This window comes from Methylobacterium sp. 1A, from assembly GCF_058072805.1.
In genome coordinates, this window is the sequence record NZ_JBYQVE010000001.1 from 3254697 (window position 1) to 3310400 (window position 55704).

The window sequence follows — 55704 nt, forward strand, 5'->3', positions numbered from 1 at the left end:
CGGGCTCGGCCTGCTGGTCGCGGCGCGCTGGCTCGGGCGCGGGGGCGACCCGTTCCGCGTCTCCGCGGTGGGCGTCGGGATCGGGATCCTGGCCTTCTCGGCGGTGGTCTTCGCCGCCCCGCTCGCCTCGGCCGACCTGTTCGCCGCGGGCGTGAGCCTGATCGGCCTCGGCGGCGGCCTGTTCGCCCACGGCACGCTCACCGCCTCGATGAACCGCGCCGGCCCCGAGGATACCGGGCTCGCCCTCGGTGCCTGGGGCGCCGTGCAGGCGACCGCGGCCGGGCTGTCGATCGCGGCGAGCGGCCTCGTGCGCGACGTCGGCGGCGCCATCGCCCAGTCGGGGGTGCTCGGCGAGGGCATGAACGAGCCCGCCATCGGCTACCTCATCGTCTACCACATCGAGATCGCCCTGCTGTTCGCCGCGCTGCTCGCGCTCGGACCGCTGGTGCGCGAGGACGCCCGGATACGAGTTCGAGACAGCATCACCGACGGCCTCGCCGGCCGCACAGCCTGAGACTTGGGGAGGACAGCCATGCCAACCGGCGCACTTACGGGTTACGTCGACGTCGCCCAGGTCGTACTCTACGCGTTCTTCCTCTTCTTCGCGGGGCTGGTCTTCTGGCTGCGCCGGGAGGACCGGCGCGAGGGCTACCCGCTGGAGAACGAGACGGTCGGCCGCCGCAAGGCGGACGACCCGATCCTGATCCCCCGGTCCAAGGCGTTCCATCTGCCGGGCGGCGAGACGACCTACGCGCCGCAGGCGGTTCATGGCCGGGACGACATCGAGACCGGGATCCCGGCCCGCAAGGTCGAACCCTGGCCGGGCGCCCCCTACGAGCGCACGGAGACGTCGCTCCAGGCCGGCGTCGGCCCGGGCTCCTGGGTGCTGCGGCACGACGTGCACGACCGGACCTGGGACGACGAGATCCGCATCGTGCCCCTGCGGGTGGCGAAGAACTTCGTCATCCACGAGGACGGCCCGAACCCGATCGGCATGACGGTGTTCGGCACCGACAACGCGGTCGCGGGCGTGATCAGCGACGTCTGGGTCGACCGCGGCGAGTCGCTGATCCGCTACTACGAAGTCGAGCTCCCGACGGGCGGGCGCCGGCTGATGCCGACAACGTTCTGCCGGGCCGGCGGCTTCACCAAGACGGTGACGACCGAGGCTCTGCTCGCGAGCCAGTTCGCCGACATCCCCAGCACCCGCGACCCCGACAGCGTGACCTTCCTCGAGGAGGAGCGGATCATCTCGTATTTCGGCGCCGGCACGCTCTACGCGACGCCGGCCCGGGCGGAGCCCCTGATATGAGCGGCGACTTCCTCCCCGAGGGCACCCTGCGGGGTCTGCCCGGCCCGCTGCCGGCGGGCGAGCGCATCCTCTGGCAGGGTGCGCCGACGACCGCGGGCCTGCTGGTCCGGGTGTTCCACGCCCGCTTGGTGATCGCGTGGTTCTCGGTCTGCGCCGTGGCCTTCGGCCTCGCGGCGGGCTCGCCCGCGGCGGCGATCAAGGTGGTGGCGCCGACCCTGGTGATCGGCGCCGGCGCCGTCGCGCTGCTCTGGCTGCTCGCCTGGCTCACTCACCGGACGACGCTCTACACGGTGACCAACCGCCGCGTCGTGCTGCAGGCCGGCATCGCCCTGCCGGTGACCCACAACCTGCCCTTCGCGCAGATCGAGACGGCGGCCCTGCGGGCCTTCACGGATGGCAGCGGCGACCTGCCGCTGCGGTTGCGGCCGGGCCTCCGGATCGCCTACCTTCACATCTGGCCGCATGTCCGGCCCTGGCATCTCGCCCGGACCGAGCCCATGCTGCGCTCGGTGCCGGACGCGGACGCCGCGGCGGCGCTGCTGGCACGCGCCCTCGAGGCCCATGCCGACGGCACCGCGCCGCCGGTTCGGGTGGCGCGTCTCGGCCGAGCGGACGAGAATCCCGGCCGCCTCGTCGCGGCCGAATAGGGAGGGGCACGATGGGCGAGCGGGCGGAGGGCGCCGGCCGGGCCATGGCGGTCGCGGGACCGGCACCGGCGCTGCTGATGATCGGCGCCGGCGCGCTGATGGGCTTCACCATGCTGGCGGTCCTGATCGGCCGGAGCGAGAAGGTCGGCCTCGTCGCCCTGCCGCCCGCCAAGGTGGTGGAGCGCCTCGAGTTCCGCGCCGAGGATCAGGTCGACGGCTCGATCGCCCTGCGGGACGTCGCCGACCGGCACATCGTCGCCTGGATCCGTCCCGGCGAGGACGGGTTCCTGCGCGGGACCCTGCGGGGCCTCGCCCAGGCCCGCCAGCGGGAGGGCCTCGGCCCCGAGAAGCCCTTCAGCCTGACCCGCTACGACGACGGCCGCCTTGCGCTGGCCGACGAGGCCACCGGCCGCCGGGTGCCCCTGGAGGCCTTCGGGCCGACCAATGCCGGGGCCTTCGCGCGGCTGATGCCCGCGCCGGGCGCCCCCGCCGCGGAGACGCGGTGATGGGCCTGTTCGGCAGCCGCACCGTCACCGTGCCCTGCACGGTGGAGATCGAGCAGACGCCCGAGAGTCTGCACGCGCACGTGACCCTCGATGCCGGCTTCGAGATCGAGCCCGGCGACGCGGTTCAGGTCCACGACGCGCCGACCTCGGTGCCCTACGGCGAGCGCCTCACCGTGCGGCGCACCGCCACCGTGACGCGGGCCGGCGCGCTGGAGCGGGCCTGGACCAAGCTCATCGCGCATCTCGAGCTGACCGAACTCTACGAGGTCAGCTTTTCCGAGAGGAGGAAGCTGTGAACGCACCCGTCCCGCCACCCTCCGGCCAGCCCGTCCCGAAGACGCCGATCAATGAATCGACCCGTTCGGCACAGGAGACGACCTTCCTCAGCCCGCGCTTCTACACGACCGATTTCGACGAGCTCGACCGCACGAACGTCGAGCCGGTGCGGCGCGACTGGGACATCCTGATCGCCGAGCTGCGCTCGGACCCGAACAAGCGCCACTTCACCCGCAACGAGGAATTCGACTGCGACCTGTCGAAGATGGAGCCGGAGCTGCGGAAGGAGTTTTTGGACTTCCTCGTGTCGTCCATCACGGCGGAGTTCTCCGGCTGCGTCCTCTACGCCGAGATGCGCAAGCGCGCGAAGAACAAGGACATCAAGGAGCTGTTCGGCTTCATGAGCCGGGATGAAGCCCGCCACGCCGGCTTCATCAACGACACGCTCAAGGATTTCGGCATCGGCGTGGACCTGGGCTTCCTCACCAAGTCCAAGAAGTACACGTTCTTCCGGCCGAAGTTCATCTTCTACGCCACCTACCTGTCCGAGAAGATCGGCTACGCCCGCTACATCACGATCTTCCGCGAGCTGGAGCGGCACCCGGAGCGTCGGATCCACCCGATCTTCAAGTGGTTCGAGCTGTGGTGCAACGACGAGTTCCGCCACGGCGAGGCCTTCGCGCTGCTGATGCGCGCCAACCCGAAGCTGACGAGCGGCGTGAACCGCTACTGGATCCGGTTCTTCCTGCTCGCCGTCTTCGCCACGATGTACGTGCGCGACCATCACCGCCCGGCCTTCCACGCGGCGCTCGGCGTCGATCCCAGCGACTACGACTTCAAGGTCTTCCGGATCACCTCGGAGATCTCCCGCCAGACCTTCCCGCTGGAACTCGATATCGACAATCCGAAGTTCAAGGCGGGCCTCGACCGGCTGCTCGCCTGCTCCCGGGCGATCGCCGACGCCAAGGCGCGGGGCGGCCTCGTCGGCAAGGCCCTGCAGGGCCTCCACGCCGCGCGCGCGGCCGTGACCTTCGCGCGGCTCTATCTCCTGCCCGTCAAGGCCAACGCCCTGCCGGCCGATATCCGCCTCCAGCCGGTCTGGTAGCATGGGGACCTACGCCGCCCCGGTCCTGTACGCGGTCCTGCTCTGGTGGTTCTCCACCGGGCTGATCCTGCTGCTCGATCACGCCCCGCGGCGGACGCATCCGTGGAGCATGGCCGGGGCGACTCTGCTGCTCGCCGGCGCCCTGGTGGCGATCCGGTCCAGCGCCGCCGACACGAGCGCCACGGGGGCCTACACGGCCTTCACGGCGGCGCTCGTCGTCTGGGGCTGGCAGGAGATGAGCTACTACATGGGCTTCCTGTCGGGCCCGCGGCCCGTCGCCTGCGCGCCGAGCGTGCGCGGGCTCGACCGGTTCTTCGCCGCGCTCGCCACCAGCCTGTGGCACGAATTCGCCATCGTGGTCGGCGGCCTCGCGATCCTGGCGCTGGTCTGGGGCAGCCCCAACCGCTTCGCCCTGTGGACCTACGGCACGCTGGTGGTGATGAACCTGTCGGCGCGGCTCAACCTGTTCCTGGGGGTGCGCAACCTCCACGCCGAGTTCCTGCCGGACCATCTCGGCTACCTCGCCTGCTACCTGTCCCGGAAGCCGATGAACCTGCTGTTCCCGATCTCGGTGAGCCTCGGGACCATCGCGGCGGCCCTGCTCGGGCGCGCGGCGCTCGGCGCCGACCTGCTGGAGCACGAGCTGATCGGCTTCACGGTCCTGGCGACGCTTACCGCGCTCGCCACCCTGGAGCACTGGTTCCTGATGCTGCCGCTGCCCTCGGCGGAGCTGTGGCGCTGGAGCCTGCCGGCCCGGGCGCCCGGGGAAGCGGCCGGGCCGCCGGACCACGTGTAGGCCGAGGGATCACGAGCGGGCGACGCACGTCCACCAATCTGGAACTGGTCTTGTGCGAAGTCCGGTGTCACAGGCGGGATCAACCCGCAGGATTTGTTCGGGGAGAGGCGACATGGATTACGAGACCTTCTTCGGGGCTGAGATCGCCGGGCTCCACCGCGAGGGCCGCTACCGGGTCTTCACCGACCTCGAGCGCCACGCGGGCAACTTCCCGCACGCCACCCACCACCACGCGGCCGGCACCCGGCCCGTGACGGTCTGGTGCTCCAACGACTATCTCGGCATGGGCCAGCACCCGACCGTCACCGGGGCGATGCACGAGGCGATCGACCGCTGCGGCGCGGGCGCCGGCGGCACCCGGAACATCTCGGGCACCAACCACTACCACGTGCTGCTGGAGCGCGAGCTCGCCGACCTCCACGGCAAGGAGGCGGCCCTGCTGTTCACCTCCGGCTACGTGTCGAACTGGGCGGCGCTGGGGACCCTCGCGTCGCGCCTGCCGAACTGCGCGGTCTTCTCCGATTCCGAGAACCACGCCTCGATGATCGAGGGGATCCGGTTCTCGCGGGCCGAGCGCCACATCTTCCGCCACAACGACCCGGAGGACCTGAACCGCAAGCTCGCGCTGGTCGATCCCGCCCGGCCGAAGCTGGTGGCCTTCGAGTCGGTCTACTCGATGGACGGCGACATCGCGCCGATCGCCGAGATCTGCGACGTGGCCGAGGCCCACGGCGCGCTGACCTACCTGGACGAGGTCCACGCGGTCGGCCTCTACGGCGCCCGCGGCGGCGGCATCTCGGAGCGGGACGGCGTCGCCCACCGGCTCGACGTGATCGAGGGCACGCTCGGCAAGGCCTTCGCGGTGCACGGCGGCTACATCACGGCCTCCGAGAAGCTCTGCGACTTCGTGCGCAGCTTCGCGTCGGGCTTCATCTTCACCACCTCGCTGCCGCCGGCCGTCGCGGCGGGCGCGGCGGCGTCGATCCGCCACCTCAAGGAGAGCGGCGTCGAGCGGGCCCGGCATCAGGAGCGGGTGGCGAAGGTCCGGCAGGCGCTGGAGGCCGCCGACATCCCGACCATGCCGAACGACAGCCACATCGTACCGGTGATGGTCTGCGATCCGGTGCTCTGCAAGGGGATCTCCGACACCCTGCTCGACGAGTTCGGCATCTACGTGCAGCCGATCAACTACCCGACGGTCGCCCGCGGCACCGAGCGCCTGCGGATCACCCCGTCGCCGCTGCACACCGACGCCGACATCGCCCATCTGGTCGAGGCGCTCACCACGATCTGGGGCCGGATCGGGCTCCGGCAGAAGGCGGCGGAGTAAGCGCGGGCGGGGGTTCCCTTCTCCCACCTTCGCCCTCATCCTGAGGTGCCCGCGTCAGCGGGCCTCGAAGGAGGCCTCCAGCCATCGCACGTCTTCTGGAGACCTCCTTCGAGGCCTCCGCTGCGCTGCGGCACCTCAGGATGAGGGGGTGGGTTGGATGCCCCCGCAGCATCGAGTCATCGCGTGCCCACCTTCCCCTTCTCGGCCATCGTCGGCCAGGACGAGATGCGCCAGGCGCTGCTGATCGCGGCGGTGGACCCGGCGGTCGGCGGCGTGCTGGTCTTCGGCGACCGCGGCACCGGCAAGTCCACGGCGATCCGGGCGCTGGCCGCCCTGCTGCCGCCGATGCGGGCGGTGGTCGGCTGCCCGTACAATTGCGATCCCGAAAGTCCCGCAGAAGCCTGTCCGCACTGCGCGAGCCTGCCGGGCGCGCGGAGAAAGTCCGAGAAAAAACCGGTGCCGGTGGTGGACCTGCCGCTGGGCGCCACCGAGGACCGGGTGGTCGGCACCCTCGACCTGGAGCGGGCGCTCGGCGCCGGCGTGAAGGCCTTCGAGCCGGGGCTGCTGGCCCGGGCCAACCGCGGCTTCCTCTACATCGACGAGGTCAACCTCCTCGAGGACCACCTCGTGGACCTCCTGCTCGACGTGGCGGCCTCCGGCGTCAACACGGTCGAGCGCGAGGGCCTGTCGCTCCGCCACCCGGCGCGGTTCGTCCTCGTCGGCTCCGGCAACCCGGAGGAGGGGGAGCTGCGGCCGCAGCTCCTCGACCGGTTCGGGCTGGCCTGCGAGGTCGCGACGCCGAGGGACATCCCCACCCGCATCGCGGTGGTGCGCGCCCGCGACGCCTACGAGCGCGACCCGGAGGGGTTCTGTGCCGCCCGTGAAGGCGAAGAGCGAAAGATTCAAAAAAGAATCCTGCTGGCACGGGAGCGCCTGCCATCGGTCACCGTGCCGGATGCCGCCCTGGAGCGCGCGGCGCGGCTCTGCCTCGCCCTCGGAACGGATGGCTTGCGCGGGGAACTGACCCTGATGCGCACGGCCCGGGCGCTCGCGGCGCTCGACGGCGCCGCGATGGTCACCGACGATCACCTCCGGCGCATCGCCCCGGCCGCCCTGCGCCACCGGCTGCGCCGCAACCCGCTCGACGAATCCGGATCCACCGCCCGGGTGGAGCGGGCGCTGGCGGAGGTCTTCGCGTGACGGCGCCGCTGCGCGCGCCCCGACCGCCAGGGCGTTCATCGCGCGGCTCCGGCCGAGTCGGCGCGGAACGGAGCGCGGGGCCCCTCTCCCGTGCGGGCGAGGGACAGGGTGGAGGACGGGGACCGGCCGGACGAGGCGCGGCCCGAACGCGTCGCGCGCGTCTGCTCAGTCCTGGAACTCCGCATCCCGCACCCCGACCCTCTCCCGCCCGGGGTAGGGGGCCGGTCGCGCTCCGTCGCCCGCGTCGCGGTCCGATGGACGTGTCCGACCCTCGGCACCCGCTCGGGAGCGGGGCCCTGTCGCGCCCCGCTCGAGCCGATGCCTGAACATCGCCGTCCCGCAGAGCAGGGAGGGACACCGACCTGCGCCTGGGCCGATGCCCGCCTGGCCGCCCGGCTTCTCGCCGCGGACCCGCACGGACTCGGCGGCGCGGTGCTGCGGGCCCCCGCCGGGCCCGTGCGCGAGCGCTGGCTCGACAGCGTGCGGGCGGCGCTGCCCCCGGGAACGCCCTGGCGGCGCCTGCCGCCCGGCATCGGCGACGACGGCCTGCTCGGCGGCCTGGATCTCGCCGCGACCCTGGCGGCGGGCCGCCCCGTCGCGCGGGCCGGCCTGCTGGCGGAGGCCGATGGCGGGATCGTCGTCGTCCCCATGGCCGAGCGTCTGCCGCCGGGCACCGCGTCGCGGCTCGCCGCCGCCCTCGACACCGGCACGGTCTCGGACCGCGGCGCCCGGTTCGGCCTGATCCTCCTCGACGAGGGCGTGGCGGACGAGACGGTCGCCGAGGCGCTGGCCGATCGCCTCGCCTTCCGGCTGGACCTGAGCGGGCTCGGCCTCGCGGACGCCGCGGCGGCCGAGCCGGAGCCCGCCCCGGGCGCGCCGGAGCCCGACCCGGTCGGGCGCCTCTGCGCCCTGGCCGAGGCCTTCGGGATCGCGTCGCTGCGCGGTCCGATCCTGGCGGCGCGCGTGGCGCGCGCCCTCGCGGGAGACGGGCCGATCGGCCAGGGGGCGATCGTGGCGGCCGGGCGCCTCGTCCTGGCGCCGCGGGCGACGCGCCTGCCCGCACCGGAGCAGCCCGTCCCCGAGACCGCGGAGGCGCCGGCGGAGCCGCCCGAGCCGAACGACGCGGAGGAGGCGTCGGGTCCGGCCGCAGAGGCGCCCGACGACGTCGTGCTGGAGGCGGTGCGCGCCGCGATCCCGCCGAACCTCCTCGACCAGCTTCTGGCGGGCGCGCAGCGTCTCCCGGCCGCGAAGGCCGGCCGGGTCGGGCAGGCGGCCTCGGCCCGCACCGGCCGCCCCGTGGGCAGCCGGAGGGGCGACCCGCGGCGGGGACGGCTCGACCTGCTCGCCACCCTGCGGGCGGCGGCGCCCTGGCAGGCCATCCGCAGAGTAGAGGGGGAGACGCGCCGCATCGTGGTGCGGCGGGACGATCTGCGGATCCGGATCCTCAAGCAGCGGACCGAGACCACCACGGTGTTCTGCGTGGACGCCTCGGGCTCGGCCGCCCTGGAGCGGCTGGCGGAGGCCAAGGGCGCGGTCGAGCTGCTGCTGGCGGAGGCCTATGTCCGGCGGGACCGGGTGGCGCTGGTGGCGTTCCGCGGCGCCGGCGCGGATCTCGTTCTGCCGCCGACTCGGTCGCTCACCCGCGCCAAGCGCGGGCTCTCGGGACTGCCGGGCGGGGGCGGGACGCCGCTCGCGGCGGGGATCGACGCCGCGGTCGCGGTGGCTCTGGGCGTGCGCCGCGGCGGCAGCCGGCCGGCGATCGTGCTGCTGACCGACGGGCGCGCCAACGTCGCGCGGTCGGGGGAGGGGGGACGGGCCCGGGCGGGCGCGGAGGCGCTGCAGGCGGCCCGAGCCCTGCGTGCGGCCGGGCTGCCGGCCCTCGTGGTCGATACCGGCACGCGGGGCGACGAGGCCCGTTCGGTGGCGGACGCGATGGGCGCCCGCTACCTGAAGCTGCCCCGGGCCGAGGCCGGTCAGCTCAGCGCGGCGGTGCGGGCGGCGCTCTGAGCGCCGCGCCCGTCACCCCCGCGACAGGGTGTCAGAGGTCGCCGCCGATGCCGCTGTCGGCGAGGCGCTGGTGGTGGGCGAGCCAGGAGCTCAGCATCTCGCGGACGATGGCCTTGAGGCTCCAGCCGCCGGAGACCGGAGCGGCGATGTTCTGGGTCGAGGAGGTGAAGAGGATCATGACCTTCTCCGGAGTTGGTGGACGCGTCTTGTTCTTGCTCGCCCGAGATATGCCGTTGCTGTTGCAGCGCAGCAATCGGTCTCCGCTCACCGGTGGCATGCGGCCGCCGCATAGGATTGTTCAGTGCTACGAAATACTTCCGGCCATGAACGATAGCGCCGCCGTCGCCCCCGGATCGTCCGACCATGCCGCAGTGCAGGATACGCGCGCATGCTGACCGGCTTCGATGCGGACCGGCCCGACTGGGCCGTGGAGGGCCGGGACTGGCCCCATCGGGAGGCCAGCCGCTTCGTGGAGGCGGCCGGCCTCCGCTGGCACGTCCAGGAATACGGGTCTCCGGACGCCCCGACGCTGCTGCTCCTGCACGGGACCGGGGCGGCCACGCATTCGTGGCGCGGGCTGGCGCCGCTCCTCGCGCGCGACTTCTCCGTGATCGCCCCGGACCTGCCGGGCCACGGCTTCACGGACCCGCTGCCCGACGCCGACCTGTCGCTGCCCGGCATGGCCCGGGCCGTGGCGGGCCTCGTTGCGGCGCTCGGCCGGCCGCCGGTCCTGGCGGCGGGCCACTCGGCCGGCGCCGCCGTCCTCGCGCGGATGTGCCTCGACGGCACCATCGCGCCCCGGCTGCTGGCGGCCTTCAACGGCGCTCTCGCGCCGCTGCCGGGGGCGGCGAACCTGCTGTTCCCCAGCATGGCGCGCCTCCTGTTCCTCAACCCCTTCACCCCCCGGATCTTCGCCTGGACGGCGGACCGGTCCGCGGCCAAGCGCCTGATCGAGGGGACCGGATCGCGCCTCGACCCGGAGGGGGTCGACCTCTACCGGCGGCTCTTCGCCCGGGCCGGCCATGTCCGCGGGGCGCTGGGCATGATGGCGAACTGGGATCTCGCCGGGCTGCACCGGGCGCTGCCCGGCCTCGCCACCCGGACCCTGCTGATCGTCGGCGGCGACGACAAGGCCATCCTGCCGGACACCGCCTTCGCCCTGCGCGACCGCATGCCCGACGCCCGCGTCCGCCTGATCCGGGGGCTGGGCCACCTCGCCCACGAGGAGGCGCCGGAGCGCGTGGCCGAGGTGCTCCGCGCCGAGGCTTCGGACGCGGGCGTTCTGTCGCCGCCGTGAGCCGGACGGGACTGGCGCCGGCCTTGCGTGGGTCGTAGAGCCTGCCGCGGCGGGCAGGGCAGGATCGAGGAGCGGCCGGAACGATGGCGAGACCCGTGATCGGCGTCATCGGCAACGCGCGCCTGATCGACAGCCGCTTCCCGGCGCAGATCGGCGGCGAGAACAACATGCGGGCGGTCGCCGCGGTGGCCGGCGCCCTGCCGCTGATGTTCGCCGCCGTCCCGACGATCACCGACCTCGGGGACCTCCTCGACACCGTGGACGGCGTCCTGCTCACGGGAGGCCGCGCCAACGTCCATCCGGCGCGCTTCAACACCGAGCCCTGCGCGGCGCACGAGCCCTACGACGAGGATCGCGACGCCGTGGCGCTGCCCCTGATCGAGGCCTGCGTGGCAGGGGGCGTGCCGCTGTTCGGCATCTGCCGCGGCTTCCAGGAGATGAACGTCGCCTTCGGGGGCAGCCTGCACCCGGAGATCCGCGATCTGCCGGGCCGGCTCAACCACCGCATGCCGCGCCTCGCGAACGGCGAGATCCACCCGGACCTGGAATTGATCTTCGCCGACCGTCACGAGGTCCGGCTGACGCCCGGGGGCGCCTTCGCCCGCCTCCTGGAGCGCGAGACGATCCGGGTGAACTCCCTGCACGGCCAGGGCATCCTGGAGCCGGGCGGCCGGATCGTGATCGAGGGCCTCGCCGAGGATGACACGGTCGAGGCGATCCGCGTCCGCGACGCGGCGGGCTTCGCGCTGGGCGTCCAGTGGCACGCCGAGCACGATCCGGCGACCAACCCGATCAACCGCACGCTGTTCGAGGCCTTCGGGGCCGCGGCGGCGACGCGGCACCGGGCGCGGCGGGCCGGCCGGGGATGAGCCGCTCGCGCGCTGGGACGGCCCAGTGCAGAGGCCGCGCGCGGCAGCACAGCGCCGGCACACCGCCGACACCGGGAGTCTTTCCGGACTTAATCTATGTTTATTCGCTGGCGCTGATCCACGGAATATTGGCCACCCATCCGCACAGATCTTGGCCACACGCGGCCGGATTCACCTTATCCCCCGGACGACCTGTCGCAGGACGGAACAGTGGCCTCCCGGTGGTGTTCCCGGAGTCCCGAACAGCGGCCGCCTCGCGTGGAGGCCGGCCGCGCAGAGACCGGGTAGGCCCTGCATGCATCTCCCCCGCGACGACCGAGAGCACCCCCGTGCCGAGGCCTTCCGCGACTTCATCCGGAACCCGCCCTTCCCCTGCGTGGGCGCCAAGTCGGCCCTGTCCCGCGGGCGGATGCGGATCGTGGTGGCCCGGGACATCACCTCGGGCTGGGACGACATGCGGATCTACCCGGCGCTGCTCGCCTTCGTGGCGCAGTACCGGGAGCAGCCCGACCTGTTCCAGAGCTTCGCGGTCGTGTTCGAGGGGCCGGGCGACCTCTCGGAGGAGGCGTTCGAGCACAACCTCTGGGCGCGCGCGCAATCCCTGACCGACAAGGACGCCTGGCTCGGCCAGCCCCACGATGCCCGCGTGGCCGAGGATCCCGACAACCCCCACTTCTCCCTGAGCTTCGGCGGCGAGGCGTTCTTCGTCGTCGGGCTGCACCCGCAGGCGAGCCGGCCGGCGCGGCGCTTCTCGTCGCCGGTCCTGGTCTTCAACCTGCACGCGCAGTTCGAGCGGTTGCGGGCGGAGGGACGCTACGAGAAGCTGCGCGCCGCGATCCTGGAGCGCGACGAGGCCCTCGCCGGCAGCGTGAACCCGATGCTGGCGCGCCACGGCGAGGCCTCGGAGGCGCGCCAGTACAGCGGCCGCGCGGTCGACGCGGACTGGCGCTGCCCGATGAAGGGCCGGCCGGCATCGGCCCCGGAGGCCCGGGACTGGAACCCGCCAGCCCTGCCCTTCGATTGCGGGCTGCCGGGCAGCGGCGCCTGAGCCGGTCGGATCCGGTCCCCCGTACGGAGCGAGCCACCCCCATGTGCCAACCCACCCTGTGCCAACCCACCCTGTGCCAGGCCGACGTGCAGACGATCGCGCCGCGCTCCGGCGTCGCCTTCACCCTCGACCGGGGCCAGCGCCTCACGGTGATCGACCCGTGCGGGGAGCAGGTGGCCGACCTCCTCGCCTTCAACCGCCACGATACGGGAGAGGTGATCTCGTCGGGCCGGACCCTCGACTACGCCAGCCGGATCTACCTCACCACCGGCGACCCGCTCTACTCCAACCGCTCGAAGATCCTGCTGCGGATCCTCGAGGATACGGTCGGCCGGCACGATTTCCTGCTGACGCCGTGCTCGGCCGACACGTTCCGCATCATCTACGGCGACGCGAACCCGCATCGCGGCTGCTTCGGCAACCTCGCGGCGGCGCTCGCACCCTACGGCATCGCGCCGGACGCGATCCCGGTGGCGTTCAACTGCTTCATGAACGTGCCGATCGACGGCGCGACCGGGGCGCTCACCGTGGCGCCGCCCCTCAGCCGGGCGGGGGACCGGATCGTGTTCGTGGCCGAGACCGACCTGATCATCGGGCTCACCGCCTGCTCGGCCCTGCAGTCGAACAACGGCAGCTTCAAGCCGATCCACTACAGCGTGAGCGCCTAGCTGCGGGCCCTCAAAAGCCCCGGCCCGATCCCGATATTGATCCATGTAAAGCTGTAGACTGTATCGCATTCAATGACTTGACATCGATATTCGCCCGCTGACTGCCGGCGAACGGCCGCAGGTCTTTGCGATTTACTAACCCGAATGCACGAGGTTGAGGCCGTACGGCGCCCACGGCGAGTCCCCGCCGGCCGCAGGCCCCCTCTTCCGGTGCTCGGATGACCCCCACGCAGACCAGCCGCCCGCCCGCCGACCGTGCCGCGCCGTGGCAGCGCCTCGCCGATCTCCGGCTTCGCCACAAGCTCGCGGCCGTGATGGCCCTGGTGCTCCTGGCCATCGGCGCCCTCAGCGCCCTGAGCTTCCTCGACATGCGCGGCTCGGCGCTCGAGGACCGCGCGCTGATGACCAAGCGTCTGACCGAGGTCGCGCAGAGCCTGCTCGTCCACTACGAGGCGCAGGCCCGGACAGGCCAGATGCCCGTCGCCGACGCGCAGAAGGCCGCGCTCGCGGCGATCACCGCCCTGCGCTTCGGCAGCGAGGACTACTTCTTCGTCCTCGACGACCGGGGCTACCTGATCGCCAACGCCTTCAACGCCAAGAACGTCGGCAAGCAGGTGGTGGACCAGACCGACGTCCCCGGCGGCAAGCGCTACTTCGCCGAGATGGTCGAGACCGCCAAGCGCGACGGCTCCGGCTTCGTCGACTACATGAAGCCGCGCCCCGGCGGGTCCGTGCCGGTGGAGAAGGTCGCGAGCGTGCAGATGTTCAAGCCGTGGGGCTGGATCGTCGCCACCGGCCTGTACCGGGACGACGTCCACGCGGCCGTGCGCGACCGCGCGATCACCATCGGCCTCTGGTCCGCCGGCCTCGCCCTGCCGATCCTGGCGCTGCTCCTGCTCGTCGGCAACGGCCTGTCGCGCCCGATCACCCGCCTGACCGCGGCGATGCGCGGCCTCGCGGACGGCGACCTCGCGGTGATGGTCGCCGACCAGCGCCGCGGCGACGAGGTCGGCGCCATGGCGCGCGCCGTCCAGGTGTTCAAGGACGCCCTGATCGCCAAGCGCGACGCCGACGCGGCCGCCGTCGCGGAGAACGACGCGAAGATGCGCCGCGCCCAGATGCTCGACACGGTCACCGCCCGGTTCGACGCGCAGGTCAGCGCGCTGACGCAGGGCCTGTCGGCGGCCGCGGTGGAGATGGAGGCCACGGCCCGGGAGATGACGCGCACCGCCGCGCGGACCACCGACCAGTCGGTGCGCGTCGCCGCGACCTCCGAGCAGACCTCCAGCAACGTGCAGACCGTGGCGGCGGCCAGCGAGGAGATGGCCGCCTCGATCAACGAGATCGCGGCCCGCGTCGCCCAGTCCTCGGCGATGGCCGACCGGGCCGGCACGGACGTGGCCCAGACCAACGCCCTGATGCAGGTGCTCGCCCGCGGCACGGACCAGATCAGCGAGGTGATGGGCCTGATCGCCGGGATCGCCGGGCAGACCAACCTGCTGGCCCTCAACGCCACCATCGAGGCCGCGCGCGCCGGCGAGGCCGGCAAGGGCTTCGCCGTGGTGGCGGGCGAGGTGAAGGCGCTGGCCTCGCAGACGGCCCGGGCGACCGAGACTATCGCGACGCAGATCGCCGCCATCCAGAACGAGACGCGGCAGGCGGTCGAGTCGATGCGGACGATCGGCGGCACGATCGACGAGATGCGCACGGTGGCGCTCAGCGTGGCCGCCGCCATGGAGGAGCAGGGCGCGGCGACGAGCGAGATCGTCCGCAACGTCACCCAGGCGGCGCAGGGCACCCAGGCGGTGAGCACCGACATCGCCGACGTCCGGCAGGCGGCCCGCGAGACCGGCGCGGCCTCCGACCAGGTGCTCAGCGCCGCGCAGGAGCTGGCCCGCTACTCGACGAGCCTCGGCCAGGAGGTCACGACCTTCCTGGCCGCCGTGAAGGCCGCCTGAGGGCGGGGTCGCCGGACCGCCCGGCGACCCCGCACCCTTACAGGCTGATCCGCTCGCGCATCGCAATGTCGGGGCTCGACGCGCCGCAGGTCGGCAGGCTCTCGACGGGGCCGTGCACCGCCGACGTCGTCGCCGAGAGGTCGTGGTAGCAGATGCAGCCTTCCGCGAAGTAGTGGTGCACCAGGGCCTTGCGGGAGCGCTGCATGTCGGCCCGCGCGGAACCGCCGTGCAGCAGGTTCGCGTGCCAGAACAGCACGTCGCCCTTGCGCGCCGTGAAGTAGGCCGGCGTCGCCCCGTGCTCCCGGATCTCCTGCTTGATCGCCGGTTCGTAGCGCTCGGAATAGGCACCGTAGCCGCGCTCGCGGAACTCGTCCGTGGTGATGCCGACGTCGTGGCTGAACAGGTACGGCAGGCGGTGGGTGCCGGGATAGTAGACCAGCGGCCCCGCATCCGCGTGGATGTCCTCCATGGCGACCCAGCAGGCGGCCAGGTAGCCGAGCGGGTAGGTGGTCATGTGGATCGAGTCCGAGTGCTCGGATTGCTGGCTGCCCTTGTGGGACGCGATGGTCTGGAACGGGATCGCGGGGCGGCCCAGCACCATGCTGCTGAAGTTCATCAGCACGGGGTGCTTCAGCAGCCGGTCGATCGCCTCGACCTTCAGGTGCGGGTTGAGGTAGCGGCCCGGATGGGGATCGTCCGGCGCCGCCTTCTCGGGGGCGAGGGTCAGGTCGCCGCCGGCGATCGCGGCCTCGTAGGCGGCCCAGACCTCGTCGATCGTGTCGGGATCGATCGCGCCGCGCAGGACGTAGTAGCCGTGCTCCACCCAGGACCGGCAGATCTCGGCCTGCCGGGGCGTGATCTCCCGGCGCGCGACGCGGCGCGCGACGATGTCGAGGGCGTCCGGCTGGTCGAGCCAGGGGCTCGGCCCGGATTCCGGGAAGCTCTCGGCCCGGAACACCTTGATGCAGCCGATATCGACCGGGATGTCGGCGTCGACCGTGTGGGACGGCGCGGGCGGCAGGTGGGGCGCGAGGGGCGGGACGTCGTCGCGCCCGAGGGCGAGGTTGCGCACCGTGGTCCCCACCGTGCGCGCCAGCGATGCAGCGCGCGCAAACCCCTGAGCCATCGTCTCAACCCGCCGGTTCCGTCTCCAGCGTAACCAGGCCGGACGATCGCGACTTTAGCGAGGCAAACAACTTTACGGCGACGGACTTTCGTCTTCGTCGCGTCGGCGGTCTCATCGATGCTCGGGTTGGCCGTCCGGTCCGCCCGCGGCTCAGGCGATCCCGTCGATCGCCACCCGCAGGTGCTCCGGGCCGCGCAGGGCGGCGCCCGGCCGGTAGGGTGGCGGGTCCTCGACCAGGCGCGGCGCCTTCAGCCGGCGGGCGAGGGCGGTGAGCGCCGCCTCGGCCTCGAACCGGGCCAGCGGCGCGCCCACGCAGTAGTGCAGGCCGCCGCCGAAGCCGAGATGGCGGGTCCCGCTGCGGTCCGGGTCGAACCGGTCGGGATCGGGGAAGACGGCCGCGTCGCGGTTGCCGGAGGCCAGCAGCAGCACGAGATCGGCCCCCTCGGGGATCGTGACACCGGCGATGTCGATGGGCGACAGCGTCCGCCGCGTCCGGAACTGCACCGGCGGCTCGTAGCGGAGCAGTTCCTCGATCAGCCGCGGGGCCCGGAGCGGGTCCTGACGCAGGCGCTCCAGCTCGTCCGGATGCCGCAGCAGGGTCAGCAGGCCGTTGGTGATCAGGTTCACGGTGGTCTCGTGCCCGGCGACCAGCATCAGGATCGAGGTGGCGATCAGGTCGTAATCGCCCATCTTCACGCCGGCCGGGGTGGCGTGGTTGGCGAGGCCCGACAGCATGTCGTCCTGCGGGTGCCTGCGCTTCTCCCTGATCAGGTCGCCCATGTAGCCGCCGATCGCGTCGAAGGTCCGGCTGTTCGCGGCGCGGATCTCGGGGTCGGACAGGCTGTCGGGCTCCAGCGCGGTGGCGAGCTGCGTCGCCCAGCCGTGGAATTTCGGCTCGTCCTCCCGGGGCACGCCGAACAGCTCGCAGATCACCGTCACGGGCAGCGGGTAGGCGAGGTCGTCGACCGCGTCGATCTCCCGGGCACCGCACTTCTCGTTGAGCAGGTCGGCCACCAGCCGGTCGGAGCGGGCGCGCATCGCCTGGACGCGCTCGCGGGAGAACTGGTGCATCACCGCCGAGCGCAGGGCGTCGTGGTCCGGCGGATCGCGGAAGATGAAGACCCGGTGCCGGTCCATCATCCAGTCCTTGAGCGGCTTGACGATCAGGTCGGTGAGGGGGTTGCCGGTGCGCGGCCGGTCGGCCGGGGGCAGGGTCTCGGAGCTGACCCGCGGGTCCTGCAGCAGGCGCGCGATGGTGCCGTGGGTCGCCGCCACCCAGGTGCCCGCCTCGGTGCCGTCGTCCTGGCGCGAGACAGGATTCTCCCGCAGCTTCGCGTAGACCGGATAGGGATTCGGCCGGTTGGCGAAGTCCTTGACTTGGTCGAGGAGGGTGGCGTCGGGCATGCGGTCTCCTTCACGCATCGACCCGGATGGCGACCACCGGCCCTCGGGAAAGATGCTGCAACGACAAAGGCTTCGCCCGATGGGCCGGTTCCGTTTCCCGACGCGTTACGGAAAGCCCGGCTCGTGGACCGTGACGCGCTTCGGCCGGTCGGTCGCGGCGTCCTCGGGCGGGAACGGCGCGCGAGCCTCCACGAGCTCGGCATGGGCCGGCAGCCAGCGGGCGGAATCCACCGCGACCGCCGCGATGCAGCGCCCGTCGCGGCCGTAGGTGGCGACGAAGCGGCCGGCCGCCGGATCGCCCTGCGTGATCGCCACCGCGTCGGCGCCCTCGGTCAGGCCGACGGATTTCACCACGAGGTCGCCCTGCGTCGACCAGAAGGTCGGTAGGGCGCCGTAAGGGACTTCAGGCTCCGCGCCGGCGAGCAGACGGCCGGCATGGACGCCCTGCGCCACCGCGTGGCTCCAGTGCTCCAGGGCGACGCGCCGGCCGTCGTAGAGGGGGTGGGGAAAGCGCGCCACGTCGCCGGCGGCGGCGATGTGCGGGTCGGGCCGGCCCTCGGTATCGAGGACGTGGCCGCGCGTGTCGCAATCGACCCCGCCCGGATCCGCCGACAGGCCGGACCCGTCGAGCCACTCGGTGTTGCGCACGGCCCCCAGGGCGATGACGGCGACGTCGGCCGGGAGACTGCTGCCGTCGACCAAGTGGGCGCGCACCAGCCGGCCGTCCCGACCCTCCAGCCACTCGACCTCGCGGCCGCAGCGCAGCGCGACCCCGTGGCCCTCGTGGATCGCGCCGATGAACGTCCCGACGGTGCTGCCGAGGATGCGGGCCAGCGGCGTCGGGCCGGGCTCGACCAGGGTGACCGGCAGGTCGAGCTGCCGGCACAGGCTCGCGACCTCGCAGCCGATGAAGCCGGCGCCGATCACCAGCACGTGGTTGGGGCCGGCGGCCAGCGCCCGCCGCAGGGCGGCGGCGTCGTCCCGCCCGCGCAGGGTGAAGACGCCGGCGAGGCGGCCCTCGTGCGGGTTCGCCCAGGGCCGGGCGCGGGTGCCGGTGGCGATGAGCAGGCGGTCGTAGGGGAGGATCTGCCCGTCCGCGAGGCCGACCGTGCGCGCCTGCCTGTCGAGGCGCCGCGCCGCGCTGCCGAGCTGCCACTCCGCCGCGAGGGCGCCGACCCCCGGCAGGGTCGTGGCCTCCGCGGGGATCGCGCCGGTGAGGACGTGCTTCGAGAGCGGCGGCCGGTCGTAGGGCCGGTGCGGCTCGTCGCCGACGATCGTCAGCGGGCCGGAGAAGCCCGCTTCGCGCAGGGCCTCGGCCCCGCGCAGGGCCGCGAGGCCGGCGCCGACGATCAGGACGCGCTCGGAATCGCGCGCCATCAGGCGCCCCGCTCCGGATCCTCGACCCGGATCGCCTGGACCGGGCAGGCGACGCGCGCCCGCTCGATGTCGTCCCGGTCCCGCGCGGCGGGGGCGGGATCGTAGAACAGGGCCTCGTGCCCCTCGATGCGGAAGTGCCGCGGCGCCGCGTAGCAGCACTGGGCATAGGCCTGGCACAGGTTGAGATCGACGCTCACCCGCAGGCCGGGCGGGGGGCCGGAGGACGCATCGGCAGGGGCGGACATGGCGGGGCAACCGCGCGCGGCGCCGCGGGTTCCGCGGGCTCTCGTCGCGGGGGACGTCGCGGGGGACGGCGCGGGGGACGGCGCGGGGCACGTCGCGCGCCGTACCCCGCGACCGGTCGTCGGACGGCTCGGCCGCGTCCGGCGCCGAGCGTCATCCGTATTAAACGTGTTTCGGCGATCCTGGTGGAAATGCAGCGACGCGATTCCCCTGCGCAGCGGTTCGATCTATTGTCGCGCTGCTCCGCGGATCTGTCCGAAACCCCGCGATGACAGGAGGGCGCCATGCCGCACGGTGCGCGAACGAGCCTCGCCGCCCTCATGCTGGTCCTCGGGATCGGCGGCGCCTCCGCCGAATCCGTCGCCACGACATGGACGGATCCGCCGGCCCACAAGGCCGGGTCCCCGAAGGCGCCGGCCACGGACACGAAGGCCGCCGCACCGGCGCCGTCCGCGTCGGCCCCCACCGCGACCCCCGCCGCCGCGACCGAGACTCGGCCGGCCCCCGCCCGGCGGAAGGCCGTGGCGGTGCGACGCGCGCCGGAGCGGAAGGCCGCCCGCGCGGCGGTGGCGCCCAAGCGGATCGCCGCCGCGCCGCGCCGGGCCCGCGTCGCCGCGACACCGGTCCGGTCCGTCCGGGCCGCCCCGCAGGCCTTCGCCGCCGCGCCGCCGCCCCCGGAGGGCTACGCCCGCTACCGGGCCTACAATTACGGGCCGGGCTACGCCTACGAGCCGGGTTACGCCCAGGGCTACACCCAGGGCTACACCGACGACCGCCTCGACCGCCTGAGCAGCGCCCAGGCCGCCGGCTACGTCGTGGTCCACCGCCGGACGGTGCAGTTCCCCGATGGCCGGACCCTGCGGGTCTATCGCCCGGACGACGAGGGCGAGCCGTTCTGAGCTGAGCCCGCCGCGAACACCGCCCGCAGGGGCGCCCGCAGGATCTTCCCGGCGGGATTGCGGGGCAGGAGCCCGTCCCAGATCTCGATCCGCACCGGCACCTTGAACGCCGCGAGCCGCTCGGCCGCGAAGGCGCGGATCGCCTCCGGATCGGTCTCGGCGCCCTCGGCCAGCACCACGATGGCGCCCGGCTCCTCGCCCAGCGTCGGGTGGGGCACCGGCAGCACCACGGCGTCGATCACGTCCGGGTGCGCGTAGAGGGCGTTCTCGACCTCGCAGCAGTAGATGTTCTCGCCGCCGCGGATCAGCATGTCCTTGATCCGGTCGACGATGGTCAGGAAGCCCTCCTCGTCGGCGCGGGCGAGGTCGCCGGTGCGCAGCCAGCCCTCGGAGAGGACCTCCGCGGTGGCGGCCGGGTCGTCCCAGTAGCCGCGGACCACGTTCGGGCCCTTCACGCACAGCTCGCCGACGCTGCCCGGCGGCAGATCCTGCCCGAGGGGATCGAGGATCCGCACCTCGCAGACCGGCAGGGGCGGTCCGCAGGATTCCGGGTGGGCGAGGTAATCCTCGCCCTGGTGGTGGGTGAAGGTCGCCGAGGTCTCGGTCATGCCCCAGCCGGTGCCCGGGACGACCCGCGGCAGGGCCTCGCCCAGCGCCCGCACGAGGTCGCCGGCGGCCGGGGCGCCGCCGTAGGTGACGCCCTCGAGGGTCGGCAGCGGCCGGCCGGCCTCCCGGGCCGCGTTGGCGAGCTGCCACGCGATGGTCGGCACGCCGCCCGCGCTGGTGCAGCCCTCCCGCTCGATCAGGTCGAGGGCCGCGCCCGCGTCCCAGCGGCGCATCATCACGAGGCGGTGGCCGCCGTATAGGGCCGCCCCCAGGCTCGCGTGGCAGCCGGTGACGTGGAACAGCGGGATCACCAGCAGCGCCGCCCGCTGCGGCGCGGCCGGGTCGGGCTTCGGCGGCGCCTCGCCCCGGCGCAGGGCGCTGCGCGCCGCCGAGTAGGGGTAGGCCATCACCGTGGTGGCGGCCGCCCGGTGGGTGCCGACCGCCCCCTTGGGCTTGCCGGTCGTGCCGGAGGTGTAGAACAGCGTCGCGTCGTCCTCCGGGTCGAGGGCGATGTCCGGCGGGGGCAGGTCGGGCAGGGCGCCCCAGTCGTGGACCCGGCCGACGATGTCGGTGAGCGGCGTCGCCCGGGGGTCCGGCGCGGTCCGGGTGGTGAGGACCCGCTCCAGGGCCGGGCATTCGCGCAGGTGCGGGGCGATCCGGTCGAAGCGCTCGCCGTCGGCGATCAGCACCCGCGCCCCGGAATGCTGCAGGCCGTAGGCGAGTTCGGGCCCGGTCCACCACGCATTGAGCGGCGTGGCGATGGCGCCGGCGAGCAGCGCGCCGAAATAACTCACCGGCCATTCGGGCAGGTTGCGCATCGCGATGGCGACCCGGTCGCCCTTGCGCACGCCGGCCTCGACCAGAGCCCGCGCCAGGGCGGTCGCGGCGCGGGCGAAACCCGTGAAGGTCACGCGCTCGTCCTGGTAGACCACGAAGGTCTTGTCCCCGTGGCCGCGCGCGATCCGGAACAGATCGCCCAGCGTCGGCGGTGCCTTCTCCCAGATCCGGGTCGGCACACCCCGGATCGGCACCGTGGCGATGGCGAAGGGCCCACCTGAGGCGGTGAGCCGCGCCTCGGCCTCGCGGAAGGGCAGGGCCGGCCAGCCGGCGGGGATGCGGGGATCGGGGCTCATCGGGCGATGGTCACGCCGCCGTCGATCACGAGTGCCTGGCCGGTCACGAACCGGCCGGCCGCCGAGGCCAGGAACACGGCCGCACCCGCGATCTCGTCGGGCTCGCCGATCCGGCGCAGGGGCGCGGCGTCCGTGGTGGCGGCGAGCATCTCGGGATCCTCCCACAGGGCCCGGGCGAAATCGGTGCGGATCAGCCCCGGGCACAGGCAGTTCACCCGCACGTTGGCGGGGCCGTACTCCACCGCGTAGTTGCGGGCGAGCTGGAGGTCAGCGGCCTTCGAGACGTTGTAGGCGCCGATCACCGGCGAGCCCTTGAGCGCCCCGATCGACGAGACGATGACGATCGCGCCGTCCCGCCGCGCCACCATGCCGGGGGCGACCATCTGGATCAGCCAGTGGTTCGACAGGACGTTGTTCTCGAGGATTTTTCGGAACTGCGCGTCGGAGATGCCGGCGAGCGGCCCGTAATAGGGATTGCTGGCGGCGTTGCAGACCAGCACGTCGACCGGGCCGAGCCGGCTCTCGGTCTCGGCCACGAGGGATTCCAGCTCCTCCTTCACCGAGATGCTGGCCGGAATCGCCACGGCGCGGCCGGCCCCGTGGGCGGCCTCGATCTCGGCCACGACCGCCTCGCAGGCCTCGCGCTTGCGCGACGAGATCACCACCCGGGCGCCGTGCTCGGCCATCCGCAGGGCGATCGCCCGTCCGATGCCCCGCGACGAGCCGGTGATGAGGGCGGTCTTGCCGGTCAGATCGAACAGCGACATGGCACGGCTCCGCGCTGGATGAAGCGGCGAACGGCTTCGATCCTCGTTCCACAGGATAGGAAGGTCGCGACGCGCCCCCTCTCCCGTGCGGGAGAGGGCACCCGCGCCGCATCCGGCCGCGGACGCTGTCGCCGGACGCCGCCCATCCTCACGCCCCCACCCGCATCGAGCGGCGCAGTCGCGCCATGCCGGTGAGCCAGCGCTCGGGGTCCTCGGCCCGGCGGCGGGCGTACTCGGCCACCTGCGGATGCGGTAGGATCAGGAAGCGCCCCGCCGCCAGCCCGTCGAACGCGGCCTCGGCCACGGCCTCCGGCGCCAGCACGCCGTCGCGCGACGCGGCGCTGGCTTCCCCCAGCATGGCGGTGTCGACGCCCTGCGGGCACAGGGCCGCGACCCGGATCCCGTCCTCGGCGTGGGCGATCGCGAGATGCTCCAGGAAGGCGAGCGCCGCGTGCTTGGTCGCCCCGTAGGTGGCGCTGCCGATCTGGCTCAAGAGCCCGGCCGCCGAGACCGTTCCGAGGAACGCGCCGCCGCCGCGGGCGCGCCAGAGCGGGACCAGCACCCGCGCGGCGTGGACGTGACCCATCACGTTCACCGCGAAGGCGCGCGCCCAGCTCTCCGGGTCGGCGGAGGTGGCCAGATCCGGATCGGGGTCGCGCTCCAGGATGCCCGCGTTGGAACAGTAGAGCGCGATCGGCCCGGTCTCGGCCTCGATGCGCGCCAGGACCGCACTGACCGCCTCGGCGTCGCCGACGTCGAGCGCGAAGGCCCGTCCGCCGAGTTCCGCCGCCACGGCCTCCGCCCCTTCCCCGTCCCGGTCGAGGGCCACGACCGTCGCGCCCCGGGCCCTGGCCGCGACCGCGAGCGCCCGGCCGATGCCCCTCGCGGCCCCAGTGACGGCGACGACGCGGCCGGACAGCTCCATCTTCAGGCCCCCGCCCGTTCGGCGAAGCGCCAGGCCGCTTCGGCGAGCTTCGGCACGCGCGCCGCCATGGCGGCGGCGTGCTCGCTCGCGGCATTGCCGGCCTTGGCGCGGGCCGCCACGCCCTGGAGGATCCCGACCAGCCGGAACAGGTTGTAGGCGAAGTACCAGTCGAGGTCGGGCAGGTTTTTCCGGTTCGCAGCCCGGCAGTAGAGCGCCACCGCCTCGTCACGGGTGGGGATGCCCAGAGCCGTCAAGTCGAGACCGCCGAGCCCGCTGCGCCCGTCGGCGGGCAATTCCCACTGCATCAGCAGGTAGCTGAAATCCGCCAGCGGATCGCCGAGGGTCGACAGCTCCCAGTCGAGCACCGCGCTGACGCCGCCGTCGCGGGAAAAAATCAGGTTGTCGAGACGGTAATCGCCGTGGACCACGCAGGCGCCCTGCTGCTCCGGCACCGTCCGGGGCAGCCACGCGATCAGTCGCTCGACATCCTCCAGGCGCCCGTCCTCGGCGGCGCGGTACTGGCGGGTCCAGCGGTCGACCTGCCGGGCGAAGTAGTTGCCGGGCCGGCCGTAATCGGAGAGCCCCGCAGCCTCCGGGTCGATGGCGTGGAGCCGGGCGAGCGTCGCGATCATGCCGGCATAGTGCCGGTGGCGGGCGTGGGGATCGAGGCCGGGCAACGCCCCGTCCCAGTGCACGGCGCCGTCCACCGCCTCCATCACGTAGAAGGCCGCGCCGATGATGTCGGGATCCTCGCACAGGGCGAAGGGGCGCGGCACCGGGAACCCCTCGCCGTAGAGGGCGCCGATCACCCGGAACTCGCGCTCCACCGCGTGGGCCGAGGGCAGGAGCGGGCCGAAGGGCTTGCGCCGCAGCACGTAGGCCTGGCCCGGCGTGTCGAGCCGGTAGGTCGGGTTCGACTGGCCACCGCGGAACTGCTGCACGGTGAGCGGCCCGGCGTAGCCGCGGACGTGCCCGTCCATCCAGGCGGCGAGCCGCGCCTCGTCGATCCGGTGGCGCGGCTCGATCGGCTTCACGCCGGAGAAGATGTCGGCGTCGCTCATGCGCGCTCCGCCTCGCTTCTGTTGGTGTAGCGCCCGAATTCGAGCCGGGCGATCGAGCGATTGTGGACCTCGTCCGGCCCGTCGGCGAGCCGCAGGGTGCGGATATGGGCGTACATCCTGGCGAGCCCGAAATCCTCCGAGACGCCGGCCCCGCCATGGGCCTGGATGGCGTCGTCGATCACCTTCAGCGCCACCCGGGGCGCCGCCACCTTGATCATGGCGATCTCGAGCTTGGCGCCCTTGTTGCCGACCTTGTCCATCATGTCGGCCGCCTTCAGACAGAGGAGGCGGGTCATCTCGATGTCGATCCGCGCCTCCGCGACCCGCTGCTCCCAGACCGACTGCTCGCTGATCCGCTTGCCGAAGGCGACCCGGGAGACGAGACGGCGCGCCATGGCCTCCAGCGCGACCTCGGCGGCCCCGATGGTGCGCATGCAGTGGTGGATGCGGCCCGGACCCAGGCGCCCCTGCGCGATCTCGAAGCCGCGCCCCTCGCCGAGGATCAGGTTCCCGGCCGGGACCCGGACATCCTCCAGCACCACCTCGCCGTGGCCCTTGGGGGCGTCCTCGTAGCCGAAGACCGGGAGCAGGCGCTCGACGCGAACCCCGGGCGTGTCCATGGGCACGAGGATCTGCGATTGCTGCCGGTGGCGGGGGGCCTCCGGGTCGGTCTTGCCCATCAGGATCGCGATCTTGCAGCGCGGGTCGCCGACGCCGGTCGACCACCATTTGCGGCCGTCGACGACGTAGTGGTCGCCGTCGCGGCGGATCACCGTGCTGATGTTGGTGGCGTCCGAGGAGGCGACCTCCGGCTCGGTCATCAGGAAGGCCGAGCGGATCTCACCCGCCATCAGGGGCTTCAGCCACCGGTCCTTCTGGGCCGCGGTGCCGTAGCGGTGCAGCACCTCCATGTTGCCGGTGTCGGGCGCCGCGCAGTTGAACACCTCCGAGGCGATCCCGACCCGGCCCATCTCTTCGGCGCAGAGGGCGTAGTCGAGGTTGGTCAGGCCGGCGCCGCGATAGGCGTCGGTGTCGTGCTCGGCGGAGGGCGGCAGGAACAGGTTCCACAGGCCCTCGGAACGGGCCTTCTCCTTCAGCCGCTCCATCGTGGGGGAGGGTTCGCGGCTCTGCGCGCGCTCGGCCGACACCGCGGCGGCGGCCGGAAGGATCGCGTCGGCGATGAAGGCGCGGACGCGGGTCAGCCAGTGGGTCTGGGACTGGGAGAGGGTGAAGTCCACGGTGTCCGCTCCCTAGGGTTTCTCTGCCGGGCGAGCGCACCGAGCTTGCGTGCGCGGGCTGCCCGCCTTCCCATTGCCTTCACCCACGGCGCGACGCGCCCCCTCTCCCGTGCGGGAGAGGGTTGGGGTGAGGGACGAGAAGCCACAGGATCGAGCCCGCCCTTGTCGCGCAGTCAGGTCGAGCCCTCTCTGGACAGACCTGATCCCTCACCCTGTCCCTCTCCCGCACGGGAGAGGGGACCCGCGCTCCGACCCGAATCGAACGTGGCGCTCGATCGACCCACATCACGCCGCCGCTCACAGATAGGCCGATCCCATCTCGCTGGCGAAACGCTGCGGCGGTCCCTCCCAGACGATCCGCGCCTGCTCTAGCACGTAGACCCGGTCGGCGTGCGGGAGCGCGAAGGTGACGTTCTGCTCGCCGAGCAGGACCGTGATCGGCGTGGTCTGCCGCAGCTTCTCCAGCGCCTTCGACAGCAGTTCCAGGATCACCGGGGCGAGGCCGAGCGTCGGCTCGTCGAGGATCAGGAGGCGGGGGCGCATCATCAGCGCCCGGGCGATGGTCAGCATCTGCTGCTCGCCGCCCGACAGGGTGCGGGCGCTCTGCGACTCGCGGTCCTTGAGGATCGGGAACAGCTCGTAGAGCCAGTCGCGCTGCCTGGCGCTCTCGGCCTTCGGGAAATGCTGGCCGCCGAGGTCGAGATTCTCGCGCACGCTGAGGTCGCCGAACAGCTCCCGGGTCTCTGGCACCTGGACGATGCCGGCCCGGGCGATGGCGGCGGGCTTCATCCGGGAGAGGTCCCGGCCGTCGAACCGGATCGTGCCCGTGTGCGGCACGAGGCCCGAGATGGCGTTGAACAGCGTGGTCTTGCCGGCGCCGTTCAGGCCGACCACCGAGACGAACTCACCCTCGTGGACGTGGATCGAGGCGGCGCGCAGGGCCTGCGCCTTGCCGTAGAGCACGTCGACGCCCTCGACGGTGAGCAGCGAGTCGGGCTTGAACGCCGCCTCGGGCCGGGCCGCCGTCTCGATGCTGCCGCCGAGATAGACCCGGCGCACGGTCGGGTCGGCCATCACCGACTCGGCCGAGCCCTCGGCGATGCGCTCGCCGAGATACATCGCGAAGACCCGGTCGACGATGGCCGCGACGCTCTTCACGTTGTGGTCGACGAGGAGCACGGCCTTGCCCTCGTCGCGGAAGCCGCGGATCAGCTCGGAGAAGGCCGCGACCTCGCCGCCGGTCAGGCCCGCGAAGGGCTCGTCGACCAGCACCACCCGGGGGTCGCGGGCGATGGCCTTGGCGAGCTCCAGCCGGCGGAGATCCGCGAAGGGCAGGGTGCCGGGGCGCCGGTCGACGACCGCGCCGAGGCCGACGCGCTCGGCGATCTCCCTCGCGCGCCGCGCCACGTGGGGGTCGGCCGCCAGCCGGATCAGGCTGTCGGGCAGGAGCGCGAGGCTGATGTTCTCCAGCACGGTCTGCCGCTGGAGCGGCCGCGCGTGCTGGAACACGAGGCCGATCCCGGAGCGCGCCACCCGGTGGGCCGGCATGCCGCCGATCTCCGTGCCGTCGAGGCGGATCGAGCCGGCGCTCGGCCGCTCCAGCCCCATGATCAGCTTCATCACGGTGGACTTGCCCGAGCCGTTGGGGCCGATCAGCCCGAGGATCTCGCCCGGGCGCAGGTCGAGGTCGATGTTCTTGACGGCGACGAGGCCGCCGTAGCGCTTGGTCAGGCCGCGCACGGTGAGGCAGGGCTCGGCCATGACGGGCGACACGGCCGGCGGGGGCGCGACGGCGACGGTCATCGGGCTCTCCGGAGCGATCCGAGGCCGAGCAGCCCCGAGGGCACGAACAGGATCACGAGGAGCGCCACCGCCGAGACCACGAAGGTCGAGAGGCCGCCGAGCGGCCGCAGCAGCTCGCCCGCCGCGATCAGGAACACGGCGCCGAGCGCCGCGCCCACGATGGTGCGCCGGCCGCCGAGCACCGCCGCGATGATCACCTGCACGCCCACCGACGTGTTGATCAGCGTGCCGACCGAGGCGGTGCCCATGTAGAAGACCACCAGCCCGCCCGCGAGGCCCGAGAAGGCGGCGCTGACCGCGAAGGCCGCGAGCTTGTGCTTGGCGACGTTGAAGCCGAGCGCCCCGGTCACCACCGGATCCTGGCCGGCGGCCTGGAGGATCAGCCCGGCGGGCGAGCGCGCGATGGCGGTCAGGATCAGGCCGGTGACAGCCATGAAGCCTAGCGCCAGCCAGTAATTGGTGTCGGCGTCGATGGAGATGACATCCGGCACGGTCAGGCCGATCTCGCCGCCGGTGAGGCCGGAGAAGACCACGATCATGTTCTGCAGGAGCAGGACCGCCACCAGGGTGATCAGCCCGAAATAGGGACCGCGGACCTTCAGCGCCGGCAGCGCCAGGGCGAGGCCGCCGACCACGGCCAGCACGGTCCCGGCCGCGAGGCAGTAGGGGATCGGCAGTTCGTAGCGGTTGTTGAGGATGCCGGCGCCGTAGGCCCCGAGGCCGATCAGGAAGGTCGGTCCGAAATTCACCTCGCCGGCGAAGCCGAAGAGCAGGTCCCAGGCCATGGAGAACACGCCGAAATAGTAGGCGATGGTCAGGAGGCCGAGGATGTAGCCGGAGACCCACCAGGGCAGGGTGGCGGCGGCCAGGACGGCGAGGACCGCGATCCAGAAGCCGGGGGTGGTGAGGAGCTTCATGGGGTGGCCTCGCACACGGCAGCGATCCGGCTCGTTCGGCGCAGAGGCCTTTCCCACCCACGCCCCTCATCCTGAGGTGCCGCGCCAGCGGCCTCGAAGGAGGCCTCCAGGGATCGCGCGGCCGGCTGGAGGGCTCCTTCGAGGCGGCTTCGCCGCACCTCAGGATGAGGGCGCGGGCTGGACACCCGGGGTGCAAAAAGAACCATCACCGCCGCCCCAGCAGACCTTGCGGGCGCAGGTACATGACGGCGACCAGCAGGAGCAGCGCCGGGATCACCCGGTAGGCCGGCGAGATCAGGTAGGCGGTGGCGGTCTCGAGGTAGCCCACCACGTAGGCGGCGATCAGCGAGCCGGTGACGCTCCCGAGGCCCCCGAGCACCACGATCGAGAAGGCGCTCGCGGTGAGCGGCCCCACCGAGTACGACGACACCCCGAGGAACATCCCGAGCAGCACCCCGGCGGTGCCGGCGAGCAGGCCGTAGATCGCCCAGACCGCCACGTAGATCTTGCCCATGTCGTGGCCGAGCAGCGTGACGCCCCGCGGATTCATGGAGGCGGCGAGCAGGACCTTGCCGGCCCGCGCCCGGTTCACGAACAGCCAGAGCAGGCCGATCACCACCCAGCAGATCACCGCGGTGAAGACCTGGTTCCGCGGCGTCCGCACCCCGGCGATCTCGAAGACGCCCTCGACGATCGGCAGCACGGTCTTCGGGTTGTCGGTGAAGAAGTAGGCTACCAGCTCCTGGATCATGATCCCCCAGAGCAGCGTCCCCGTGAGCACGAAGATCTCCTTCTCCTCTCGCGGGATGGCCCGGCTGCGCTCGATCGGCGCGACCACCGCGAAGTAGGTGACGAGTGCGCCCGCGAGCCCGCACAGGATGCCGATCACCGCGCCCGCGTAGGAGCCGAGCCCGAACAGCGCCGAGGCCGCCCAGGCCGCCACCGCGGCCATGACCATCAGGGCGCCGTGGGTCAGGTTGAGGACGCCCGAGACCCCGAAGATCAGGGTGAAGCCCATCGCGCCGAGCGCGTAGAGGGACGAGATCGCGAAACCGTCGACGAGGATCTGGAGGCCGATCATCGCGCTCTCCCCGCCCGGTTACCGTCCCGCCGCCTTCACCGCAGGGGGCAGGATCATGGTCCCGTTGGCGGTGGTGGCCGGCCAGATCGCCACCTGCTTGCCGTTCTGCCACTGCCCGAGGACGCTGGTCATCAGGCCGGGCCCGTACTGGATCGAGTGCGTGAACGGCTCGTCCTTGCCGTAGAATTTCAGGCGCCCGACGGTGCCGACGTAGTCGGTCTTCTCCAGGGCGTCGACGAGCTTGTCGGCCTCCGTGGAGCCCGCCCGCTTGACCGCCTCCGCCGCGTAGTGCGTGGCGTCGTATGCCATGTAGCCCGCGTAGGACGGCGCGCCGCCGAAGCGCTTGGTGAAGGCCTCGGCGAACGGGATCGTCTTCTCGGTGAGCGCCACGCCCGGCACCGCCACGCTGTCGAACAGCACGCCCTGCGTGCCGCCGTTGGTGTTGGCCCAGAAGGTCGAGGAGGTCGCCTGGCCGCTGATCCCCGTCATGGCGATCGGCACCTGCTGGTTCTGCCACTGCACGGTCGGCTGCACGCCGACATGGGCGATGCCGGTGACGATCAGGTCGGGCTTGGCCGCCTCGATCTTGTTGTAGATCGGCGTGAAGTCGCCCGTGTCCGGGGAGAAGCGGACGTGCTCGACCACCTTCAGCCCGGATTTCGGCAGGCATTCCTGGTAGGCGGCGTCGAGCGGGCGGGTCCAGGCCGCGTCCTCACTCATGATCGCGGCGGTCTTGGCCTTGAGCTTCTCGACCAGCACCTCCTTGGCGGAATCGCAGACCGCCTGCGCCAGGGCGTGCGAGGTCAGGTAGCCGTGGAAGGTGTACTTGTTGCGCGCGTAGTCCTTGTGGACCGCGACGCTGATCTCGTTCGAGGCCGCGCCGGGCGTGATCATCGGCGTCTTGAGCCGGGCCGCCCAGGGCATCAGCGCCAGCACGACCTCGGAGATGTAGCTGGCGATGACGAGGTTGACCTTGTCCTCGGAGACCGCCCGCTGGAAGGCGCGGACCGCGTCGGAGGCCGAGGACTTGTCGTCGTAGGTGACGACCTGGATCTGGCGCCCGTCGACGCCGCCCTGGGCGTTGATCTCGTCGGCGGCGAGCTGGACGGCCTGCGGGATCGAGGCCCCGGCCACCGACTGCGCCTCGGCGATCACCCCGATCTTGATCGGGTCCGCGGCCCGGACGGGCCCGGCGGCGACCAGCCCCGCGGCGATCAGCGCGGGCAGCGTGCGCCGAATCGGGGCAACCCGGGCGGCGGCGCGCACGGTCTCGGACATCGGCGTTCCCTCATCCCAGTGCCCGAATTTTATATTCGCGGGCTTGGCCCGGACTGTACCCGCGCTCCGACGGATCACAAGGGGCCGGTCGGGACCGGCCGGTGACGTTTGCACCGAGTCGTTTTCCGCCCGGGGTATCGCCGCGCGCCGCCGCATCCTAGGCTCGCCGCGGCCCTGCGAAGCGCGGGCCCGGCGGCCTCGAAGAAGGGCACGGTCCGGTGAGGAACGCACGCTCGGCCGCGGCCGGGGTTCGCCCCGGACCGCGGCCCCGGAGCCTCGGGAAGCGGCCCGCTCCGCGGCCGGCACGGGCAGGGGAACCACAGGCATGACCCTGCGCTGGACGCGACGGCCCGAGGGCTCGACCTGGGGGGATTTCGGCCCCGACGACGAGTTGGGACGCCTGAACCTGCTCACCCCCGAGAAGGTGCTGCAGGGCGTCGCCGAGGTGCGCGAAGGGGTCACCTTCTGCCTCAGCCTGCCGCTGGACCTGCCGGGCGGCAACGTCCTGAACCCGCGCCGCCACCCGCCGCAGATCACCCCGACGCGCCGCGCCAACGGCCGGCCCAACATGAACTTCCCGGTCTGCGAGGAGGTCGACGGCGCCACCGACGTGATCTGCGACGACCGCGCGCTGATCCACCTGCAATACTCGACGCAGTGGGACTCGCTCGCCCATGTCGGCTCGCTGTTCGACGCGGACGGGGCGGGCGCCGCACCGACCTTCTACAACGGGTTCCGCGGCGGCCGCGACATCGTCGGGCCGAGCGCGCCGGAGGCGGCGGATGAGCCGTCCCGGGCGAAGCGCCTCGGGATCGAGCGCCTCGCCGAGACCGGCATGCAGGGCCGGGCCGTGATGATCGACCTGCGCGCCCATCTCGGCGACGCCAGGACACGCGTCGGCTACGACGAGCTCGCCCGGATCCTGGAGGCCGACGGCGTCGTGGTGGAGCCGGGCGACATGGTCTGCCTGCACACGGGCTTCGCCGAGCGGCTGATCGCCATGGGCGGCGCGCCGGACCCGAAGCTCGTCCACACCCTCTGCGCCGGCCTCGACGGGCGGGACCCGCGCCTCCTCGACTGGATCACCCGCACCGGCCTGTGCGCGCTGATCGCCGACAACTACGCCGTCGAGGCCTACCCGGCTGGCCCCGGCCCCGCCTGCTGCGCGACGCTGCCGCTCCACGAGCACTGCCTGTTCAAGCTCGGGGTCAATCTCGGCGAGCTGTGGCACCTGACGCCGCTGGCCGACTGGCTGCGGGCCCGCGGCCGCTACCGCTTCCTGCTCACCGCCCCGCCGCTGCGCCTGCCCGGCGCCGTCGGCTCGCCGACGACGCCGATCGCCACGGTGTGACGATCGGGAACGGCCCCTCGGCGCGCTCCCGGGGTCGCCCGGATCAGCCGAGCGCGACGGGCGCGGCGTCGGCGCGCGGCGGGTCGCCAACCGGCTCCGCGGCCGGCTCAGCGGCGTCCTGGGGCGGCCCGGGGCGGAGGACGGCGCGCTCGCGGAAATGCGGGATGGCCGCCTCGAACACGGCCTCGGCGGCCGCCCGGTCGCCGGCCGCCACGGCGTCGCGCAGCCGCGCCACCCAGGCGTCGAGACTGTCCCGGTCGGCGAAGACCGGCCGCGCCGCCATCACCCCGTCGATGCCCGGCAGGGCGATCCGGGGCTCCTCGCGGGCGAACAGGATCTCGTTGAGCCGCTCGCCGGGCCGGGCGCCGGTATAGGCGATCTCGATCTCGGTGCCGGGCTCGAAGCCGGCCAGCCGGATCATCCGCTCGGCGAGGTCGGCGATCCGCACCGGCTGTCCCATCTTGAGCACGTAGACCGCGGCGCGCTCCGCGCCCGCCCGGGCCTCGCCGTCGGCGTGCGAGGCGGCCGTCAGCACGAGATCGCAGGCCTCGCGCACGGTCATGAAGTAGCGGACCATGTCCGGGTGGGTGACGGTGACCGGGCCGCCCCGGGCGATCTGCGCCTTGAAGACCGGCACGACCGAGCCCACGGAGCCCAGCACGTTGCCGAACCGCACGGCGATCAGCCGGGTCGGGTGGTCCGGCCGCGCCGACTGCGCGGCGTCGAGGGCCTGGGCGACCATCTCGGCGAAGCGCTTGGTGACGCCGAGCTGCGAGACCGGCTCGATCGCCTTGTCGGTGGAGATCATCACGAGCGCCCGCGCGCCCGCCGCCACCGCCGCCTCGGCGACGTTGATCGAGCCGAACACGTTGGTCTTGATGCCCTCCTGCCAGTCCCGCTCCAGGTAGGGCACCTGCTTCAGCGCGGCGGCGTGGAGCACGTAGTCGGGCCGGAACGCCGCGATCACCGCGTGCGTCCGCTCCCGGTCGCGGATATCGGCCAGCACCCCCGTCACGGCGGTCTCGGCGGCCAGGATCGCGGGGTGGCTGAGGATGCCGTGGAGCGCCGGCTCGGAGGATTCGAGCACCAGCACGGCGGCGGCCCCGAAGGCCACGGCCCGCAGGCAGATCTCCGAGCCGATCGACCCGCCGCCGCCGGTCACCACGACCCGGCGGCCGGCGAGGAACGCCTCCAGGCGCGGCCGGTCGATGGCGACGGTCGGCCGCAGCAGCAGGTCCTCGATCTCCAGCGGCGCCAGTTCCGGACCCTGCACGCCCTCGCCGAGGCCGACGACCCGGGCGAGGGGCAGGCCGAGGCGCCGGGCGCGGGCGATCAGGTCGTCCGGCGCCGCCTCCGGCACGAGGGCGCTCGGGGCGGCCACGAGCCGCCGCACCGGCTCGCCGCGGGCGGCGAGGTCGGCGACCACGCGCTCGAGATCCGGGAAGCCGCCGAGCACCGGCACGCCGCGCATGAACTGGCCGCGCTCGTCCGCCCGGGGCGACAGGATTCCCCGCGGCGCGAGCTTGCGCACCGAGCCCGCCTCGATCGCCCGGATCAGCACGTCCATGTCGGCGCCGCGCCCGAGGAGCAGGGTCGGGACGGTGGCGGCCCGCGCGCTCGACTGCCGGGAGCGGGTGTCTTTCAGGTAGCGGAACGCCAGGCGCGTACCGCCCAGGAAGAAGATCTGCAGCACCCAGTAGAGCAGGATCGCGATCTTGCCGAAGAAGTAGAAGCCGTAGAGGTCGGACGAGACCAGCACCCAGTCGATCACCAGGAGCGCCAGGGCCAGGACGCTGGCCGCCCGGACGATGCCGGCGAGATCCTGCAACGAGGCGAAGCGCCACTTGGTCCGGTAGAGCCGGAAGCGGCCGTAGACGAGGCCGGCGAGGACGAGGAACGGCGGCAGCAGCATGGGCAGGGCGTGCAGACGCTCGGCCAGCATGCCGCCCTGGAAGCGGAACAGGAAGGTGAGCACCACGGCGGCAGCGGTCGCCGCGAGGTCGTGGGTCACCATCACCGCGGTCTTGTAGAGGCGCTGCTGCATCGGGAGCCGGATGGGATGCCGCGGGGTATCCGCCGCGGCACCGGCCCTGTCAACGCGGCCCGCCCAGGGCCGGAGCCGGGGCCGGAGGCGGCGCCGGCCTCAGCCCAGCGCCCGGGCTGCCGCACCGGCCGCGTCGTCCACCCGGTCGATGTCGGGGGCGTCGATGTGCCGGTAGCGGGCCTGGATCAGCCCGAAGGCCCCGAAGGCGGCGTGGCCGGCCGCCACGAGCCCGAGGAGGATCCAGCCGTAGGGCTGGGCGCGCAGCAGCGCGAAGGCCTCGGCCAGACCCTTGGCATCCGAGGAGCGCTGGTGCCACGCGGCGGCCACGAGGAACCCGCCGATGATCAGGAAGGCGAGGCCCCGCGCCGCGTAGCCGAAGCGGCCGATCGGGCCGGCCCAGCGGTCCCGGGCCCGGGCGTCGAGGGCGAGCCGGTCGGTGACGTCCCCGCGCCACGCCTTGCCGAGGAAGCCGAACCCGCCGCCGACGACCGCGAGGCCGACGAGGGCCACGAGCCAGCGGCCGAAGGGCTTGCTCAGGAGCCACGCGGTGCCGTCATGCACGCCGTCGCCGCCGCTCATGCCCAGGCCGAGGCTGAGCGAGGCCGCGCTGGCGGCGAGCCCGAGATAGAGCCCGGCGCTGATCAGGTGGGCACCGCGCACCGCGAGGCCCTTGGCGGAGGTGCCCCGCCGGTCGGCATCGGTGATGCCCTCGACGAGGCGCCAGAGGGCGAAGCCGGCGAGGCCGAGGGCGATCAGGCCGACGACGGCCGCGCCGAACGGCCCGGCCATGACGGCGCGGAGCGCGTCCTTGCTGTCGCCGGCCCGGCCGCCATGCCCCAGGGCCGCCAGCAGGGCCAGGGCGCCGACCACGATGTAGACCACGCCGCGGGCGCCGTAGCCGAAGCGGGCGATGCGCTCGATCGCGTTGCGGCCGCCGGGAAGGGTCCTCATCGGCGGGACCCGGCTTCGGGGAATCGGGTGTCGGGCACGGGCGGCATCCTGTGGAGCGGGAGCATTCAACGCCCGGCGGCGCGCACCCGATCCGTTGCCGGCACAACCTCCGTGGCCGCCCTACATGGGCGTCCGGTCGGCGCGGCCGGTGAGCGCCACGTAGAAGCCGAGCCCGTCCTGGGCCGGCAGGGTCTGCAGGCGCTCGATCAGGCCGCGGCGCTTCGCGTCGAGGAGCAGGCGTCCGGCCGGCTGGAACAGGGTCTCGCCGCCGCCCTCCGGCGGCGGATCGAGCCGGATCGCCACGGTCTTGCCCTTGGCGAAGCGGCTGCGCTCCAGCATGTCCTTGAGCGAGGCCTCGGCGGTCGCCCGGTTGGTGCCGCGCAGGTCGAGCACCGACTCGGCGTCGGTCACGCCGAGGGAGCCGCGCAGCTTGGCCGCGTAGAAATCTTCGAAATGGGGCAAGTCGGTGCCTTGATGCTTCGCCGTTCGATCAGGTGGGGTGCGGCCGCTCAGAAGGCGAGACCGCGGTAGAGGTCGCGCACCGGCACGGCGCCGTCGAGCTCCGGCAGCGACACGGCGCCGTCGAGACCGAGGGCCGCGACGCTCCAGTCGTCGCCCGCGCGTCGCCAGACCTCGACCCGCGCCTCGTCGGAATAGACGATCAGCAGGACCGCGAGGCTCGGCACGGTCCGGTAGAAGTCGATCTTCCGGCCGCGGTCGAGACTCATGGTCGAGGGCGAGAGCACCTCGGCGACGAGGAGCGGGTCGGTCGCGTAGCCCTCCGGCAGCGGCGGCCCGCACCGCACCACCACGTCGGGGATCGGGGCGAAATCGTCCATCGCGGCGCTGAGGATCGCCAGCCCCGGCATGGCGCGGCAGCCCTTGGCATCCGCGAAGTCGCCGATTCGGCGGATCAGGTTCGCGACGATTGCCTGATGCCGCTCCCGCGGCGGCGCCATGAGCACGGGCTCGCCGTCGAGCAGCTCCCAGCGCTCGTGCGCGGGCCGGCCCTCCACCCAGAGCCTGAACTCGGACACATCCATCCGCGCGTCGCGCTTCGCGGCCAGAGCCATCGCCGATCCCCACCTCGGCCGGATCGTAGCACCGGGCCGGCCGCCCGCAACAGGTCCGGCCCGGAAGGCCATCCCAGCGCGGGCGTCACGGCCGATGCCAGGCCGGCCTCCCTCGGGGACTCGGAGGTCGGCACAGGGCGACCGGCGCAGCGACGGACTCAGTCGGCGCCGGGTCCGGCCGCCGCGACGGTGGCGCCGGCCTCCAGGAAGCGCTGCGGATCCACCGGCTCGCCGTCGATGCGGGTCTCGTAGTGGAGATGCGCCCCGGTAGAGCGCCCCGTCGAGCCGACGGCGCCGACCGCATCGCCCGCGGCCACGCGCTGCCCGGGGCGGACCGCGATGCGGGCGAGGTGGCCGAACCGCGTGGTGACGCCGTGGCCGTGGTCGATCTCGACCATGTTGCCGTAGCCGCCCGCGGCCTCGGCGGCGATCACCCGGCCCGGCGCGGTGGCGCGGGCGGGCTCGCCGTACTCCGCCTTCAGGTCCAGCCCGGTATGGAGGGCGAAGCCGCGGGTGAAGGGGTCGAGGCGCGTGCCGAACGGGCTCGACACGGTCGCGCCTCCCCGGATCGGGCGTGCCAGGGGCAGGGTGGCGGCGAGCCGGCGCAGGCGCTCGCCGTCGTCGAGCGCGCGCCGGGCCAGGGCGAGGCCCTCCGCGAAGCCGGTGCCGTCCAGGGCGCGGCCGTCGAGGGGCACGAACGGTCCGCCCAACCCGGCGGCCGGCGCGGCCGCGCCGGTGCGGTCGGGATCGAGGCGGTCGGGGTCGAGACCGGTGCGGCCGATCAGCCCGCGCAGCCGCCGCACCGCGTCCCCGGCCCGGGCGGCCAGCCCGGCGAGGCGCTCGCCCTGGGCCGCCTTCAGGCCGTCGAGCCGGGCCTCCAGCCGGATCAGGCCGGTCTCGGCCTCGCGCGCGCCGCGGCGGGGCAGGGGATCGCGGGCGGAGCGCGGCGCCGGAGCCGCACCCTCAGTCGGACGCAGGAAGAGATCGTCGTAGCTCCCACCGGGCGCAGCGCCGGGCTGCCCGGGCAGGGCGCCGGTCGTGGACGGGTCGGGCAGGGCCTGCCGCTCCAGGTCGGCGAGGGCGGCCGTGCGCCGCTCCAGCTCGGCCTGGCGCTCCAGGGCGGCCGCGACCCGGTCGGCCAGACCCGCCTCGCTCCCCGCCCGGTCGCTCCGGTCGCGGTCGAGGCGGTCCTGGAGCTCGCCGATGCGCGCCTCGTAGGCGTCGCGCAGGGCGGCCTGCCGGGCCACGAACCCGGCGAGCACGTCGTCGTGGAACACGATCAGGCAGGAGGCCCCGAGCGCCCAGGCCACCGCCAGGGCGAGGCCGGCGGCGAGCCAGGGGGCTGGCCGGTGCGGCCTGAGACGCGCGGGGAACTTCGGAAGCTGCATCGGGACGGCACCGGAGGAGCCGCCATTCAGGCCTCAGTAGGGTTAAGGATCCGTCGCGCGCCGGGCGTCAGGGGGACGTCAAGGGGACGTCAGGGCAGGGCGCGCGCGGCCGCCAGGACGGCCTCGGCGTGGCCGGGCACCTTCACCTTCGGCCAGATTCTGGCGACGCGCCCCTCCCGGTCGACCAGGACGGTGGTGCGCTCCACGCCCATGTACTTGCGCCCGTACATGCTCTTCTCGACCCAGACGCCGTAGGCCTCGAGCACGGTCTTGTCCTCGTCGGCGGCGAGCGGGAAGGTCAGCCCGTACTTGCTGCAGAACTTGTCGTGGCTCTTCACCGGGTCCGGCGACAGGCCGACGACCTTGGCGTCCGCTTCCGCGAAGGCCGGCAGCAGGCCGTTGAAGTCCTGCGCCTCCAGCGTGCATCCGCTCGTGTCGTCCTTCGGGTAGAAGTAGAGCACGACTTTGTGACCGCGGAGCGCGGACAGTCCGACACGCCTTCCGCCCGAGGCGGGAAGGTCGAAATCGGGGGCGGGATCCCCCTCTGACAGCGGCATCGTGCCTTCCTTTCGGCCGATTGATGATGTGCAACCGATCTCGTGCGCGGGCTCGAGCGATGGCACCGCGCACGTCCGAGCCAAGCCCGGAGTCGCGGCCGCTGTAAAGCGCGGGCGCGCTTCGATCCACCGGCCGCGGAGCCCGAGGGCGCCGCGCGCAGAGACCCCGGAACAAAGGTCCCGATGGCGGACGAGACAACGCCGGCATGCAGGCCTCGGGGGAAGGCGCGACGCGTCGGCGGCGTCTGCCTCGTGAGCGCCCTCGCGCTGGTGCTGCTCGTCGGCGCCGGTGTCGGCCTCGTGGCCCTGCGCCTGTCGAACGGGCCGCTCCAGATCGACGGCCTGTCGCGCCGCGTCGCCGCCGCCGTGGCCGAGCGGATCGGACCCGGCTGGAGCATCGGGCTGCGCGGCAGCAGCCTCGAGCTCGACCGCGAGAACGCGCTCAGCCTGCGCTTCTCCGGCCTCGACATCCGCAACCCGCAGGGCGACCTCGTGGTGCGCGCCCCCCTGGCGCTCGTCAGCCTCGACCCCTGGGGGCTCCTGCGGCTCAACCTGCAGCCGCGCTCGATCGAGTTCCGCGAGACGCAGACCACCGCGCTGCTGCACCGGGACGGCTCCATCGCCTTCGCGGCCTCGGAGGCCAACCACCCGGTCGACGTCGCGCCGCACACGCCGCCGAGCGTGGACGGGGTGCGCGGCACCGTCTCGCCGCTCTCGGCCGCGATCGCGTCGATCTTCGGGGTCGTCCTCGATCCGGGCGGCGTGGTCGGCGCCCTCGACCGCGCGCGCGTCACCGACGCGCGGCTGCGGCTGATCGACGAGGACGGCCGCGAGCGCGCGGTCTTCGCGCGGGTCAACGGCCTGTTCGGGCGCGACCCGGTCAACGGCACCCGGAACTTCGAATTGCGGCTCGACGGGCCGCACGGCGAGTGGCGCTTCGGCGGCACGCTGCGCGACGGCGCGGACGGGCAGGAGCGCTCGGGCGTCATCACCCTCGACGACCTGCCGGTCACGGATCTCCTGCTGCTCTCGGGCCAGTCCGGCCTGCCGCTGACCACGGACCTGAAGGTCTCGGCCCGCGCCGACGTGAGCCTGACGGCCGGCCGCATCCGGACCATGAACGCCAAGCTCCACACCGGCGACGGCACGTTCCTGATCGAGGAGAAGGACTTCAACCCGGTCACGGTCGAGAGCCTCGACGCCTCCCTGGACTGGGACGAGGCCAACCGCGTGATGTCGCTCACCGGCCTGGACTATCGCGGGGCCGGCAACGCCGTGCACCTCGCGGGGACGTGGACGGGCAGCCCCGCGGGGGCGAGCACGACCTGGACCGCGACGCTGGCGAGCCGCGACGCCACCTTACGCGGGGCGACCCCGCAGGACGCGCCGGTGAAGATCGACGCCCTGGACGCGCAGCTCTCCGGCCGCGACGGAGGGATCTCCATCGACGCGCTGACCCTGTCGGGGCCCGGCGTGAAGGGCGCCATCACCGGGACGATCGGCACGAGCGCCGACGACGGCGGCCTGACCCTGCACCTCGCCGGCCACGACGGCGAGGTCCGTACCGGGCTGCGGCTCTGGCCGGAGCACATCGCGCCGCCGGCCCGCACCTACCTGGTGGACCAGCTCCGGCGCGGCCGGGTCGATTCCGTCGACATCAAGGTGAAGATGTCCGGGGCGGTCCTGGCGGCCGCCACCCGGGGCGACCCCGCCCCGGACGACGCGGTCCACATCGACTTCCACGTCTCGGACGCGGCCATCGACGTCACCGCCGATTCCCCGCCGGTGACCAAGGGCAACGTCGTCGGCGTGATCACCGGGCGCTCGACCACGGTGCGCAACGTGACCGCCGAGGTCCACGGGCCGGACGGGCGCGGGCTCGCCATCTCGGACGGCAGCTTCGTCATCCCGCAGATCACCCCGGACCGGGTCGTGGCCCAGATCGGGATGCGGCTCTCCGGCGGCGCCGACGGCATGGCCTCCGTGCTCCAGGCCAAGCTGTTCAAGAGCGTGATGAGCGTCGACCTCGACCCCGCCACGATCAAGGGCAGCGCCGACCTGCGCGTCGACTTCCCCCTCGACCTCAAGCACATTCCCGACCTGCCGGACCTGCCGGTGACGCTGACCGGCTCGCTGGCCGACCTCTCGGTCGACAAGGTGATGGGCCGGGACCGGCTCGAGTCGGGCCGGTTCAACCTCGTCTACGACCGGGGCGCCTTCACGCTGAAGGGCGACGGCCGGGTCGCGGGCGCGCCCATGTCGGTCGACCTGCGCCAGCCGAAGGTCGGGCAGCCCGGCGAGGCGGTGGTCAACGTGTCCCTCGACGAGGCGGTCCGCGGCCGCAAGGGCCTGCCGACCGCGCCGCAGCTCACCGGGACGATCCCGGTCCGCGCGGTGGTGCAGATCGGCCGGCCGGGATCCGGCAAGCCGCCGATCCGGGTCGAGGCGGATCTGGCGAAGGCCGGGATCGACGGGCTGGTCCCGGGGCTGACCAAGCCGCCGGGCAAGCCCGGGCGGCTGACCTTCACCCTCGTCGACAGCGGCCAGACCTTCGACCTGCGGGACTTCGCACTCGACGCGGCCCCGGCGAGCGCGCGCGGCACCGTCTCGATCACCCAGGAGGGCGGCCTGGAGCGGGCGGACCTGAGCAGCGTCAAGCTCTCCCCCGGCGACGACCTGCGCGTGAGCCTCGACCGGACCGCCGGCGGCTACAAGGTCGTGGTCCGGGGCGCGGTGGCCGATGCCCGGCCGTTCCTGAAATCGCTGGGCGCCCCCGACCCGAAGGGCGGCCGGGAGGCGCGGGACGCGAATCCGAAGGATATCGACGCCGACATCCAGGTGCCCATCGTCACCGGCTTCAACGAGGAGGCGCTGACCGGCGCCAACCTGAAGCTCTCCCTGCACGGGAAGACCCTGCGGGCCGCCAACATCACCGGGCGCTTCCGCGCGGCCCCCTTCGCCGCCACGGTGACCCGCGGCGAGCGCGGCGTGCCGACCCTGTCGGTGGAATCGGCCGATGCCGGCGCGACGCTGCGGTTCGTCGACGTGTACCGGCGGATGTATGGCGGCCGGCTCACGGCCGGGATCGGCCTCAACGACGGCCCGCAATCCGGCGTCGTGCAGATCCGCGACTTCATCCTGCGCAACGAGCCCGCGCTGTCGAGCATCATGGCGCAGGGCCCGGAGCCGTCCGAGGCGGAGACGGCCCGCGGCCGCCGGGTCGCCCCGGGCCGGGGCGCGGGCGACGTCACCTTCGACCGCATGCGCGCCAATTTCGTGCGCACCGGCACGCGCGTCGACTTCACCGACGCGGCGATCTCGAACGCCGCCATGGGCTTCACCCTGTCGGGCTGGCTCGATACCGGCCGCGAGCGCACCGACATGACCGGCACCTTCGTGCCGCTCTACGGCCTGAACAACGTGGCCTCGCAGCTGCCGCTGCTCGGGCCGCTGCTGGGCGGCGGCCACAACGAGGGCCTGTTCGCGGTCAATTTCCGCGTCTCCGGCAAGCTCGCCTCGCCGGACGTGAGCGTGAACCCGCTCTCGGCGATCGCCCCGGGCTTCCTGCGCAAGCTGTTCAGCGCCGGCGGCGGCCCCTTCGCGGACGGGATGCCGGGCGTCCCGCAGCAATAGGGCGGGCAGCCCGGAAGAGCCGCCCGCCCCTGTCTCACGCGCGGATGAAATCCGCGATCACGGCCGGAGCCGCGGTGTCGAAGCCGACCACGTCGAGCATGCCGGGATCCTCCGGGTCGGCGATGCTGAAGCCGTTGGAGACCAGCCCCACGACCACCAGCTTCGCCGGGATCCCGGTCTTCTCCCGGTACGCCCGCAGCGCCTGGACCGGGTGGACCGGCCCCGCCCAGGTCTCCGAGTCCGTGTAGACCACGAACGCGTCGGCCTGCACGCCCCGCTCCAGCGCCCAGCGCATCGGCAGGGAGCAGTCGGTGGCGCCGAACGGCAGGTCGGCGGTCGCCCGCACCGCCTGATCGAGCCGCGTCGACGGCCCGATCGGCAGCGGCGTCAGCGCGGCCCCCTGGCTCCAGGCCCGGCCGGCCTCGGCGGTGAAGCCCAGCACCTGCCAGTGCTCCTCGGTCGCCGCGGTGACGAGCGCCATCGCGGCGGCCGCCTCCCGGGCCGTGAGCGTCGAGCCCGCGACCGTGCTGGCGCCCATCGAACCCGAGACGTCCAGCGCCAGCACGAGGCGCCGGCCCGTGGGCTCGACCGCGCCGAACGCCGTGTAGAACGCGGCGTTCAGCGCCTCGACGATCGCCGCCACCGGCTCCCAGGCGAGCTTGCCCCGCTGACCGTGCCCGGAGGCGTAGGTCTTGAGGGCCAGCAGCAGCGCCATCGGGTGCAGGCGCGCCCGGAGGATCCGCTCCCGGTCCGACAGGACCGCCCGGACGTGCTCGGTGCCCTCCGAGAAGGGCGCGAGCACCCCCGCGGCCGTCAGGCGGCCGAGCTGGCGCACGAGGGCTCCGACCGGCATCCGCTCGATCAGGGCCTCGTTCACCGCGCGGCTGCCCATCAGCCCGGTCGGCAGCGCCTCCCAGGGCAGGCCGTGCGAGCGCACCAGCGCGGCGGCCACCGCCCCGTCGAGGCCCTCCGCCTGCACCCGCGCGAAGGCGTGGACGATCCCGGGGGCGGCCTCGGTCACGGTGCCGCGGCAGATCCAGTCGAACAGCGCCTTCCGGGCGGGCTCCTCCGTCTCCGGATGGGCCAGCCGCAGCAGGTCGCGGTGCGACCAGCCCTGCCGGGTCCGGTACTTCACCGCCTGGAAGGCCAGGGCCTCCACGGGCTTGGCGCAGTACCAGTCACCGACCGCCCGGCGCAGGCCCCGGCCCCAGCCGCGCATCGCCTCGACGGAGGCGGCGAACTGGAACAGGTGCGTGCCGGTGCGGCAGACCCGCGGCAGGGCCGCGAGCGCCGCGCGCCGGGTCGCGAGGTCCGCCGACGCGGCGGCCAGCGCCAGGGCGAAGATCGCCGGATCCGGCTTCGGAGCCCGGCCGCCCTCGCTCACCGCCACGATGGCGGCGACCGCGCGGGCGCCGTCCCGCGCGATGCACCGCTGCACCGCCGCCGCGTTCTCGGCGGTCAGGGCGCGCGGGCTCGCGTAGTACGAGCCGCCCTCGGAGCCGAGCACCAGGAAGCGGTCGAGCCGCGCCCAATCGCCGACCGCGAAGGCGTGGCCTCCGGCGGCGTTCGGCACCGTGCCGGGGATCGGCTCCGTCTGCGGGGTGGCGCGGAGCCGGAACATCTGTGCGAGCTTCGTCATGGCGGGCTCCTCTCGGTCTCTCCTCTCTCCATCGCGGCCGATCGCCGGCCGGTGGCGCGTCCCGTCGCGCGCGGTCGGGCGGGGACGCGGCCGCGGCGCGTCGTCCACCGCCGCTCGCGCGCGGCCGGTATCTCGTGTGGTCGGTGACGGGGTTCCGTCCGGCCGGGCGCGGGCGTGGCGGCGACGAGGGGCCTATCCGATGCTCTGCTTGAGCTACGGGCCTGACGACCCGGCGGGACTCGCACCCGCACCCCTCGGATCCCGATAACCTTCGTCTTCCGGCCCGCGTCCGGGCGATGCGGGCGTGGCGTGAGGAACGGTGTCCGGGCGCTCTATCCGGGCTGAGCTACGGGCCTCGCGGCCCGGCGGGATTCGAACCCGCGACCTCCCTTCGGTGAAGATAATCGTTCCTCTCCGGCCCGCATCGTCGGCCGGGATCCGCGCACGGTCGGCGCCCCGGTCGTCTCGCGGGGCCCTGCGGTCGTGGTGTCGGGGACGGGCATGAGCTCCGGCGACCTCGCGGCCCCCGGCGGGGATCGAACCCGCAACCTCCGCGGGACAAGCCCGCGGCGCTCTACCGATGATAACCGTCCCCTGCCGGCCCGCCGGGTCCTCGAGACGCGCTCAGCCTCTCGGGCCGAGAGCCCCGCGATACGACCGTAACGGTCGCATCAGCCCGGGACGGGCGAACGCCGCGACGTCGATGCCGTCGTGCTGTTTCATGCCATGCTCCGTCCGAACGGGGCTTCGGGTGACGCGGGCGTGTCGATGAGGCTCGGGGGGATCCGTGACAGGGATAACCGAGCGTCTCCGGCCCGCGCTGGTGAACTGCGATCGGCTGCCAGCGGCGACCGTTGCGAAGGGAACCGGACTCGTCCGCCGCGGCGCGCGGGCCGCGGATACGAGGAGCGTGCGGTCACTTCAGATCACCGGCCCGGCAGGCCGATGGCGCGGTGGATACGGTCGCGCTCGGTCTGCGTCAACCGGAAACTTGAAAATTCTTTCAGTTCGGGCGATCTCCGGCCCATGATCACTGCCGCCCAGATCCGCGCCGGCCGCGGACTTCTCAAGTGGACGCAAGGGGTTCTCGCGAGCCGCGCCGCGGTCTCCGTCGTCACCCTGAACATGATCGAGAGCGAGCAGGTCCAGCCCCGCAGCCGGACCCTCGCGGCGATCCGCACGGTCCTCGAAGGGGCGGGCATCCGCTTCGTCGGCGACGCGCAGGAGGGCTACGGGGCGATCCTGCGCCCCGCCCCCGCGGCCGGGTCCGGAGACGCACCGGCACAGAAAAGCCCGGCGCGGACGACCGCACCGGGCTGAAGCCGAACCGGCCTGCGCGGGCGCGCTATTTCTCGACGAAGGCCTTCTCGATGACGTAGTGGGCGGCCTCGCCGTGGTTGCCCTCCTCGTAGCCGCGCGACGTCAGGAGCTCGCGGGTGTCGCGGATCATGTCGGGGCTGCCGCAGAGCATGAAGCGGTCGTTCTCGATCGACATCGGCGGCAGGCCGATATCCTCGAACAGCTTGCCCGAGACCATCAGGTCGGTGATCCGGCCGCGGTTGCGGAACGGCTCGCGGGTCACGGTCGGGTAGTAGACCAGCTGGTTCGAGATCATCTCGCCCAGGAACTCGTGGCGCGGCAGCGTCTCGGTGATGGTCTCGCCGTAGGCGAGTTCCTGCACCTGCCGGCAGCCGTGGACCAGCACGACCTTCTCGAACCGGTCGTAGGCCTCGGGATCCTTGATGATCGACAGGAACGGCGCCAGCCCGGTGCCGGTGCCCAGCAGGTACAGGTTGCGGCCCGGCAGCAGGTTGTCGAGCACCAGCGTGCCGGTGGGCTTCTTGCCGACGATGATCGGGTCGCCGACCTTCAGGTGCTGCAGCTTCGAGGTCAGCGGGCCGTCCTGGACCTTGATCGAGAAGAACTCCAGCTCCTCCTCGTAGTTGGCCGAGACCACCGAGTAGGCGCGCAGGAGCGGCCGGCCCTCGACCTCCAGGCCGATCATGGTGAACTCGCCGTTGCGGAACCGGAACGCCGGATCCCGCGTCGTGCGGAACGAGAACAGGTTGTCGGTCCAGTGGTGGACCGACAGAACGCGCTCCTCGTAGAACTTGCTCATCGACGGATCAGTCCTCGAATCCTCTGACGCTCGGCACACGGCCCCGACGATTCGGGGCCCGTGGTGCGGGGGATCCCCGCCGCCCCGCTCGGGCGGGGGTGGATCCTCGGCAGGGAACCCGCCCGGATCCGGTTGCAAACACACGCGCGCCGCTTCTTTCGCAGTTGCAGCACGTCCGTCAAGGCGTGCCGGGATCACACTGGCGAAAGAAGTGAACGGCCTGGAATCGTTCGAAGATTTAGCGTCTTCGCGGACGCTCCGCAGCGCCGTTCCGGACATGGGAGGGTTGCCGCAGAGCGGGCCCCGCGCGCCGCCCTCAGAGGGGGGCGGCGGGCCGGAGCGGCGCGAGCCCGGCCTCGATCTCGGCCCGGCGCGGCTCCAGGAACGGCGGCAGGGCCAGGCGCTCGCCCAGGGTCTCCAGGGGCTCGTCCGCGGTGAAACCCGGCCCGTCGGTGGCGATCTCGAACAGGATGCCGTTGGGCTCGCGGAAATAGAGGCTGCGGAAGTAGTAACGGTCCACAGGCCCGCTGCTCGGCACCCGCGCCGCCCGGAGCCTGTCGGCCCAGGCCTCGTAATCCCCGTCCGGGATGCGGAAGGCGACGTGATGGACCGCGCCCGCGCCCTGGCGGGCCGGCGCGGACCGGTCGGCCAGGAGCTGGAGCTCGGCGGCCGGGCCGCCGGGTCCCATCGCGTAGACCTCCACCGGGCCGTCGCCCGTCTCGAAGGCGCGGTCCCGGCGCAGGCCGAGCACCTCGGTCAGCACGGCGGCGGTGCGGGCCGGGTCCGGCACCGACAGCCGGATCGGGCCGAGGCCGCGGATCTGGTAGGCGGCCGGCACGGGCGAGCCGTCCCAGGGATGCTCCGGCCCGGTCCCGCCATCGTCCACCAGGGCGAGGCGCTGGCCCTCCGGATCCTCGAAATCGAGGGTGAGGCGCCCGTCGCGCGCGACGGGCTCGGCCTCGACGATCCCGGCCTCGCGCAGGCGCGCGTGCCACCACGCGACCGCGCCCTCGCCCGGGACGCGCAGGTGCGTGCGGGTGATGCTGCCGGAGCCCCGCCGCTCCCGGGGCGCCGGCCAGTCGAAGAAGGTGATGTCGGTGCCGGGGCTCGCCAGCCCGTCGGCGTAGAACAGGTGGTAGGCCGAGACGTCGTCCTGGTTCACCGTCTTCTTCACGAGCCGCAGGCCGAGCGTGCCCGTGTAGAAGGCGACGTTCTCCGCCGCGCGGGCGGTCACCGCGGTGAGATGGTGGATGCCGGTGAGCTGCATGTCGGTCCTGGGGTTCGCCGCGTCGCGCCTCAGGTGGGGAGCGGCGGCGGCTTCGCGAGCGGCCCGCGGATCGGGCGGCCGGCACCCGTTCCTCCGGGGCCGCGCCGCGGTCGGCCCGCAGCGATCGCCGCCCGAGAGGCGCCGCGCCCCGGACCGGCGGCGCGGCCGCTACGCGGCGATCGGTACCCGGGCGCGGCGGATTTCGCCGAACCGCGGTCCCGAGACCCGCTTCTCAGAGCCCCACGGGCCGGCCAGCGGCGACCACCAGCATCTTGCCGTCCGCGAAGGTGCGGGCGGCGGCCCGGCGGATATCCGCCTGGGTGACGGCCGAGACCATGGCGTTGCGGCGGGCGATGTAGTCCATGCCCAGCTCCTCGAAGGCGATCTGCACCAGCTGGTGGGCGATCTTGGTCGAGGTGTCGAAGCCGAGGGCGTAGGAGCCGGTCAGGTAATCCTTGGCCTTCTGCAGCTCCTCGTCGTCCGGGCCGTCCGTGATCAGCCGGCCGATCTCGTCGCCGATCACCGACAGGGCCTCGCCGACGCGCTCGTTCTTGGTGGCGGTGTAACCCCAGGTCATCGCGGCCGAGCGGTGGCTGACGAGCGAGGTCCCGACCGAGTAGGCGAGGCCGCGCTTCTCGCGCACCTCCTGGAACAGGCGGGACGTGAAGGCGCCGCCGCCGAGGATGTGGTTCAGCACGTAGGCCGGGATGAAGTCCGGGTCGCGCCACGGCACGCCGGCCATGCCGAACCGGATCACCGACTGGGGCACGTCGAGGTCGACGACGACGCGCTTGCCGAGATCGTGCACCTCGGTGCGCGGCACCGCCTTCAGCGCCCCGGCCTCCGGCAGGGTCCCGAAGGCGCGGTTCAGGCCCTCGGCGAGCTGCTCGGCGCCGATGGCGCCGACCGCCGCCACCTTCACCCGGCCGCGGCCGATGATGCGGGCGTGCATCGCCAGCAGGTCGTCCCGGGTGATCGCCGTCACGCTCTCCACGGTGCCGGAGGACGGGCGGGCGTAGGGATGGCCGGCGAACGCCTCCTTGAAGAAGCGGCGGGAGGCCAGCACGCCCGGATCGTTCTGCTGGTAGCGCAGGCCGGCGATGATCTGGGCGCGGACGCGCTCGATCGCGTCGGGGTCGAGGCGGGGCTTGGCCAGCGCCAGGGCGAGGAGCGCGATGCCCTCGTCGGCGTGCTTGACCAGCATCTTCAGCGAGCCGCCGACCGCGTCGGCCCCCGCGTGGAACGACAGCTCGATTGCCCGGGCGGCGAGCCGCTCCTGGAACAGGTCGGAGGTCAGATCGCCGGCGCCCTCGTCGAGGAGCCGCGCCAGCATCTGCGCGCAGCCGGCCTTGCCGGCCGGGTCCTGGGCGGCGCCGCCCTCGAAGGTGAAGGCCAGGGCGATCATCGGCACCACCGGCGACTCGACGTGCCACGCCTCAATGCCGGGGGCGGTCGTCACCGGCAGCGCCGTGGTGGGCGAGCTGACGGTTTGGGCGGTGGTCTCGACCAGAGTCTCGGCCAAGCTCATGGGAACCTCGTGTCTCTATCTCGGGCGACGGCGGAGCGGGCCAGGGCTCCCGTTCGGCAGAGCGCCCCGCCCGGACCCGTCACGGGCCCGGCGGGACGCACCCGGGGTTACTCGGCGGCCATCGCGACCGGGGCGTCGGGATCCTGCGCCTTGGTCAGGTAGCCCGTGACCGAGCGGGCCGGCGTCAGCCAGCGCTCGGCGGCGCCCTTGAGACGCGCCTGCGTCACGCCCTCGATGTCGGTCGGCCAGCGGCGGACCTCCTCGATGGTCTCGCCGATCGCCAGCGCCGAGCCGTAGATGCGGGCCAGCGACGACTGGCTGTCGGAGGAGTAGACGGTCTCGGCCACGAGGCGGGTCTTGGCGCGCTCGATCGCCTCGGCGTCCAGGGCCTCCGCGGGGGCGCGGCGCAGCACCCTATCGACGGCCTCCTCCAGCTTCTCCAGCGGCACGCCCTCGGCGGGCACCGCGTAGACGGAGAAGCGGGTGTCGTCGATCGCCGAGCCCATGTACCAGGCGCCGGCATTCACCGCGAGGCCGGTCTCCATGACCAGCTTGCGGTAGAGGTAGGAGGTCGAGCCGCCGCCCAGCACCTCGGCCAGCAGCTCGAGGTCGTGGCAGCCGCCGTCCCGGGCGGTGATGCAGGAGGGGGTCAGGTAGAGGCGCTGCAGGGTCGGCTGCTCGACCTTCGGGTCGGCGACGGCGACGCGGCGCAGGGCCTTCGGCTCCGGCTCCCGCGCCCGCAGGCGCTCGGGCCGGGCGCCCTGGGGCGTCACGCGGCCGTAGGTGGTCTCGGCGAGGCGCCGGACCTCGTCGGGCGTGACGTCGCCGGCCACCACCAGGATGGCGTTCTCGGGGGTGTAGAAGCGCTTGTAGTAGGCCAGCGCGTGCTCGCGGTTCAGGCCCTCGATCTCGTGCATCCAGCCGATGATCGGGATGCCGTAGGGATGGTGCACGAACAGGCCGGCCGCCATCGCCTCGGAGAGCTGGGCGGAGGGGTCGGTCTCGACCCGCATGCGCCGCTCCTCCAGCACGACGTCGCGCTCGGGGGCGACGACGGCGTCGTCGAGGACGAGGCCGCTCATGCGGTCCGCCTCGAATTCCATCATGGTGCCGAGGTGATCCCGGGCGACCCGCTGGAAGTAGGCGGTGTAGTCGTAGCTGGTGAAGGCGTTCTCCTGGCCGCCCAGGCCCGACACCGCCTTGGAGAAGGCCCCGACCGGGTGCTTCTCGGTGCCCTTGAACATCAGGTGCTCGAGGAAGTGGGCGATGCCCGACTGGCCGAGCGGATCATCGGCCGAACCGTTGCGGTACCAGATCATGTGGGTGGCGACGGGGGCCCGGTGGTCGGGGACGACCACCACGTCGAGGCCGTTGTCGAGGGTAAAGGCCGTCACTTCCGGTCCGCCCGCCTCGGAACGCCCGAACGGCGCGGCCTCGCCCCGGCCGGCGCTGCCGCCGTAGGGCGAGCCCGGACGCAGCGGGAAGAGGGTGGGCGTCGCCTTCCTGAACAGGTGCATTCCGCTTTCCTTCTGCCGGCCCCGGATCGAAGCGTCCCGCGTCGGGATGCGCGCGCGGATCGGGGCCGCCCTGGTCACCGGGGCGCAAGAACCGCACCGGGACGATCATCTCATGTTGCCACGCCGCGGCGCCGTTGCAACGGCGACACGGCGCCCCCGTCACTGCTGCGCGCGCTGACGGAGATACGCGCGGGGATCCGACTCCTCGCGCTCGCGGCTGGCGTTGTTGATCGGGTCGCTCGACGGCGGCCGGGCCAGCTGCTTGGGCGACTGCCGGTACCCGGTCGGCGGGTCCGTGAGCGTGTCGCGGCTCGGCTCGATGTCGGAGGGCTCGGCGTTGGCGCTCTTGCCCTTGAGCAGCTCGAAGGGGCTGAGCAGGCTGTCGTCGCGGTTGTTGTCGCCGGGCTTGCGCTCGGCGGTGGTCGTCAGGCCCGCGCCGGCACGGCGGCCGCCGCGCATCTCCTCCACGGAGAGCGTCGCGTTGTTGTCGTCGTAGCGGCCCTGGGCCTGGGAGCCCTTGGGATTGCGCCGCTCCACGGCGGCGCGCTCGCGCTCCACGATCTCGGGATCCTTCGGCCAGGCGGTGCTGGTGGAGCGCGCCCGCGGCTGCGGCAGGGCCTTGCCGTCGATCTTGGGCGGCATCACCAGCGGCGGCCGCTCGTGATAGTCGATCGGATCCTGGCGCTTCTCCAGGAGGCCGATGCCCGACAGGGCGTCGCGCATGAACTCGCCGCGCTCCTGCGCGTGCGCGGCACCGACGACGCAGAGCGGAGCCAGGGCCACCGCGGCGGAGAGGAGGGGACGAAGCCTGCGATGCCCGGTCATGCTGCCTCACGGGTTCCGGACGGAGCGTCCGGCTCTGGGAAGGCCGCGGCGCGGCCCGATCCGACAGGTCCCGGCCTGAGACCGGTTTCCGGCGATCGTATGGCGCCTTGACTGCGTCGCGCCAGGAGGGGGACGCGGGAGGACCTGTGTGTTGCAGGGATCACAGGCGCGGCGCCGGGTCGCCCTGCGGGGGGGACGCCCGGCCCCTGCGGCCGTCCGGGGACAGGCTGTCGAGGATCAGGCCGATCACGCCGGCCACGATCGCCGCGTCGGCGACGTTGAACACGTACCAGGACCAGCCGCCGGCATGCAGGTGGACGAAGTCGAAGACGGCGCCGTAGGCGGCCCGGTCGATGGCGTTGCCGAGCGCGCCCCCGACGATCAACCCGAGGGCGACGCCGAGAAGGCGCGACGTGGCCCGGCGCATCCAGATCCCGAGGCCGAGGGCGGCGGCCAGCGACAGGGCCACGAGGAGCCAGCGGCCGATCCCGCCCTCCTGCTGGAACAGCCCGTAGGAGACGCCCCGGTTCCAGACCACGACGAAGTCGGCGAAGGGCGCCAGCCGCCAGGGCTGCGTCAGCACGAGGTCGGTGCCGAAATAGAGGCCGAGCTTGCTGGCCTGATCGAGGACCAGGGTGAGGACGAGGGCCAGGAGACCGGCGCGGAACGGCGTCATGGGCGGCGCGCCTGGCCCGGGCCGGCGTCCCCCTCTCCCCGCGGGCGGGGAGAGGGAGTGGCGCCGCCGCCGACGCGGAACGCCCTCACGCCGCGCTCGCCTCCGGATGCGCCGCGTCCCACTCGCGCAGGGCCTGGGCGTCGCGGGGCGTCACGTCCGGGTAGTCCGGGTCGCTGCCCACCTCCGGGCTGACCCGCCAGGAGCGGGCACATTTGCGACCCGCGGCCGGGCTCGGCACCACCGCCACGCCGCGCACCTCGTCGAGGCGGAAGGCCTCGGCCGGGCCCTCGCCCGCCACAACGGCGATGTCCGAGGTGATACAGGTATCGGCGAAGTCGCAGCCCTCGAGCGCCGCGAGAAGCTCCGGATCCGCCACGTAGACCGTCGGCGCCGCCTCCAGGCTCGCGCCGATGCGCTTGGCCGCGCGCTCGATCTCCAGGGCGCCGGTGACCACCCGCCGCACCCGCCGGATTTTTTGCCAGCGCTCCGCGAGGGGGGCGTCGAGCCAGTCAGCCGGGGTCTCCGGCAGGGTCTGGAGATGCACCGAGCCGTCCTCGGACGGGTAGCGGTCGAGCCACGCCTCCTCGGCGGTGAAGGCGAGCACCGGGGCGAGCCAGATCGTCACCCGGCGGAAGGCCTCGTCGATCACCTGCAGCGCCGCCCGCCGGCGGACCGAGGATACGGGATCGCAGTACAGGGCGTCCTTGCGCACGTCGAAGTAGAAGGACGACAGGTCGCCGGTCATGAAGCCGTTGAGCAGCGCCACCACCCGCTTGGTGTCGAACGCCGCGTAGGCCTCGCGGATCTCGCCGTCGAGCTCGGCGAGCCGGTGCAGGATCAGCCGCTCCAGCTCCGGCATGTCGGCGTAGGCCACGTCGTCGCCCTGGACCCGGTGGGCCAGCGAGCCCAGCATCCAGCGCAGGGAGTTGCGCAGCTTCCGGTAGGTCTCCGCGAAGGTCTTGATGATCTCCGGGCCGATGCGCAGGTCATCCGTGTAGTCGGAGGCGGCGACCCACAGGCGCAGGATGTCGGCGCCCGAATCCTTGATGACGCTCTGCGGTGCGACGACGTTGCCCTTCGACTTCGACATCTTCAGGCCCTTGCCGTCGAGCACGAAGCCGTGGGTCAGGACGATGTCGTAGGGCGCCCGGCCGCGGGTGCCGGCGGATTCGAGCAGCGAGGACTGGAACCATCCGCGGTGCTGGTCGGAGCCCTCCAGGTACATGACCCGGTCCTGGCCGCCGTCGCGGACGCGCGTGACGCCGGCGAGCCCCGGGAAGGCCTCCGGATCGTCGAGCACGAAGGCGTGGGTCGAGCCGGAATCGAACCAGACGTCGAGGACGTCGGTGACCTTCTCGTAGGCGGCCGGGTCGTGGTCGGGCGCCAGGAAGCGCTGCGCGGCGTCGTCCCGGAACCACGCGTCGGCGCCCTCGGCCGCGAAGGCGTCGCGGATGCGGGCGTTGACGGCGTCGTCCTTCAGGATCTCGGCGGTGTCGCGGTGGACGAAGACGGTGATCGGCACGCCCCAGGCGCGCTGGCGCGAGACCACCCAGTCCGGCCGGTTGGCGACCATGCCGGTGATGCGGTTCTTTCCTTGCGTCGGCACCCACTGGGTGTCGTCGATGCCCTGGAGCGCCACCTCGCGCAGCGTCCGGTTGCCCAGCGAATCCACCGGCCGGTCCATGGCGATGAACCATTGCGGCGTGTTGCGGAAGATCACCGGCTTCTTGGACCGCCAGGAATGCGGGTACTGGTGGCGCAGCACCCCGCGGGCGATCAGCGCCCCGGCCTCCGTCAGCGCGGCGATGACCGCCTTGTTGGCGTCGCCCTTCTCGCCCTTGGCGGTGAGCACGCGGGTGCCGGTGAAGCCCGGAGCGGCCTCCGTGAGCACGCTGTCGGCGTCGACCGTGTAGGGGATGGTCGCGTCGATGCCGCGCTCGCGCAGCAGCCGGCCGCTCGCCATCCAGAGCTCGAAATCCTCGCGGCCGTGGCTCGGCGCCGTGTGGACGAAGCCCGTGCCGGACTCGTCCGTGACGTGGTCGCCGTCGAGCATCGGCACGGCGAAGCCGTAGCCGAGCTTCGCCAGCGGGTGGTCCAGGGTCAGGCCGGCGAGCGTCGACGGGCTCACGTCGGCGACGCGCGCGAACGCCTCGACCCGGGCGGCTTTGAACACCGTGGCGGCGAGGCTGTCGGCGAGCAGGTAGGTCTGGCCGGGCACCGCCCAGTTGTCGGCCGGCGCCTCCGTGACCCGGTACAGGCCGTAGGCAATTTTTTTGGAGAACGCGACGGCGCGGTTGCCCGGGATCGTCCACGGAGTGGTCGTCCAGATCACCACCCGCGCCTGCGCGAGATCGCCCTCGGCGCCGGACCGGATCGGAAACGCGCAAAAAATCGTGTCGCTGACGTGCTCCTCGTACTCGACCTCGGCTTCGGCCAGCGCGGTCTTCTCGACCACCGACCACATCACCGGCTTGGAGCCGCGATAGAGCTGGCCGCTCATCGAGAACTTCATCAGCTCGTCGGCGATCACGGCCTCGGCGGGGAACGCCATGGTGGCGTAGGGATGGTCCCAGTCGCCGGTGACGCCGAGCCGCTTGAACTCCTCGCGCTGCACGTCGAGCCACTGGGCCGCGAAGGTCCGGCATTCCTGCCGGAACTCGATCACCGGCACGTCGTCCTTGTTGCGGCCCTTGGCGCGGTACTGCTCCTCGATCTTCCACTCGATCGGCAGGCCGTGGCAGTCCCAGCCCGGGACGTAGTTGGCGTCGAAGCCGAGGGCGGTCTGCGAGCGGACCACCACGTCCTTGAGGATCTTGTTGAGCGCCGTGCCGATGTGGATGTTGCCGTTGGCGTAGGGCGGCCCGTCGTGGAGCACGAATTTCGGCCGGCCCTGGCCGCGGGCGCGCAGCTTGCCATAGAGGTCCATCCGCTTCCAGCGCTCGATGAAGAGCGGCTCGCGCACCGGCAGGCCGGCGCGCATCGGGAACTCGGTCTGCGGCAGGAACAGGGTCTTGGAATAGTCGCGGGTTGGCGCGGTCTCGGGGGCGGTCATCGGATCTCGCATCGGCGGTCGGGCCGGCAGCGTCGGGCCGGCGGAATCGGGTCGGGCGGCAGGAGGATCCCGGACCTCCGCGCGGCCGCGCTGGAGCGGGCCCTCAGGCGGAGGCCGGGCCGGTAATTCGGATCGGGCGGCCGGGGCCGCGCAGGGCGCGCGAAGCGTGCATGACGGGTTCTCTACCAGCCGCCCCGGCCGGAGGCCAGCGGCAGCGCGGATCACGCGCCCGTGACCGCGGATGGGACCAATCGGCGTCTGAACCGTTGACCGACACACCCTCCGCCCGCCGCGGCGGCGCGGAGCCGATTCGGACAGACATCCGGGAGTAGCCCCATGAAGAAGCTTCTGATCGCGACCCTCGCCCTCGCGCCGCTGGCCTACGCGGGCGCCGCGGAGGCCCAGGGCACGGCGCGCGGCGCCCAGCGCGGCGTCGAGGACGGCACGGCCGCGGCCGGCCCCGTGGGCGGGGTCGTCGGCGGCGCGGTCGGCGCGGCGACCGGCACCGTCGGCGGCGTGCTCGGCACCGATCCGGACCCGGCCCGCCGGGCGCGCGAGAACCGCCGCGAGGAGCGGATGGAGCGCCAGGAGCGTCGCTGAGCGCGCCTCGGCCGCTGACAGGGTCCCGTAACAGGGTCCGGCCGGTCGCCTCAGGCGGCCGGCCGCGCCTCCCGGCGGATCGTCTCCTGCGCCAGGAGGTACAGGCCGGAGCCGACGACGATCATGGCGCCCGCCACGGTCCAGCGGCTCGGGACGTCGCCGAACAGCAGGAAGCCGAGCGTCACCGACCACAGCAGCTGCGTGTAGATGAACGGCGCCAGCACGTTGGCCGGGGCCCGGGCATGGGCCATCACCAGCAGCCAGTGGCCCAGCGTCCCGAACAGCGCGACCCCGAACAGCAGCGCCCAGTGGGTCAGGCTCGCCGGGCTCGTCCAGATCCACGGCAGGAGCGGGGCCATCAGCGCGAGTCCCGCGAGGCCCGTGTAGAACATGGTCGTGGCGGTCGAGTCGTAGGCCGCGAGCTTGCGCGTGATGATCGCGTAGAAGGCGTAGACCACGACGTTGGCGACGCAGAGCAGAGCGGCCGGATGCATCCCGCCGACACCGGGCCGCACGATCACCAGCACGCCCAGGAAGCCGACGCCGATCGCCGCTAGCCGCGCCCGCGACGACCACTCGCCGAGCAGCGGCCCGGCGAGCAGCGCCA

49 protein-coding genes and 2 tRNA genes (2 of these 51 running past the window's edge) are annotated in these 55704 nt (G+C 73.0%); 20 read left to right on the plus strand and 31 right to left on the minus strand.

Features of this window, described 5'->3' with window-relative positions; all coding sequences use genetic code 11:
• From ACX9MN_RS15905 to ACX9MN_RS15950, 10 genes are all read left to right on the plus strand, one after another.
• Positions 1-514 carry the 3' portion of a BCD family MFS transporter gene (locus ACX9MN_RS15905; protein ID WP_020095254.1) on the plus strand. The gene continues 914 nt to the left of window position 1, outside the view, so 514 of the gene's 1428 nt are visible here — the last part of the coding sequence; its start codon lies off the left edge, out of view; its stop codon occupies positions 512-514.
• Between the two features lie 18 nt (positions 515-532).
• Positions 533-1312 (plus strand): photosynthetic reaction center subunit H, encoded by a 780-nt coding sequence (puhA, locus tag ACX9MN_RS15910; RefSeq protein WP_020095255.1) that lies wholly within the window; start codon positions 533-535, stop codon positions 1310-1312.
• Complete coding sequence (puhB, locus tag ACX9MN_RS15915; RefSeq protein ID WP_020095256.1) at positions 1309-1959, plus strand: photosynthetic complex putative assembly protein PuhB; 651 nt, start codon at positions 1309-1311, stop codon at positions 1957-1959. The genes puhA and puhB overlap by 4 nt, the downstream gene beginning before the upstream one ends.
• An 11-nt stretch (positions 1960-1970) precedes the next feature.
• A complete protein-coding gene (gene puhC / locus ACX9MN_RS15920; protein WP_091682490.1) occupies positions 1971-2465 on the plus strand; it encodes a photosynthetic complex assembly protein PuhC in 495 nt (164 codons plus the stop codon).
• Positions 2465-2761 (plus strand): hypothetical protein, encoded by a 297-nt coding sequence (locus tag ACX9MN_RS15925; protein WP_010686350.1) that lies wholly within the window; start codon positions 2465-2467, stop codon positions 2759-2761. The genes puhC and ACX9MN_RS15925 overlap by 1 nt, the downstream gene beginning before the upstream one ends.
• Positions 2758-3846, plus strand: a complete 1089-nt coding sequence (acsF, locus tag ACX9MN_RS15930) for a magnesium-protoporphyrin IX monomethyl ester (oxidative) cyclase (RefSeq protein WP_020095259.1) — start codon at positions 2758-2760, stop codon at positions 3844-3846. Before ACX9MN_RS15925 ends, acsF begins: the two co-directional genes overlap by 4 nt.
• A 1-nt stretch (position 3847) precedes the next feature.
• Entirely contained in the window at positions 3848-4642 is a 795-nt protein-coding gene (gene puhE / locus ACX9MN_RS15935; RefSeq protein WP_489724891.1) for a putative photosynthetic complex assembly protein PuhE, read from the plus strand.
• A gap of 112 nt (positions 4643-4754) precedes the next feature.
• Complete coding sequence (gene hemA / locus ACX9MN_RS15940; protein WP_020095261.1) at positions 4755-5972, plus strand: 5-aminolevulinate synthase; 1218 nt, start codon at positions 4755-4757, stop codon at positions 5970-5972.
• Positions 5973-6155: 183 nt separating this feature from the next.
• The gene (gene bchI / locus ACX9MN_RS15945; RefSeq protein WP_091980216.1) at positions 6156-7172 is read left to right on the plus strand and encodes a magnesium chelatase ATPase subunit I; all 1017 of its coding nucleotides are present in this window, start codon (positions 6156-6158) and stop codon (positions 7170-7172) included.
• A gap of 318 nt (positions 7173-7490) precedes the next feature.
• Positions 7491-9179, plus strand: coding sequence for a magnesium chelatase subunit D (locus ACX9MN_RS15950; RefSeq protein ID WP_489724892.1), 1689 nt, complete (start codon positions 7491-7493; stop codon positions 9177-9179).
• 31 nt (positions 9180-9210) lie between these two features.
• Here the strand turns inward: ACX9MN_RS15950 and ACX9MN_RS15955 are convergent, their stop codons facing one another.
• Positions 9211-9357, minus strand: a complete 147-nt coding sequence (locus ACX9MN_RS15955; RefSeq protein WP_020095264.1) for a hypothetical protein — start codon at positions 9355-9357, stop codon at positions 9211-9213.
• Between the two features lie 210 nt (positions 9358-9567).
• Between ACX9MN_RS15955 and bchO the strand changes: the two genes are divergently transcribed.
• The 5 genes from bchO (at position 9568) to ACX9MN_RS15980 (ending at position 15019) form a co-directional block, all read left to right on the plus strand.
• The gene (gene bchO, locus ACX9MN_RS15960; protein ID WP_091682484.1) at positions 9568-10476 is read left to right on the plus strand and encodes an alpha/beta fold hydrolase BchO; all 909 of its coding nucleotides are present in this window, start codon (positions 9568-9570) and stop codon (positions 10474-10476) included.
• An 83-nt stretch (positions 10477-10559) separates the two neighbouring features.
• Positions 10560-11345: a gamma-glutamyl-gamma-aminobutyrate hydrolase family protein gene (locus ACX9MN_RS15965; RefSeq protein ID WP_489724893.1), complete on the plus strand. Its 786-nt coding sequence runs from the start codon at positions 10560-10562 to the stop codon at positions 11343-11345.
• 295 nt (positions 11346-11640) lie between these two features.
• A complete protein-coding gene (gntA, locus tag ACX9MN_RS15970; protein WP_489724894.1) occupies positions 11641-12393 on the plus strand; it encodes a guanitoxin biosynthesis heme-dependent pre-guanitoxin N-hydroxylase GntA in 753 nt (250 codons plus the stop codon).
• A 41-nt stretch (positions 12394-12434) separates the two neighbouring features.
• Positions 12435-13061 carry a DUF1989 domain-containing protein gene (locus ACX9MN_RS15975; RefSeq protein WP_056524020.1) on the plus strand — a complete coding sequence of 209 codons (627 nt, stop codon included), beginning with the start codon at positions 12435-12437 and terminating at the stop codon, positions 13059-13061.
• Positions 13062-13279: 218 nt separating this feature from the next.
• On the plus strand, positions 13280-15019 hold the full coding sequence (locus ACX9MN_RS15980; RefSeq protein WP_489724895.1) for a methyl-accepting chemotaxis protein: 1740 nt from the start codon (positions 13280-13282) through the stop codon (positions 15017-15019).
• A gap of 37 nt (positions 15020-15056) precedes the next feature.
• Here the strand turns inward: ACX9MN_RS15980 and ACX9MN_RS15985 are convergent, their stop codons facing one another.
• The 4 genes from ACX9MN_RS15985 to ACX9MN_RS16000 all read right to left on the minus strand — a co-directional run bounded on the left by ACX9MN_RS15985 (position 15057) and on the right by ACX9MN_RS16000 (position 19171).
• Entirely contained in the window at positions 15057-16145 is a 1089-nt protein-coding gene (locus tag ACX9MN_RS15985) for a phytanoyl-CoA dioxygenase family protein (RefSeq protein ID WP_447683213.1), read from the minus strand.
• A 150-nt stretch (positions 16146-16295) separates the two neighbouring features.
• Positions 16296-17549: a cytochrome P450 gene (locus ACX9MN_RS15990; protein WP_091682479.1), complete on the minus strand. Its 1254-nt coding sequence runs from the start codon at positions 17547-17549 to the stop codon at positions 16296-16298.
• 105 nt (positions 17550-17654) lie between these two features.
• Positions 17655-18926, minus strand: coding sequence for an NAD(P)/FAD-dependent oxidoreductase (locus tag ACX9MN_RS15995; RefSeq protein WP_489724896.1), 1272 nt, complete (start codon positions 18924-18926; stop codon positions 17655-17657).
• Positions 18926-19171, minus strand: coding sequence for a ferredoxin (locus tag ACX9MN_RS16000; protein WP_020095273.1), 246 nt, complete (start codon positions 19169-19171; stop codon positions 18926-18928). Before ACX9MN_RS16000 ends, ACX9MN_RS15995 begins: the two co-directional genes overlap by 1 nt.
• 282 nt (positions 19172-19453) lie before the next feature.
• Here ACX9MN_RS16000 and ACX9MN_RS16005 point away from each other — a divergent pair, with 282 nt between their 5' ends.
• Positions 19454-20068, plus strand: a complete 615-nt coding sequence (locus ACX9MN_RS16005) for a hypothetical protein (RefSeq protein ID WP_091682476.1) — start codon at positions 19454-19456, stop codon at positions 20066-20068.
• Here ACX9MN_RS16005 and ACX9MN_RS16010 read toward each other — a convergent pair.
• The 9 genes from ACX9MN_RS16010 to ACX9MN_RS16050 form a co-directional block, all read right to left on the minus strand.
• Positions 20035-21807: a class I adenylate-forming enzyme family protein gene (locus tag ACX9MN_RS16010; RefSeq protein WP_489724897.1), complete on the minus strand. Its 1773-nt coding sequence runs from the start codon at positions 21805-21807 to the stop codon at positions 20035-20037. The genes ACX9MN_RS16005 and ACX9MN_RS16010 overlap by 34 nt on opposite strands.
• Complete coding sequence (locus ACX9MN_RS16015; protein WP_427508080.1) at positions 21804-22574, minus strand: SDR family NAD(P)-dependent oxidoreductase; 771 nt, start codon at positions 22572-22574, stop codon at positions 21804-21806. Before ACX9MN_RS16015 ends, ACX9MN_RS16010 begins: the two co-directional genes overlap by 4 nt.
• A 148-nt stretch (positions 22575-22722) precedes the next feature.
• The gene (locus tag ACX9MN_RS16020) at positions 22723-23499 is read right to left on the minus strand and encodes an SDR family NAD(P)-dependent oxidoreductase (protein WP_489724898.1); all 777 of its coding nucleotides are present in this window, start codon (positions 23497-23499) and stop codon (positions 22723-22725) included.
• A gap of 2 nt (positions 23500-23501) precedes the next feature.
• Complete coding sequence (locus tag ACX9MN_RS16025; RefSeq protein WP_489724899.1) at positions 23502-24560, minus strand: phosphotransferase family protein; 1059 nt, start codon at positions 24558-24560, stop codon at positions 23502-23504.
• The gene (locus ACX9MN_RS16030; protein WP_489724900.1) at positions 24557-25798 is read right to left on the minus strand and encodes an acyl-CoA dehydrogenase family protein; all 1242 of its coding nucleotides are present in this window, start codon (positions 25796-25798) and stop codon (positions 24557-24559) included. Before ACX9MN_RS16030 ends, ACX9MN_RS16025 begins: the two co-directional genes overlap by 4 nt.
• Positions 25799-26095: 297 nt before the next feature.
• Positions 26096-27601 carry an ATP-binding cassette domain-containing protein gene (locus ACX9MN_RS16035; RefSeq protein WP_056524052.1) on the minus strand — a complete coding sequence of 502 codons (1506 nt, stop codon included), beginning with the start codon at positions 27599-27601 and terminating at the stop codon, positions 26096-26098.
• Positions 27598-28518: a branched-chain amino acid ABC transporter permease gene (locus ACX9MN_RS16040; RefSeq protein WP_489724901.1), complete on the minus strand. Its 921-nt coding sequence runs from the start codon at positions 28516-28518 to the stop codon at positions 27598-27600. The genes ACX9MN_RS16035 and ACX9MN_RS16040 overlap by 4 nt, the downstream gene beginning before the upstream one ends.
• Before the next feature lie 205 nt (positions 28519-28723).
• A complete protein-coding gene (locus ACX9MN_RS16045; protein ID WP_020095281.1) occupies positions 28724-29599 on the minus strand; it encodes a branched-chain amino acid ABC transporter permease in 876 nt (291 codons plus the stop codon).
• Between the two features lie 18 nt (positions 29600-29617).
• A complete protein-coding gene (locus ACX9MN_RS16050) occupies positions 29618-30877 on the minus strand; it encodes an ABC transporter substrate-binding protein (RefSeq protein WP_042674494.1) in 1260 nt (419 codons plus the stop codon).
• Between the two features lie 325 nt (positions 30878-31202).
• Between ACX9MN_RS16050 and ACX9MN_RS16055 the strand changes: the two genes are divergently transcribed.
• Positions 31203-32228, plus strand: a complete 1026-nt coding sequence (locus ACX9MN_RS16055; protein WP_489724902.1) for a cyclase family protein — start codon at positions 31203-31205, stop codon at positions 32226-32228.
• A gap of 43 nt (positions 32229-32271) precedes the next feature.
• On the opposite strand, the gene ACX9MN_RS16060 is transcribed toward ACX9MN_RS16055, so the two are convergent.
• The 6 genes from ACX9MN_RS16060 to ACX9MN_RS16085 form a co-directional block, all read right to left on the minus strand.
• A complete protein-coding gene (locus ACX9MN_RS16060; protein ID WP_489724903.1) occupies positions 32272-34272 on the minus strand; it encodes an SDR family NAD(P)-dependent oxidoreductase in 2001 nt (666 codons plus the stop codon).
• 99 nt (positions 34273-34371) lie between these two features.
• Positions 34372-35223, minus strand: coding sequence for a DUF1206 domain-containing protein (locus ACX9MN_RS16065; RefSeq protein ID WP_091682461.1), 852 nt, complete (start codon positions 35221-35223; stop codon positions 34372-34374).
• Between the two features lie 120 nt (positions 35224-35343).
• On the minus strand, positions 35344-35685 hold the full coding sequence (locus ACX9MN_RS16070) for a hypothetical protein (protein ID WP_020096438.1): 342 nt from the start codon (positions 35683-35685) through the stop codon (positions 35344-35346).
• Positions 35686-35732: 47 nt separating this feature from the next.
• A complete protein-coding gene (locus tag ACX9MN_RS16075; RefSeq protein ID WP_489724904.1) occupies positions 35733-36296 on the minus strand; it encodes a Uma2 family endonuclease in 564 nt (187 codons plus the stop codon).
• A gap of 158 nt (positions 36297-36454) precedes the next feature.
• Positions 36455-37684: a M23 family metallopeptidase gene (locus ACX9MN_RS16080; protein ID WP_489724905.1), complete on the minus strand. Its 1230-nt coding sequence runs from the start codon at positions 37682-37684 to the stop codon at positions 36455-36457.
• Positions 37685-37773: 89 nt separating this feature from the next.
• Positions 37774-38241 carry a peroxiredoxin gene (locus tag ACX9MN_RS16085; RefSeq protein ID WP_489724906.1) on the minus strand — a complete coding sequence of 156 codons (468 nt, stop codon included), beginning with the start codon at positions 38239-38241 and terminating at the stop codon, positions 37774-37776.
• A gap of 183 nt (positions 38242-38424) precedes the next feature.
• On the opposite strand from ACX9MN_RS16085, the gene ACX9MN_RS16090 reads away from it, so the two are divergent.
• On the plus strand, positions 38425-41874 hold the full coding sequence (locus ACX9MN_RS16090; protein ID WP_489724907.1) for a hypothetical protein: 3450 nt from the start codon (positions 38425-38427) through the stop codon (positions 41872-41874).
• Positions 41875-41908: 34 nt separating this feature from the next.
• Here ACX9MN_RS16090 and ACX9MN_RS16095 read toward each other — a convergent pair whose 3' ends face one another.
• From ACX9MN_RS16095 to ACX9MN_RS16105, 3 genes are all read right to left on the minus strand, one after another.
• On the minus strand, positions 41909-43513 hold the full coding sequence (locus tag ACX9MN_RS16095) for a TROVE domain-containing protein (RefSeq protein ID WP_489724908.1): 1605 nt from the start codon (positions 43511-43513) through the stop codon (positions 41909-41911).
• Between the two features lie 224 nt (positions 43514-43737).
• Positions 43738-43869 (minus strand) — tRNA-OTHER (locus tag ACX9MN_RS16100).
• Positions 43870-43936, minus strand: a tRNA-OTHER gene (locus ACX9MN_RS16105). It abuts the tRNA gene before it with no gap.
• Between the two features lie 603 nt (positions 43937-44539).
• On the opposite strand from ACX9MN_RS16105, the gene ACX9MN_RS16110 reads away from it, so the two are divergent.
• Positions 44540-44833: a helix-turn-helix domain-containing protein gene (locus ACX9MN_RS16110; protein ID WP_091926047.1), complete on the plus strand. Its 294-nt coding sequence runs from the start codon at positions 44540-44542 to the stop codon at positions 44831-44833.
• 25 nt (positions 44834-44858) lie between these two features.
• On the opposite strand, the gene ACX9MN_RS16115 is transcribed toward ACX9MN_RS16110, so the two are convergent.
• From ACX9MN_RS16115 to ileS, 7 genes are all read right to left on the minus strand, one after another.
• A complete protein-coding gene (locus ACX9MN_RS16115) occupies positions 44859-45632 on the minus strand; it encodes a ferredoxin--NADP reductase (RefSeq protein ID WP_489724909.1) in 774 nt (257 codons plus the stop codon).
• 316 nt (positions 45633-45948) lie between these two features.
• A complete protein-coding gene (locus ACX9MN_RS16120; RefSeq protein ID WP_489724910.1) occupies positions 45949-46899 on the minus strand; it encodes a ring-cleaving dioxygenase in 951 nt (316 codons plus the stop codon).
• A 232-nt stretch (positions 46900-47131) separates the two neighbouring features.
• Positions 47132-48427: a M16 family metallopeptidase gene (locus tag ACX9MN_RS16125; RefSeq protein WP_489724911.1), complete on the minus strand. Its 1296-nt coding sequence runs from the start codon at positions 48425-48427 to the stop codon at positions 47132-47134.
• Between the two features lie 107 nt (positions 48428-48534).
• Entirely contained in the window at positions 48535-49944 is a 1410-nt protein-coding gene (locus ACX9MN_RS16130) for a M16 family metallopeptidase (RefSeq protein WP_020093174.1), read from the minus strand.
• 159 nt (positions 49945-50103) lie between these two features.
• Entirely contained in the window at positions 50104-50769 is a 666-nt protein-coding gene (locus ACX9MN_RS16135; RefSeq protein WP_020093175.1) for a hypothetical protein, read from the minus strand.
• Between the two features lie 160 nt (positions 50770-50929).
• Positions 50930-51445, minus strand: a complete 516-nt coding sequence (gene lspA, locus ACX9MN_RS16140; RefSeq protein ID WP_489724912.1) for a signal peptidase II — start codon at positions 51443-51445, stop codon at positions 50930-50932.
• Positions 51446-51530: 85 nt separating this feature from the next.
• Positions 51531-54497 (minus strand): isoleucine--tRNA ligase, encoded by a 2967-nt coding sequence (gene ileS / locus ACX9MN_RS16145; RefSeq protein WP_489724913.1) that lies wholly within the window; start codon positions 54495-54497, stop codon positions 51531-51533.
• A gap of 336 nt (positions 54498-54833) precedes the next feature.
• Here ileS and ACX9MN_RS16150 point away from each other — a divergent pair, with 336 nt between their 5' ends.
• On the plus strand, positions 54834-55097 hold the full coding sequence (locus ACX9MN_RS16150) for a hypothetical protein (protein ID WP_447699520.1): 264 nt from the start codon (positions 54834-54836) through the stop codon (positions 55095-55097).
• A gap of 50 nt (positions 55098-55147) precedes the next feature.
• Here the strand turns inward: ACX9MN_RS16150 and ACX9MN_RS16155 are convergent, their stop codons facing one another.
• Positions 55148-55704 carry the 3' portion of a DMT family transporter gene (locus tag ACX9MN_RS16155; RefSeq protein ID WP_489724914.1) on the minus strand. 397 nt of this gene lie beyond the right edge of the window, so 557 of the gene's 954 nt are visible here — the last part of the coding sequence; its start codon lies beyond the right edge, outside the window — the gene reads right to left on this strand; it ends in the stop codon at positions 55148-55150.

What these genes read in the sequence shown, in the direction of transcription:
- puhA (WP_020095255.1), top strand. Translation starts at nt 533, where the DNA reads ATGCCAACCGGCGCACTTACGGGTTACGTCGACGTCGCCCAGGTCGTA.
- puhB (WP_020095256.1), top strand. Translation starts at nt 1,309, where the DNA reads ATGAGCGGCGACTTCCTCCCCGAGGGCACCCTGCGGGGTCTGCCCGGC.
- puhC (WP_091682490.1), top strand. Translation starts at nt 1,971, where the DNA reads ATGGGCGAGCGGGCGGAGGGCGCCGGCCGGGCCATGGCGGTCGCGGGA.
- ACX9MN_RS15925 (WP_010686350.1), top strand. Translation starts at nt 2,465, where the DNA reads ATGGGCCTGTTCGGCAGCCGCACCGTCACCGTGCCCTGCACGGTGGAG.
- puhE (WP_489724891.1), top strand. Translation starts at nt 3,848, where the DNA reads ATGGGGACCTACGCCGCCCCGGTCCTGTACGCGGTCCTGCTCTGGTGG.
- hemA (WP_020095261.1), top strand. Translation starts at nt 4,755, where the DNA reads ATGGATTACGAGACCTTCTTCGGGGCTGAGATCGCCGGGCTCCACCGC.
- ACX9MN_RS15950 (WP_489724892.1), top strand. Translation starts at nt 7,491, where the DNA reads ATGCCTGAACATCGCCGTCCCGCAGAGCAGGGAGGGACACCGACCTGC.
- ACX9MN_RS15955 (WP_020095264.1), bottom strand. Translation starts at nt 9,357, where the DNA reads ATGATCCTCTTCACCTCCTCGACCCAGAACATCGCCGCTCCGGTCTCC.
- bchO (WP_091682484.1), top strand. Translation starts at nt 9,568, where the DNA reads ATGCTGACCGGCTTCGATGCGGACCGGCCCGACTGGGCCGTGGAGGGC.
- ACX9MN_RS15965 (WP_489724893.1), top strand. Translation starts at nt 10,560, where the DNA reads ATGGCGAGACCCGTGATCGGCGTCATCGGCAACGCGCGCCTGATCGAC.
- gntA (WP_489724894.1), top strand. Translation starts at nt 11,641, where the DNA reads ATGCATCTCCCCCGCGACGACCGAGAGCACCCCCGTGCCGAGGCCTTC.
- ACX9MN_RS15975 (WP_056524020.1), top strand. Translation starts at nt 12,435, where the DNA reads ATGTGCCAACCCACCCTGTGCCAACCCACCCTGTGCCAGGCCGACGTG.
- ACX9MN_RS15980 (WP_489724895.1), top strand. Translation starts at nt 13,280, where the DNA reads ATGACCCCCACGCAGACCAGCCGCCCGCCCGCCGACCGTGCCGCGCCG.
- ACX9MN_RS15985 (WP_447683213.1), bottom strand. Translation starts at nt 16,145, where the DNA reads ATGGCTCAGGGGTTTGCGCGCGCTGCATCGCTGGCGCGCACGGTGGGG.
- ACX9MN_RS15990 (WP_091682479.1), bottom strand. Translation starts at nt 17,549, where the DNA reads ATGCCCGACGCCACCCTCCTCGACCAAGTCAAGGACTTCGCCAACCGG.
- ACX9MN_RS15995 (WP_489724896.1), bottom strand. Translation starts at nt 18,926, where the DNA reads ATGGCGCGCGATTCCGAGCGCGTCCTGATCGTCGGCGCCGGCCTCGCG.
- ACX9MN_RS16000 (WP_020095273.1), bottom strand. Translation starts at nt 19,171, where the DNA reads ATGTCCGCCCCTGCCGATGCGTCCTCCGGCCCCCCGCCCGGCCTGCGG.
- ACX9MN_RS16005 (WP_091682476.1), top strand. Translation starts at nt 19,454, where the DNA reads ATGCCGCACGGTGCGCGAACGAGCCTCGCCGCCCTCATGCTGGTCCTC.
- ACX9MN_RS16010 (WP_489724897.1), bottom strand. Translation starts at nt 21,807, where the DNA reads ATGAGCCCCGATCCCCGCATCCCCGCCGGCTGGCCGGCCCTGCCCTTC.
- ACX9MN_RS16015 (WP_427508080.1), bottom strand. Translation starts at nt 22,574, where the DNA reads ATGTCGCTGTTCGATCTGACCGGCAAGACCGCCCTCATCACCGGCTCG.
- ACX9MN_RS16020 (WP_489724898.1), bottom strand. Translation starts at nt 23,499, where the DNA reads ATGGAGCTGTCCGGCCGCGTCGTCGCCGTCACTGGGGCCGCGAGGGGC.
- ACX9MN_RS16025 (WP_489724899.1), bottom strand. Translation starts at nt 24,560, where the DNA reads ATGAGCGACGCCGACATCTTCTCCGGCGTGAAGCCGATCGAGCCGCGC.
- ACX9MN_RS16035 (WP_056524052.1), bottom strand. Translation starts at nt 27,601, where the DNA reads ATGACCGTCGCCGTCGCGCCCCCGCCGGCCGTGTCGCCCGTCATGGCC.
- ACX9MN_RS16040 (WP_489724901.1), bottom strand. Translation starts at nt 28,518, where the DNA reads ATGAAGCTCCTCACCACCCCCGGCTTCTGGATCGCGGTCCTCGCCGTC.
- ACX9MN_RS16045 (WP_020095281.1), bottom strand. Translation starts at nt 29,599, where the DNA reads ATGATCGGCCTCCAGATCCTCGTCGACGGTTTCGCGATCTCGTCCCTC.
- ACX9MN_RS16050 (WP_042674494.1), bottom strand. Translation starts at nt 30,877, where the DNA reads ATGTCCGAGACCGTGCGCGCCGCCGCCCGGGTTGCCCCGATTCGGCGC.
- ACX9MN_RS16055 (WP_489724902.1), top strand. Translation starts at nt 31,203, where the DNA reads ATGACCCTGCGCTGGACGCGACGGCCCGAGGGCTCGACCTGGGGGGAT.
- ACX9MN_RS16060 (WP_489724903.1), bottom strand. Translation starts at nt 34,272, where the DNA reads ATGCAGCAGCGCCTCTACAAGACCGCGGTGATGGTGACCCACGACCTC.
- ACX9MN_RS16065 (WP_091682461.1), bottom strand. Translation starts at nt 35,223, where the DNA reads ATGAGGACCCTTCCCGGCGGCCGCAACGCGATCGAGCGCATCGCCCGC.
- ACX9MN_RS16075 (WP_489724904.1), bottom strand. Translation starts at nt 36,296, where the DNA reads ATGGCTCTGGCCGCGAAGCGCGACGCGCGGATGGATGTGTCCGAGTTC.
- ACX9MN_RS16080 (WP_489724905.1), bottom strand. Translation starts at nt 37,684, where the DNA reads ATGCAGCTTCCGAAGTTCCCCGCGCGTCTCAGGCCGCACCGGCCAGCC.
- ACX9MN_RS16085 (WP_489724906.1), bottom strand. Translation starts at nt 38,241, where the DNA reads ATGCCGCTGTCAGAGGGGGATCCCGCCCCCGATTTCGACCTTCCCGCC.
- ACX9MN_RS16090 (WP_489724907.1), top strand. Translation starts at nt 38,425, where the DNA reads ATGGCGGACGAGACAACGCCGGCATGCAGGCCTCGGGGGAAGGCGCGA.
- ACX9MN_RS16095 (WP_489724908.1), bottom strand. Translation starts at nt 43,513, where the DNA reads ATGACGAAGCTCGCACAGATGTTCCGGCTCCGCGCCACCCCGCAGACG.
- ACX9MN_RS16110 (WP_091926047.1), top strand. Translation starts at nt 44,540, where the DNA reads ATGATCACTGCCGCCCAGATCCGCGCCGGCCGCGGACTTCTCAAGTGG.
- ACX9MN_RS16115 (WP_489724909.1), bottom strand. Translation starts at nt 45,632, where the DNA reads ATGAGCAAGTTCTACGAGGAGCGCGTTCTGTCGGTCCACCACTGGACC.
- ACX9MN_RS16120 (WP_489724910.1), bottom strand. Translation starts at nt 46,899, where the DNA reads ATGCAGCTCACCGGCATCCACCATCTCACCGCGGTGACCGCCCGCGCG.
- ACX9MN_RS16125 (WP_489724911.1), bottom strand. Translation starts at nt 48,427, where the DNA reads ATGAGCTTGGCCGAGACTCTGGTCGAGACCACCGCCCAAACCGTCAGC.
- ACX9MN_RS16130 (WP_020093174.1), bottom strand. Translation starts at nt 49,944, where the DNA reads ATGCACCTGTTCAGGAAGGCGACGCCCACCCTCTTCCCGCTGCGTCCG.
- ACX9MN_RS16135 (WP_020093175.1), bottom strand. Translation starts at nt 50,769, where the DNA reads ATGACCGGGCATCGCAGGCTTCGTCCCCTCCTCTCCGCCGCGGTGGCC.
- lspA (WP_489724912.1), bottom strand. Translation starts at nt 51,445, where the DNA reads ATGACGCCGTTCCGCGCCGGTCTCCTGGCCCTCGTCCTCACCCTGGTC.
- ileS (WP_489724913.1), bottom strand. Translation starts at nt 54,497, where the DNA reads ATGACCGCCCCCGAGACCGCGCCAACCCGCGACTATTCCAAGACCCTG.
- ACX9MN_RS16150 (WP_447699520.1), top strand. Translation starts at nt 54,834, where the DNA reads ATGAAGAAGCTTCTGATCGCGACCCTCGCCCTCGCGCCGCTGGCCTAC.